The organism is Flammeovirga sp. OC4 (assembly GCF_000812565.1).
Lineage (GTDB): Bacteria > Bacteroidota > Bacteroidia > Cytophagales > Flammeovirgaceae > Flammeovirga.
Genome location: NZ_JTAM01000023.1, coordinates 57,672 through 115,342 on the forward strand (window position 1 = coordinate 57,672; position 57,671 = coordinate 115,342).

The 57,671-nt window shown below is 34.7% G+C and carries 40 protein-coding genes (2 of these 40 cut by a window edge); 12 read left to right on the forward strand and 28 right to left on the reverse strand.

Annotation, left to right across the window (positions count from 1 at the left end):
* The 4 genes from PL77_RS14885 to PL77_RS31780 all read right to left on the reverse strand — a co-directional run.
* Positions 1–1,706, reverse strand: partial view of an efflux RND transporter permease subunit gene (locus tag PL77_RS14885; protein ID WP_044206831.1) — the 5' portion only. The gene continues 1,330 nt to the left of window position 1, outside the view; the window shows 1,706 of its 3,036 coding nt (coding positions 1–1,706); its start codon is at positions 1,704–1,706; its stop codon lies off the left edge, out of view.
* Entirely contained in the window at positions 1,703–2,773 is a 1,071-nt protein-coding gene (locus PL77_RS14890; protein WP_172665868.1) for an efflux RND transporter periplasmic adaptor subunit, read from the reverse strand. Before PL77_RS14890 ends, PL77_RS14885 begins: the two co-directional genes overlap by 4 nt.
* Positions 2,745–3,827: a DUF4221 family protein gene (locus PL77_RS14895; protein ID WP_044206835.1), complete on the reverse strand. Its 1,083-nt coding sequence runs from the start codon at positions 3,825–3,827 to the stop codon at positions 2,745–2,747. The genes PL77_RS14890 and PL77_RS14895 overlap by 29 nt, the downstream gene beginning before the upstream one ends.
* Positions 3,828–4,058: 231 nt before the next feature.
* Complete coding sequence (locus PL77_RS31780; RefSeq protein WP_156152376.1) at positions 4,059–4,229, reverse strand: hypothetical protein; 171 nt, start codon at positions 4,227–4,229, stop codon at positions 4,059–4,061.
* 864 nt (positions 4,230–5,093) lie between these two features.
* Here PL77_RS31780 and PL77_RS30650 point away from each other — a divergent pair.
* Positions 5,094–6,932 carry a caspase family protein gene (locus PL77_RS30650; RefSeq protein ID WP_052444445.1) on the forward strand — a complete coding sequence of 613 codons (1,839 nt, stop codon included), beginning with the start codon at positions 5,094–5,096 and terminating at the stop codon, positions 6,930–6,932.
* A 62-nt stretch (positions 6,933–6,994) separates the two neighbouring features.
* Here the strand turns inward: PL77_RS30650 and PL77_RS14905 are convergent, their stop codons facing one another.
* The 8 genes from PL77_RS14905 to PL77_RS14935 form a co-directional block, all read right to left on the reverse strand.
* Positions 6,995–7,327, reverse strand: a complete 333-nt coding sequence (locus PL77_RS14905) for a hypothetical protein (protein WP_044206836.1) — start codon at positions 7,325–7,327, stop codon at positions 6,995–6,997.
* A gap of 66 nt (positions 7,328–7,393) precedes the next feature.
* Complete coding sequence (locus PL77_RS14910) at positions 7,394–7,777, reverse strand: hypothetical protein (RefSeq protein ID WP_044206839.1); 384 nt, start codon at positions 7,775–7,777, stop codon at positions 7,394–7,396.
* Between the two features lie 72 nt (positions 7,778–7,849).
* On the reverse strand, positions 7,850–8,104 hold the full coding sequence (locus PL77_RS14915; RefSeq protein WP_044206841.1) for a hypothetical protein: 255 nt from the start codon (positions 8,102–8,104) through the stop codon (positions 7,850–7,852).
* A gap of 183 nt (positions 8,105–8,287) precedes the next feature.
* Complete coding sequence (locus PL77_RS14920) at positions 8,288–8,506, reverse strand: hypothetical protein (RefSeq protein ID WP_044206844.1); 219 nt, start codon at positions 8,504–8,506, stop codon at positions 8,288–8,290.
* A 260-nt stretch (positions 8,507–8,766) separates the two neighbouring features.
* Positions 8,767–9,897 carry a HEPN domain-containing protein gene (locus tag PL77_RS14925; protein ID WP_044206847.1) on the reverse strand — a complete coding sequence of 377 codons (1,131 nt, stop codon included), beginning with the start codon at positions 9,895–9,897 and terminating at the stop codon, positions 8,767–8,769.
* A 41-nt stretch (positions 9,898–9,938) separates the two neighbouring features.
* The gene (locus PL77_RS14930; RefSeq protein ID WP_044206850.1) at positions 9,939–10,625 is read right to left on the reverse strand and encodes a hypothetical protein; all 687 of its coding nucleotides are present in this window, start codon (positions 10,623–10,625) and stop codon (positions 9,939–9,941) included.
* Between the two features lie 315 nt (positions 10,626–10,940).
* Positions 10,941–11,096, reverse strand: a complete 156-nt coding sequence (locus tag PL77_RS31520) for a PD-(D/E)XK nuclease family transposase (protein ID WP_371199225.1) — start codon at positions 11,094–11,096, stop codon at positions 10,941–10,943.
* A 130-nt stretch (positions 11,097–11,226) separates the two neighbouring features.
* Positions 11,227–11,673 (reverse strand): N-acetyltransferase, encoded by a 447-nt coding sequence (locus tag PL77_RS14935; protein ID WP_216595906.1) that lies wholly within the window; start codon positions 11,671–11,673, stop codon positions 11,227–11,229.
* 188 nt (positions 11,674–11,861) lie between these two features.
* Here PL77_RS14935 and PL77_RS14940 point away from each other — a divergent pair, with 188 nt between their 5' ends.
* Positions 11,862–13,307 (forward strand): sulfatase, encoded by a 1,446-nt coding sequence (locus tag PL77_RS14940; RefSeq protein ID WP_044206924.1) that lies wholly within the window; start codon positions 11,862–11,864, stop codon positions 13,305–13,307.
* Positions 13,308–13,399: 92 nt separating this feature from the next.
* On the opposite strand, the gene PL77_RS14945 is transcribed toward PL77_RS14940, so the two are convergent.
* From PL77_RS14945 to PL77_RS30655, 4 genes are all read right to left on the reverse strand, one after another.
* Positions 13,400–14,758 carry a PAS domain-containing sensor histidine kinase gene (locus PL77_RS14945; RefSeq protein ID WP_044206852.1) on the reverse strand — a complete coding sequence of 453 codons (1,359 nt, stop codon included), beginning with the start codon at positions 14,756–14,758 and terminating at the stop codon, positions 13,400–13,402.
* Positions 14,748–16,136 (reverse strand): sigma-54 dependent transcriptional regulator, encoded by a 1,389-nt coding sequence (locus tag PL77_RS14950; RefSeq protein ID WP_044206854.1) that lies wholly within the window; start codon positions 16,134–16,136, stop codon positions 14,748–14,750. The genes PL77_RS14945 and PL77_RS14950 overlap by 11 nt, the downstream gene beginning before the upstream one ends.
* A 699-nt stretch (positions 16,137–16,835) precedes the next feature.
* A complete protein-coding gene (locus PL77_RS14955; RefSeq protein WP_044206855.1) occupies positions 16,836–18,347 on the reverse strand; it encodes an alpha-L-fucosidase in 1,512 nt (503 codons plus the stop codon).
* 40 nt (positions 18,348–18,387) lie between these two features.
* A complete protein-coding gene (locus PL77_RS30655; protein WP_052444447.1) occupies positions 18,388–20,343 on the reverse strand; it encodes a family 43 glycosylhydrolase in 1,956 nt (651 codons plus the stop codon).
* 438 nt (positions 20,344–20,781) lie between these two features.
* Here PL77_RS30655 and PL77_RS14965 point away from each other — a divergent pair, with 438 nt between their 5' ends.
* Complete coding sequence (locus PL77_RS14965) at positions 20,782–21,507, forward strand: tRNA-uridine aminocarboxypropyltransferase (protein ID WP_082026550.1); 726 nt, start codon at positions 20,782–20,784, stop codon at positions 21,505–21,507.
* 50 nt (positions 21,508–21,557) lie between these two features.
* On the opposite strand, the gene PL77_RS14970 is transcribed toward PL77_RS14965, so the two are convergent.
* The 4 genes from PL77_RS14970 to PL77_RS14985 form a co-directional block, all read right to left on the reverse strand.
* Positions 21,558–23,243, reverse strand: coding sequence for an IS1182 family transposase (locus PL77_RS14970; RefSeq protein WP_044206857.1), 1,686 nt, complete (start codon positions 23,241–23,243; stop codon positions 21,558–21,560).
* 115 nt (positions 23,244–23,358) lie between these two features.
* Positions 23,359–24,048: a hypothetical protein gene (locus tag PL77_RS14975; protein ID WP_044206859.1), complete on the reverse strand. Its 690-nt coding sequence runs from the start codon at positions 24,046–24,048 to the stop codon at positions 23,359–23,361.
* A gap of 148 nt (positions 24,049–24,196) precedes the next feature.
* Positions 24,197–24,787, reverse strand: a complete 591-nt coding sequence (locus tag PL77_RS14980; protein ID WP_044206861.1) for a hypothetical protein — start codon at positions 24,785–24,787, stop codon at positions 24,197–24,199.
* A 1,011-nt stretch (positions 24,788–25,798) separates the two neighbouring features.
* On the reverse strand, positions 25,799–26,878 hold the full coding sequence (locus PL77_RS14985; RefSeq protein ID WP_044206863.1) for an alkene reductase: 1,080 nt from the start codon (positions 26,876–26,878) through the stop codon (positions 25,799–25,801).
* Positions 26,879–27,137: 259 nt separating this feature from the next.
* Here PL77_RS14985 and PL77_RS14990 point away from each other — a divergent pair, with 259 nt between their 5' ends.
* From PL77_RS14990 to PL77_RS15025, 8 genes are all read left to right on the forward strand, one after another.
* Positions 27,138–28,757, forward strand: a complete 1,620-nt coding sequence (locus PL77_RS14990) for a glycoside hydrolase family 43 protein (RefSeq protein ID WP_044206864.1) — start codon at positions 27,138–27,140, stop codon at positions 28,755–28,757.
* Between the two features lie 369 nt (positions 28,758–29,126).
* Positions 29,127–31,319: a glycoside hydrolase family 3 C-terminal domain-containing protein gene (locus PL77_RS14995; protein ID WP_082026551.1), complete on the forward strand. Its 2,193-nt coding sequence runs from the start codon at positions 29,127–29,129 to the stop codon at positions 31,317–31,319.
* A gap of 82 nt (positions 31,320–31,401) precedes the next feature.
* Positions 31,402–33,087, forward strand: coding sequence for a sulfatase-like hydrolase/transferase (locus PL77_RS15000; protein ID WP_044206866.1), 1,686 nt, complete (start codon positions 31,402–31,404; stop codon positions 33,085–33,087).
* Positions 33,088–33,096: 9 nt separating this feature from the next.
* On the forward strand, positions 33,097–34,479 hold the full coding sequence (locus tag PL77_RS15005) for an SGNH/GDSL hydrolase family protein (RefSeq protein WP_082026552.1): 1,383 nt from the start codon (positions 33,097–33,099) through the stop codon (positions 34,477–34,479).
* Between the two features lie 11 nt (positions 34,480–34,490).
* Entirely contained in the window at positions 34,491–36,986 is a 2,496-nt protein-coding gene (gene galB / locus PL77_RS15010; RefSeq protein WP_052444449.1) for a beta-galactosidase GalB, read from the forward strand.
* 10 nt (positions 36,987–36,996) lie between these two features.
* Entirely contained in the window at positions 36,997–38,547 is a 1,551-nt protein-coding gene (locus tag PL77_RS15015; protein ID WP_044206869.1) for an arylsulfatase, read from the forward strand.
* Positions 38,548–39,096: 549 nt separating this feature from the next.
* A complete protein-coding gene (locus tag PL77_RS15020; protein WP_082026553.1) occupies positions 39,097–43,950 on the forward strand; it encodes a PKD domain-containing protein in 4,854 nt (1,617 codons plus the stop codon).
* Between the two features lie 144 nt (positions 43,951–44,094).
* Positions 44,095–44,721 (forward strand): GyrI-like domain-containing protein, encoded by a 627-nt coding sequence (locus PL77_RS15025; protein WP_044206873.1) that lies wholly within the window; start codon positions 44,095–44,097, stop codon positions 44,719–44,721.
* Between the two features lie 248 nt (positions 44,722–44,969).
* On the opposite strand, the gene PL77_RS31785 is transcribed toward PL77_RS15025, so the two are convergent.
* Positions 44,970–45,107: a hypothetical protein gene (locus PL77_RS31785; RefSeq protein ID WP_156152377.1), complete on the reverse strand. Its 138-nt coding sequence runs from the start codon at positions 45,105–45,107 to the stop codon at positions 44,970–44,972.
* 237 nt (positions 45,108–45,344) lie between these two features.
* Here PL77_RS31785 and PL77_RS31340 point away from each other — a divergent pair, with 237 nt between their 5' ends.
* Positions 45,345–48,272 carry a T9SS type A sorting domain-containing protein gene (locus tag PL77_RS31340; protein ID WP_082026554.1) on the forward strand — a complete coding sequence of 976 codons (2,928 nt, stop codon included), beginning with the start codon at positions 45,345–45,347 and terminating at the stop codon, positions 48,270–48,272.
* A gap of 78 nt (positions 48,273–48,350) precedes the next feature.
* Here PL77_RS31340 and PL77_RS15035 read toward each other — a convergent pair whose 3' ends face one another.
* The 7 genes from PL77_RS15035 to PL77_RS15065 form a co-directional block, all read right to left on the reverse strand.
* Positions 48,351–50,558 carry a glycoside hydrolase family 3 C-terminal domain-containing protein gene (locus PL77_RS15035; protein ID WP_044206939.1) on the reverse strand — a complete coding sequence of 736 codons (2,208 nt, stop codon included), beginning with the start codon at positions 50,556–50,558 and terminating at the stop codon, positions 48,351–48,353.
* An 8-nt stretch (positions 50,559–50,566) separates the two neighbouring features.
* The gene (locus PL77_RS15040) at positions 50,567–52,108 is read right to left on the reverse strand and encodes a sulfatase-like hydrolase/transferase (protein ID WP_044206942.1); all 1,542 of its coding nucleotides are present in this window, start codon (positions 52,106–52,108) and stop codon (positions 50,567–50,569) included.
* Positions 52,098–53,549 (reverse strand): glycoside hydrolase family 28 protein, encoded by a 1,452-nt coding sequence (locus tag PL77_RS15045; protein ID WP_044206875.1) that lies wholly within the window; start codon positions 53,547–53,549, stop codon positions 52,098–52,100. The genes PL77_RS15040 and PL77_RS15045 overlap by 11 nt, the downstream gene beginning before the upstream one ends.
* Positions 53,550–53,565: 16 nt before the next feature.
* Positions 53,566–56,097 carry a glycoside hydrolase family 2 TIM barrel-domain containing protein gene (locus PL77_RS15050; RefSeq protein WP_044206877.1) on the reverse strand — a complete coding sequence of 844 codons (2,532 nt, stop codon included), beginning with the start codon at positions 56,095–56,097 and terminating at the stop codon, positions 53,566–53,568.
* 169 nt (positions 56,098–56,266) lie between these two features.
* Complete coding sequence (locus PL77_RS15055; RefSeq protein WP_044206878.1) at positions 56,267–56,626, reverse strand: hypothetical protein; 360 nt, start codon at positions 56,624–56,626, stop codon at positions 56,267–56,269.
* A gap of 596 nt (positions 56,627–57,222) precedes the next feature.
* Positions 57,223–57,591, reverse strand: a complete 369-nt coding sequence (locus PL77_RS15060; protein ID WP_044206880.1) for a hypothetical protein — start codon at positions 57,589–57,591, stop codon at positions 57,223–57,225.
* 12 nt (positions 57,592–57,603) lie between these two features.
* Positions 57,604–57,671 carry the final stretch of a DUF4038 domain-containing protein gene (locus PL77_RS15065; RefSeq protein WP_044206882.1) on the reverse strand. Its footprint extends 1,591 nt past the window's final position, so only the last 68 of its 1,659 coding nucleotides appear in the window; its start codon lies beyond the right edge, outside the window — the gene reads right to left on this strand; the stop codon is at positions 57,604–57,606.

Sequence of the window (57,671 nt, forward strand, 5' to 3'; positions counted from 1 at the left end):
TTATCATTCCATTTAATAATTAAGTTTATGTCTTTTTTTGAAAGATCAGGCAATATTTTTTTATCAAGAAAATAAACTGAAGAAACACCTAACACTGTTATTAAAACAGTTAAAGCTATTAAATTTTTGGGGTATGAAGTGACAAGATGATGCCCTACCTTATACCTTGAAGCTATCTTATTAAAAACAGTGCTCTCAATAGCTTTGTAAGAAGGTTTATTATACTTCCAAAGAGTAAAATAAAGTAATGGTACTATAATGATAGAAGTTATAAGAGAGCAAAATAAGGTAGCACCAACAGCTATACAATGCTCTAAAAATAATTCGCTGACAATACCATTTATCATAATAATTGGCAAGTAAATACACATAGTAGTCAGCGTAGAACTAATAAGTGCAGGTATTACTTCTTTAGTTCCTTTTATACAAGATTCCTTTAAATCATTTATCGAAGAGCTCTTAAATTGATTATATTTCAATGTAATGTTATCTATCAAGATAATAGCATTATCGATGATCATACCAACACCGAGTGCTAAACCACCAAGAGAAATAATATTAATAGATAAATGAAAGATATTGAAAATCGTAAATGATGTAATTATGGAAATCGGAACACAAAATCCCATAATTAGAGGTATAAATAAGTTGTTATTAAATAGCAGTAAAATTGTAACAGAAATGATTCCACCTAAGAGTATTGACATCACTAAATTATCAATACTACTTCTAATTAATGGGTATTGATTTTTTGAGATTTGAAAAGATAAATCTGGGTAGTCATTTCTAAATTGATTGATTAATGCTAATATTTCATCATGGACTATATTAAAACGGGCATTATTTTGTTTATGTATATTAAATACTATCGACCTTTCAAGATTAAATAAATGCAGTCCCTCCTTTTTTTGTGAAGTTTCCTCTATCGTAGCAATGTCTTTCAATCTAATAATATTAAAGCCATTATTACTAATTATAATCTGTCTCAAACCCTCTATGTCATATAAATCGAGTTGATCTACATGTGCTTTAAAAAGTAAATTATTTTCTTTGACAAAAAAGTACCCTAATTCAAGGTTTACATTTTTTATTTTTTGCAATACTATATTAATATCAATGCCATGAACATCAAGTAGATCTCTATCAATATTTACTGTAATTTGTTTTTCATCTATCCCATTAAAGTCAACCATTGAAACACCTTTTACCGTCTCAATTCTTTTTTTCAAGATAACTTTAGCTAGTTGACTAAAATGATTATAATTTATAGCTGTATTTGGTATAACCTGTAAAGTCATAATAGGTAAATCTGATGTACTACTTTGTATTACAACAGGCCTCTCCACATCTTCTGGCAGTAAATTTCTTAATTGGTCTATTCTTTCATTTACCTCAATAAAAGAGTAAACCATATCAGTACCATGATTAAAATACAATTCAAGTTGTCCACTTTCAAAATAAGCCTCAGATTCAACCTTCGTTACATTATCTATATGTTTAAGATTCTCTCTTAATTTTCTTAACACTTGGTTTTCAATTGTGATAGGAGAAGCATAATCATATTTGATTTTGACAGTCAACTTAGGAATATCTATATCAGGTAATAATGAGATAGAAAGGCTAATACACGATACATAACCAATAGAAAGAAATAATATTATTATCATCAGCATTGCTATTGGTCTTTCAAGAATAGTTTTGATCATTCGATAATAACATTTTCCCCTTCAAACAAACTATTTACATTAGAGATTAAGACAGTATCACCTTCATTCAACCCAGTATTAATAGCAACCTCTTCTCCATTTGTAGGACCTTTTACTACATCCGTCCATTTTGCTTTCCCATTCACATAAGTAAAAATTACATCTCTATTATTTCTTTTAGATAATGCCTCTGCAGGTACAACAATCGCTTCTGTTAATTGAATAAAAATGTTGATTTTCACATCAATATTAGATAACAAAGATGTATTACTATCTGTAATAATTAGTCTGACATCAATTAAACCTTGTTCATCGACTCTTTTATCAACTTGAATAACTTTTGCATTATAAATCTCATCATCACTTAAGACCCTAACTTCAGCTTTTTGCCCCTCTTGAACATTTTTATATTCATATGCAGGAAGCTTTGTATCCACATACAGTTTTGAGAGGTCACTAACGGTACAAAATTTATTATTCATTGTTGTAAACTCTCCCTCATGAGTTGTGATGTCTGAAATATAACCATCACAAGGTGCTATAATTTTCTTTTTCTGCAGTCTGGATAATGACATCTTCAAATTCAGTTCAGCTAGATTAACACCAGTTCTTACTTTTAGTTTTTCATAAATTGTAGAATCAAAAGAGGGTTGTTCATATAAACCATACTTTATTACTTCTGTATTAAGTAAGTCTAACTTTGATTCTAAAAAAGCCTTTTTTTCTTCTACATCTAACGTATTATCAATATCATCCAGAGATGCTAATAAAGTACCTTTCTTTACAAATGATGAATTTGTAACATGAATAGATTTGATAATTCCAAAGTCTTGAAAAGGCAGAAAAAATTCATTTAGAGGCTTTATTTTCCCTATTGATGTACATTTTCTATATAAACTCTTAGTGTTTACAATGACATAACTGGAAGTATTTCTGACTCTTTTAAAATCAGAAATACTTCCAGTTTTAACCTTCACTTTTTGTTCTTCTTTACATGAAAAAAGAAATAAAAATGCGACAAACAGAAAATGTTTTTTATTAGAAATGAAATGAAACAAATTCACCATATTCTTCATTGTTACTTAAAAAATCAACTCTATCTTCACAAGGGAAAAGGAAAGTTGGTTTAACATATTCAGGTATATCAACAGTTTCTAATAAATTAAAAGACTTATCGTACACTAACAATTCAGACCTTCTATTATAAATGTCTTCATCGTCCTCTGTTTCTAATAAATGTACTCTATAATATTTATTATTTTTCTCATTAAAATAGATTGGTAAATAGTACTCATTTCTCATCCATTTATGATCTCTATCCCTCGGGTCTTCTTCTATTTTATTTCGAGAAACAAATGATGATTCTTTCTGTAGGTTCTTATAACTATTATTTTCCATTGAATAAACAAAGCAGTCATTAGTAAATGGAAAACTGATGATAACATTTTGTCCAGCTGTAGTTAAATAAGGATTAGAAACGGCAGACCAATCATCCCAAAAACCTTCATAGTTGTAAGGATACTTAAAATCTAGAATTGCCCCCTCTTTCTTATCTACATCATAATAAGCTAAAAAATTTCCTTTATAAGGAATACCTCTTAATGTTTCAGTACCCGTTTTAGGTCTGATTGGAAAGATTGCTCTATCATTATGATAATCAAATACTCCTTTCGAAGATATTCCTCCATAATTGAACATTGCACCAAAGTGTTGTACCGAATAGTTATTTACATCTAAGGATGTTTTTTTATAAAACTCATCAATGTTATATGTTTCTATATACTCTTCAGTATTGATATTGAAAAGTCCAACAAAGTTATGATTTAGTCTAAAAACAATTGAATCATTAATTACACTTGTCAGTAGGTTAAGATATAAATCTCTTTTATCATCAATTAAGGTACCTAAGTCTTTTTTATGTTCTCCAATTATTTGATATGTATGTCCACCCATTGCATCAAAAATCAAAAAATCACCTCCCTTTATGGATTGAATATTTGAATAGTATGATGCGTCACTTTGCATGTTAGAAGAAGGTGTAAAGTGATTTTTAGAGTCTTTATCAGAAGAAGAATTACAAGCCAGAAGAAAGCTTAATAAAATATATAATGTGTTTTTCATTAGGAGTTAATCACGGATTTGATAATTATATAAGTATAGCAAACTTATTTATTATCAGTTACACCATTAAAATTAGGCATTTTTTTATTGAACTACTTCTCTTTAGAACTTATCATAAAAATTAATTACACTCATAAATTCCATATTGGTTAGCCAAAAGTCACCCCTAGTTAAAATGTTTACCTGTTTAAGTTTGCTATACACCTGTTAGTTTTTTACACTATTGATTAATTAACAATCTAACCAAGTTACTTCCCATGATCCACCGCCACCGCAGTTACGATCTACATCATTATAAAATGCTTCTTCAGTTCCATGACATTTATAATAATGACCATGACACGCGAATACAGAAGTAATACTTAAAGCCGTTAGTAATGTTGAAATTAATAAAGTTTTCATGTTAATTAAATTGTTTAAATAGATTGAAAATATTTAGTGCAATTACACTCAATGTAAAAAAATAGAATTAACCAGAAGCTAACTGAAATTTGTAATATGAATTACAAATTAACATTAGAATATTTACCAGATATTATGTAATCACAAATCAAAAAAATTAATACATCTTGAGATACTTTGTAACATACTAAATCTAAAAATACAATCTTATTAATTTCTAACTGATAGAATTTAATAAGACTCTTCTACCCATTAGGCATAACCAATGAGCGTTTATAATTCTAAACACCTATTAGATTCCTTTTTTATAAAATGCCACCACATAGATTAGTTAACGAAAGTAAATACAAAAAACACCATACATGTAACACTCTGAATTACAGAAATAAAAAACAGAAAAATATTTTCAAAAAAAGTAGAAAAAATAATATAACCCAACCTTTGTGAAAGTTTTGTAGGAGTATCTAAAAGGATAGGTTGATTATACTGTTGGCAAAACTGATATTTCTTATTGTTCTGATTTTTTTGACCTGTCCTTTTGAACATCCATAACATCCACTATTTGCGACTATCACCTTTATTTTCTTCTATATTTTTTATAATTGTTTTTGAGGTGTGTTTTTTGAAATCTCTTAAAATATCAGATAGTGTAGCGTTAAGAGGCAGCATCTATCATTTGATTTAAAAATGAACCTTATTAATAAGGAGTTAACTCTTAATAACTAATCTTAAATTAATAGGTTATAAAAAATCACCCTTACTTACTATTTCAATTATGCGTGTATCCTAGTTAATATGCTCTATGAAAAATTCCTGATATTTAATCTTATGATTATATTTGTGTTTCATATTTTTTTATATAAAATGAAACCAATTAAATTTTTTCTTTATTTTTTTATTACCCTCACATTCCCACTTCTAGCACAAGAAAACAGAGGTTTAAATCTAAAAAATTATTCAACTAAAGGCACCTTAGATAGCGGCAAACAATATGCACTGATTATGGGAGGAAATAACTATGATTCTCCCCATTGGCCTACTCTGAAAAATGCAGAAAACGATGCAAAAGCAGTCTCGAAGATATTATCGGATGATTATAATATGGAATGTACATTATTATTATCTCCTACTAAAAGTGAATTTGAAAGTAAGTTATATGCTTATCATGACCTTCTAAAACCAGAAGATCAACTGCTCGTTTATATTGCAGGACATGGCGATTTTGATGGGAAATACAAAAAAGATGGCTTTATCGTTTTTAAGGATTCTAAAGAAAATGATATTCCCCGTAACTCATATTTGGGGTATAAAAGTTTCAAAGGGTCTTTAGATGCACTCCCTGCAAAGGATATAGGATTGATATTGGATATTTGCTTTGGTGGAACTTTCAATGAGGATTTAATTTCTACTCCAACTAGAGGAAATCATTTATCAGAAGTAGAACAAAATGTAGAGAGGTATATACAAAAGCAATCGAATAAAAGATCTAGAGTTTATTTGACATCAGGAGCAAAAGAAGTTGTTTCAGATGGGAAAGCGGGTCATTATTCTCCGTTTTGTTATTTGTTTTTAGAAATTTTAGAGCAAAATATACTAGGAAACACCACTCCCTTGACCTTATCTCAGGTGTGTAATCATATTATGGGTAAAACTAGAAATGAGCCTATTTATGGCCATTTTGGGTTAGATGATCCTGGTAGTGTATTTTTTATCGGTGGTGTCAATAAAAAATACACCAGCCTAGAAGAGACTCTAAGTGAGTTTGAGCAACTAAAAAAACAAGCGATTTTAGGAGACCAAAAAGCACAATATCGCCTAGGGAATATTTATTCAAAAGGTAAAGAAGTGACTCAAGATTATAAAGAGGCATTAAAGTGGTATCGATTATCTGCTGAACAGGGATATCCTATAGCTCAATGGAACTTAAGTTATATGTATCAAAAAGGGCAAGGAGTAAGTCAAGATTATAAGGAGGCAGTAAAGTGGTGTCGATTATCTGCTGAACAAGGTTTTTCTACTGCTCAAACTAATTTAGGCTCTATGTATCAATTTGGGCAAGGAGTAAGTCAAGATTATAAGGAGGCAGTAAAGTGGTATCGATTATCTGCTAATCAAGGGGTAGACAATTCTCAATATATGATAGGTTTTATGTATAAACATGGATATGGTGTACTTAAAGATTACAATGAAGCTGTTAAGTGGTATCGATTATCTGCAGAACAAGGATATCGTATGGCTCAATATGACTTAGGCAATATGTATCATCAAGGGCAAGGAGTAACTCAAGATTATAAAGAGGCTCTAAAGTGGTACCGGTTATCTGCTGAGCAAGGATATCATAGGGCTCAATATGACTTAGGCAATATGTATCAACAAGGGATAGGTATTTCAAAAGATTATTATGAAGCTGTTAAGTTGTTTAAGCTATCTGCTGAACAAGGAAATGCTTATGGACAATATAGTCTTGGTTTTATGTATCATAATGGATATGGTGTTCCCAAAGATTATAATGAAGCTATTAAGTGGTATCGATTATCCGCTGAACAAGGAAATACTTATGGACAATATGGTCTTGGTTTTATGTATGAATATGGACAAGGTGTTCCTAAAAATTACAATGAAGCCATTAGATTATATAAAAAAGCTTATAAAAATGGCAATGAGCATGCTGGTGAAGCACTTAAAAGGTTAGATCAACTTTAAGGTAAGGTATCTCCAATTTCTTCTAACTTTTTTACATGAAGTTTGTGATAAGTATTTTCTCATCAAAGAAGAGTTTTACTGTTTTCAATACAATCATCAATTAGCATTCTAAACAAATCAGTAGCTGTAATCCCCTTTCTTTCGGCGATTTTTACAAATTTAGTGTGTTTGTCCTGTATAATTTTTGCCGTTATACTCTTATAAGAGTTATGATTCTTTTCTGCCTTTTTAAGAAATGAAAGGTCTATTTTTCTGAAATAAGCCAAATTCACCATGTTTGAATTGGCCTTTCTAAAATCATTCAGGTATTCATATTTCCTTGCTTCCTCAAGGATCTGTTCGTCAGTATATTTTTTCTTTCTAGTGTTCTTTTTGAAGTTATTTTCATTGTTCATTAGTAGGTAGCATTTATGTTATGAAATTTGGGATCAATTTATAAGTTTTGCAAATTCGTAATACTTTTAACTTTCAATCCTCAATACTTTTTTGACCACTTTTTTCAAGCGTTTGTTCTTCTGATTTTCTAGTTTCTCCTCTTCTTTTATTCGGTTTTCCTTTTCCAATTTTGCTCTCATTTCGGGAGTAATACCTGTATATTTGATTGAATTTTTATAGTATTGATCCCATCGAGCAACCAGGATCATTTTGTAGATGAAACTATCTTTTGGAAAATCAGAAAAAGTCTGTGCGAACTTGATTCCAATCAGACGTTCTTGGTGGGGTTTATAGTTGCTTTCTAAATAAAATTTCCAAAAATCATCCCATCCTTCTAGTTCCTTGCTGTATTTTTCAAAATACTTCTCGCAAAAATGCGCTGCTCTGGTGTGAGCTTGTCGTTGCGACATGGTTTGCAAATCATTGAAAGCAATTGAATATAGAGTTCTGGCTCTTTTAGAATTGACTTTATATCGTAATTCCTAGAAATCAGCAAGCAGGTATTTTTTGTCATAATCTCCCCTATCCTGATACATTGAGTTGATCAGTTTTCCCAAGTCCGAGGCTTCAAATTCCTCAAGGCTTTTCTCTTCCAATTGCATAACCACACGTTGCCCTTTTCCTGTCAGCGTCAAGAAAAGTCCTTTGTTATTGGGTTTCGATTTTACCGTGGCAGATCTCACTTCAAAATTTAGAGCTTTCATCTGCTTGGAGGTGATAGGGAGTTTATTTTCCATGCCTTCAAGTTATATAAGTTTTGCGATTTTGCAAAACTTATATATTAGTACAAAAAAAATTAATCCTTGTCTTCAATTCGTGTGTGTCAACTAAGAAGTCTATTTCCTCTTGTTTTAAATTATCTATGTTTGTTATGAGTAACCATGAAAACATATTACAAGGTTATAGTCTATCGTTACTTATTATTTAATTCCATTCAAATTTCTCATTATTCTGATAGACTTTTTTGCTTTTTCTGATGCATTTTCTACTATCCATTTCTCCAACGTAGGGTAATTTGATTTTCCATCTTTTGATGCAAAAAGACCAATACCTCTTAATCTCTCTAAAGCAGCTTCAGGCGTTTTTTCCATATTATTCGCAATGGACTTAACTTCTGCTAATGTTTTTTGTTTATACATATTTTTAAAAATTCAGGTTTTATACAAAAAGAACTACTTTAATTTTAAACCTTAACCCATTGTTCAAGTATCGTGTTGCTTTGGTGATCAAGTAAGCAATTCTTGAAGATGCGATCTCACCTATGAGTTTATAGGTTAAATTTGCATCACTTCGTCCTCTATAGTACATCTCGTCAGAGGCTTAACTTACTCTCCGGGTAAATGTAGCTATTCCACATTTCTCAGTTTAACATATAGCATGTTATATGATAAATTATATCTTATTCACCTATTCCATTTGGTAATAGATTGAAAATCATCTCATGGTTAATTTTTTCATTTTGCTTACTATGATAAAAGTTGTTTTGTATATAGAAATAAAATATGTAAGTGATAATATTTTTTAGTTCAAAAAATAATGACGCCACCTCTCTTCCTTTTTTATCAGAATAACTATTTAGGTTATAATGGTTGTTACCGTGAACAATTTCGTTTCTCCTATCAAAACATTTTTTTATTTTTTCCCGAATGCTTTTACTTGTTCTTATATTTTTACTTAAAATCATTGGTATCGTAAGGGTCACAAAATCATTCGATACATTCTTTCCAAAAAAACTTTCGAGTGTAAATACCATTTTAATGAAATTCGTTGAAGTTACATTATTACCTTTTAATGCATCCAAAAAGAAGTGTATTGAGGGTATATTTTTGTGCCAAAATAAAGAAGTTGTGTCCATTAATTTTAATAAATTATCATTATTCCCTTCATATAAAATGTAATGAGATAACAAATCAATTTTGTCACTTTTGTACAGTTGTTTATTATTTTCTGATACAACTGTAAAACCAATAAGCTCTGGCTTATCAGCAAAACTAAATTGGTAATCATGAGTTAAAAAATTGAGATGTAAATTGAACATAAAGAATTGTATAAACTCTGATATTACAGATTTTATTTTTAATAGTTCGATATGGAAATCCATATCATCATCACCCATTCTCTCAAATACTTTATCAATGTCTTTTTCGTCCTCATATGAAAGTGTGTCCTTAACTTTATTTGACGACTCAAAATCAACATCTACAACTGCTAATTTATTAGCTTCTGAGATACCTGATAATAAAATTTTTGAGGATTCAATTTTATGCAAGTCAATATATTTATTGAGAACTTCTTCATAGTTATGAAAGTTTGAGTAGGGAGCATGTTCTGTATGAATATGTATCTTTATTGAATTAATTTTTTCTATGTCTTCCCTTTTAAAACTTTCAGTATATTCTATTCTATATGGTGCTTTATTCCATATTTCATTTTCAATAAAAATTTTCAGATATTTTGTTAAATCAAAAGTAAGGTTCAATCTTTCTGTTGATGCTAAATTGAGATGAGTAAACCAGTAAATCTTTTTCATTTTATGTGTTATTTTGTTAAATACATAGGTTGTATAAATATCTATTTATTTTCAACTGATTTATTATATTCTGCTCTAAATTTATTAATGCTATCAATTAAAGATTGAAGATATTCCGAGCTCGAGCTATTATTATTATCATAATAATAACCTTGTTTTACTGTTCTATTGAAATTATCAATCTTTTTATTAAGGTTTTCAAAGGAGTCAAAATCTTCAAAGTATATAAACTTCTCATTAAAGATTTTTTGAAGTTTAATACTATCATCAAATACATTTTTATATTCTTGTGCTATATGACGTTGTTCTTTGGATTTGTAGTTATCATATTTATTAAATTTTGTATCTTTTGCGTAAATTATATCTGAAAGGTGATATTTTTCATGATTAATTCTTTGAGCCATTTTTGATAAATCCGTGAGGTATCTATCGATTAAAACTTGATTCTTCTTTAATTCTATATGCTTTTCCTTTTGTGCTTTTAACTTTTTCTTTGCCTCTTCATTATGTTCTTTTTTCTCAATATTTCTCACTCCTAAGTTGTATATAAAATAAGCTAAGATAGAATTAACGAATAAAGAGACTATAGCAATAATGTCTGACGTAGAAAATACCGGTTTTTTCTGTCCAATAATTTCAACCAATTTCTTATTGATTTCCTTTTGTTCTTGCAGTAGGTCTAAAACAAGTGATAAAGAGTCTGTTTGAATTAAGTCAAGTAACACCATTTTGCATTTTAGTTTATAGATTGAAGCATCAGTTTATTTGTCCTACAAAGTTCTGAAAAAAATACTCCAACTAAACTAAATAAGTCACAACTTTTCTTTGATTTTCATATATTTTATAATTCGCATAAGCAGATTATTGAAGTAAACATCTTATAATTATGTGTATTATTCAGTATATACTCTAAGTATAGAATATGCAGAACTTCAAATTTATTGTCGCTGAGTAGATCGTGATTGGAAACTTTGATGGTCATGATCGCATCAAATAGTCGGCGTTGAGGTTTTGGTTTCCGAATCGGTTTTTCTCTTCAGTATCTAGATCTTATCTTCGTCTGGTAATATCGAGTTCAAAAAATCAATGAGAATATCTTTATTGGTTTCTTCTCCAAATTTTTTCTTAAATCCGAAATTAGTTAATGGATCGATAAAATGTTGAGTATATATAAATTGTTGTTCGCTTTTGGGATAAATATAGTGATTTTTTGGTTTGGATGAGGGGGATTAAAACCTCCCACAAGTGTTTTAGGTTTGTGGGGGTTAGGGTTTTAATATGATAAATTTAAAAACTTTTTAACCTAGAAGTTTTTACCATCCTTAAGATTTAGAGTTTCTTGACCAAACAGTAAGTAGTATGCCCTTTGGGGTAATCTTTCAATTCTCCATATACCTCATACCCTTGTTTCTCATAAAATGGCTTTGCTTGAAAACTTAATGTTTCAGTACGCATATATTCAAAGCCTTTATCCATAGCAAATTGCTCTGCAGCAGACATCAGCTTACTCCCCACTCCTTTACCACGAGCTTCTTCAGAAAGCCAAAGTAATTCAATGATACAATAATTCCAGAATGCACATGCTCTTATTCCACCTAACACTTTACCATTATCATCCTTTACAAAAACAGCAAACTTGGTATCTTTTTCAAAGACAACTTCATCTAGAATATAGTTTTGATTATAGCTTTCTATGCCTTTGCTGATGGTTTTTAAATCTTCTTTACTTGGTTCTGAGGTTACTTCTATTCTCATTTTAGCTGTTATGTTGGTCATTAATTATCTTTTTATTTTAATGATTAAGATGACCTTGGATTATCATTTAATCAAAACGCTCAAATATAGCATAAAATTCGATTCATAAGTTTTTGAAAGATTGACATCAACTAAAAACCTTTAAAATGGATATATTTACATTAGATATTCATCTAAAGACACTGACTACAATTTTATTTTTTAAAAGTATGAATAAGAGATTTTTTAGAGTAATTATCAGTTTGCTCATAATTACACCTATTTTTTCGAATGCACAAGAAGACAAGAAACCTAATATTTTAATCATCAATGTAGACGATATGGGTTGGACTGATGTTGGGTATATGGGAAATGATGTCTACCATACTCCAAATATCGATCAATTATCAAAAGAAAGTATAATTTTTATGAACGGGTATGCTGGTGCTGCCAATTGTGCCCCTTCTAGAGCTTGTTTACTTACTGGTCAGACGACTACACGTCATGGTATTTATACTGTTGGTCCGTCTACTAGAGGAGAAGATTACACACGTAAAATAGTACCCATAGAAAACCACCCACATTTACAAAAAAAGGCTTTGACAATTGGAAATATTTTCAAGCAAAATGGCTATCAGACGGCAGCCTTTGGTAAATGGCACGTCAGTAGAAAAGCAGAAGATTATGGTTTTGATTATGCAAGAGGAACAAGTCATCAAGGACATCCTCCTTCTTATATTAGCCCATTTAAACTAACCAATTTAAAAGATGGTGAACAAGGAGAATATCTAACGGATCGAATAACGGATGAGGTGATTCATTATTTAAAAAATGAAAGGAAAAGTGATCAACCATTCTTTGTCTATTTGCCTTATTATGCTGTACATACACCTTTAATGTGCAAGCCAGGTATGGATGAAAAATATAAAGGCAAAAAGCAAAAAGACGGAGCACGCCTCAATCCTCAGTATGCCGCACTTATTGAAAATACGGATTGGAATATTGGACGATTACTTGACTTATTGGATGAACTGAAATTAACAGATGATACAATTATCATTTTCACTTCTGATAACGGCGGTATCTACTCAATTTCTCACCAGTTTGGTATAAGAGCAGGTAAAGGTTCTTATTATGAAGGTGGCCTTAAAGTCCCAATGCTTTTTAAGTGGAAAGGACACTGGGAAGCCGGCAAAAAAGAAAATACGAAAGTCACTCAACTTGATTTCTTGCCTACTTTAGCAGAAATCACAAATAGTACAATTCCTGATGGTTATGCTTTAGATGGTAATTCAATTGCCCCATTATTAACTGGCAAAGGTAAGTTTGATAAAAAAAGAACTTTAGTTTATCATTTCCCTATTTATTTACAAGCGTATGAAAAAGGAGGTGATGATGCAAGAGATGCATTGTTCAGAACTCGTCCGGGGTCAGTGGTGATACAAGGCGATTGGAAATTGCACTATTATTATGAAGATAAGAAAATGGAGCTTTATAATTTAATAGATGATCCTTCTGAACGTAATAATTTAGCTGATAAGTATGCTAAACGTGCTAACAAAATGTACAACTATTTACAAGAGTGGTTAACTGAAAGGGATGGTAAAATTCCGACTCAATCTAATCCTAAATATGATGCTGAAAAAGAGAAGGCTGAATTGCAAAAATACCTTTAAATTGTATTGGTGTTTTTGATAATAAAAAAATGGCCCGCTTGGATTTTGTACTCTACTATCCAAGCGGGTCATTGTATAAATTTATAATGATATTAGAACCAAACCGTAAACTCAGCTCCTTCATCAATTGAAGAAATAACTGTCAATCGACCTTTATTATTTCTCATAATTTGTCGTGATAAGCTTAAACCAATACCAGTATGTCCTTTTTTGGTGGTAAAGAATGGAACAAAAATTCGAGACAATGCATCTGACTCAATTCCAGAGCCATTATCAATCACTTGTAATACAGGGCGGTTGGTATGATCGTCTTGTTTACAGATAATAGTGACCTTTCCATTTTCCTTTCCTTCTAGTTCCTCAATGGCATTTTTAATTAAGTTTTGAATCACCTCACTCAATTGCTGAGGGTCAGAAGTAACCATCAAGCCTTCCACTTGAATATCCAATTCAATCTCAACATCTTTTTCAATACTAATCGATTCATATTGAATCAATGTCTCCTTACAGAGTTCTCCAAGATTAATATGTTGTGGTTCACTTTCTCTTAAATGTGCCATTACCCTAAAGTCTTCTGCCAATTTCGACATCTGATGGCTTCTTTGCTGGATGGTATTTAATGCAAGATTTAAATCTTCAAAATCTTCAGCGGTTGGAATTTCAGATCGCTCTAAAATTCCTTCTTTTATATATTCTAACTCGGCACTTACGGTATCACTCAATGATGAAATTGGTGCCATTGCATTCATGATCTCATGTGTTAAAACTGTGATCAATGATTCCCATGCTTTGATTTCTACTTTCTCTAACTCTTCTGCTACTCTTGTGATATTGAATACATTGATGACTTCACCCTTTACATAGACTGTCATTTTCTGAATTAAAACTTTGTCTACGTTATATTTCCCTTTCAATTCACATTGATAACTTTCCATGTCATCATCATTCGTAAAGATGGTGTAAAGTGCAGGGAACGCCTCTTTAAAATCTAAAATATTGGCCGTTTTGATACCTGAAAAAAGTCGTTTTGTCGTCAAATTAGAAAAAACCACTTTTCCGGAAGGATCAAAGGCAATTAACCCCGAATCCACATGCTGGGCAATACTTTTATAAAACATTAAATCAGACTCTCGGTTGGACCTTAATTCCTTAAAACGGTCCAATGCAGAAGTCAATGACTTATTGAGTTCATTTTGAATATCACCTGAGGCATTTACTGAAAAAGTCTGTGTAAAATCGTCGTAGTTAATAGCGTCTAGAAACTTCTTCATTTCAAATGCAATACCACTTAATTTTTGAATCAAAAGATATACTTGATAAGAAAGTAATCCAAAAATAAATATGGTGGTCGCCAAGTATTCTTTCAACAAGAAAAAACTCAAGGCAATTGCTGTTAAAACGAGAAGAAAAACTCTAAGTGATACTTGAAGTTTGAATTGTTTATAAACCATGTTTTTCGAGTCTTCTGTACAGTGAGGCTCTTGTTAAACCAAGTGATTTAGCGGCTTTAGAAATATTTCCAGAGTATTTACTTACTGCTTTCTGAATCATCATTTTCTCTACAGTATCTAAATCGAACTCAGATAAATCGAATTCTTCCTCATCTTTATTTTTTTCGACTAGGAAAGTAAAGTCCATTGGTTGTAAAGTGTCACTGTCAGCCATAATCACGGCTCTTTCCAAGGCATGTTGTAATTCTCTTACATTGCCTGGCCAATAATATTTTTGAAGTTTCTTCATGGTAGCAGAAGCTACTTTCAATGGACCTCTTCTATACTTCTTAGCATAAATTTCTAAGAAGTGAGCCACTAATAAAGGAATATCCTCAATTCTATCTCTTAGTGGTGGTAAATGAATCTCTACAGTATTGATACGGTATAACAAATCCTGACGGAATTCTTTATTTTCTACCATTTCATAAACCGGCATGTTAGTCGCACACACCAATCGAATATCAATGCTAATTGGTCGGTTATCTCCCACTCTTGTTACTTCTCTTTTTTGAAGTACCGTTAGAAGTTTGGATTGCAAAGTCATTGGGAGGTTACCAATTTCATCTAAGAACAATGTTCCTTTATTGGCAATTTCAAAGCGACCTGCTCTATCTTCACGGGCATCGGTAAATGCTCCTTTTTTATGACCAAATAATTCGGATTGGAATAGTGTCTCTGAGATTGATCCCATATCCACACCGATAAATACTTTCTCATTTCTAAGTGATTGCTCATGAACTGCTCTTGCAATCACCTCTTTACCGGTACCGTTTTCACCTAAAATCAAAATATTGGCATCTGTTTTTGCTACTTTACTGATCAGGGCAAAAACTTTTTTCATTGCAGGGCTATCACCGATAACGATTCCCTCTCCACTTCCCGTCTTACTTAATGCTGATGAAAGCTGCGTTTTTTCTTCTTTCAAAACTTTCACCTGATCATAGGATTTTCTTAAGCGAGCAGCAGAGGTTAAAGTCGCAATCAGTTTTTCATTATTCCAAGGCTTTAATACAAAATCCGTTGCACCCTGTTTAACTGCATTTACGGCTGTTTCTACATCTCCATACGCTGTAATCATCACTACTACAGCATTGGGGTCAATTTCTAAAATTTGTTCCAACCAATGAAATCCTTCTTTTCCACTTGTAGTATCCTTTGTAAAGTTCATATCTAAAAGAATCACATCATAAGAGTCATTCTTTAATAAGAATGGTATCTTGCCTGGATTACTCTCTACTTGAACTAAATCTGCCTGTTTCTTTAATAACATTTTTGCAGCTAGCAAAATGTCTTCGTTATCGTCTATTACAAGGATTTTCCCTAGTGGTTTACTCATTGTGGTACGGTTAGTAAAATTTATTCCATGAAAATAAGTAGTCTTAATTTAAAAGCCTAAAGCAACATTAAAAAATGTCCATAAACGTACACTTTCAATTAAAGAAATAGTGATAAACGTCAATATTTCACTTATTACTAATAATCGTTAAGATATAACCTTTTGAAGAGGATTTAATTTAAGAGATAATAGTTCCAACATTACAAAATAAAATCTGATTCACCCAAAAAAGATTTTTTTTCTTCATTTTTGTTTTGAAACAAAAACGAAGCAAAAAATTCAAGGCTTAGAAGTCAAAAGTTAAATTTCATTTCTCTCACCTATTGAAAGGATAACTCGATCAAAACTTCATCGTTTTGAGATGCTCAAACAGCAAAATCATTTTTAACACCTCACTTCATGATATTATTGACGCTTTTCCCTTCAAGGCCAAGGGAAGAAGTAGCAAATGAATTGGGTAGAAAGTCCACTGGTGCGAATGTTAAGCAATAGCATCATTCGTGTCCTACAGATCAGCAGAAATCTTCTGATTTCTAAATACCATAAATATTCGAAAATTTAGTTTACAGTGTAGTTCCGACTAATAATATAAATAGCCCACTAACACAAATATCAAACGATCGTGATATTTATGATAGTGGGCTCTATATTATAAAAGAAGAAACAAATCAAAATTTGAAAGTTTCTTATAAGATTATATTACATCGCTTTTTCGGATAATTCTAATTTGAAAACAAATGCATGTTCGCATGGTTTCTCCTGAGGCAGCTCAATTTCTAATCCGTTTCCTTTTCTAGCGTATTTTAATTCACCTTTGGTTCCTAGCAATTGAATGTTTTTAATATCACTTTTTAAATACGCTTTTTCAGTCCCTAAACTTTTGATTGTAAGTTTACCGTCTTTTGGCCAAGCTAGAGATATCGCGTAAAGATTGTTTCCGTTGGTTGTAAAACGAATATCTTCTGCAACAGCTTCTTTGTTTTTATGTTCACTCAAATGTCCCTCTTTGATTTCTTGCGGTCCTTCACCATAAATCACCCAAGGACGAGTATCATAAATTGCTTCTCCATTCATTCTCAACCATTGTCCCATTTCTCTCAAACGAGTGGCCACTTCTACAGGTATTTCACCATTTGCCTTTGGCGGAATGTTTAATAAAACAGCTCCATTTTTAGAAACTACATCCACTAAAAAGTCGATTAATCTATTGGTCGATTTATACTTTGGATCATCAATATGACACCACGCTTTCCAATCAATAGAATCATCCGTCAACCAAACAAAGGGCTGTTTATCTTTCATTCTTGAACGCTCTAAATCAAGAACTGCTGTTCCCTTTTTCAAATCATGGAACTTGTAAGTACATACCACTTCTTTACCCCATTTCTGAGCATTATTATAGTAATTGGCTAAGAATTGTTGTCTGTATTTTTCGTCGATAATATCCATTCTATTATCAAACCAAATAATATCTGGCTGGTATTTATCCATTAGTTCATCCAAACGGGCTAACCAATCGTCATTGAACTGTTTATCAGGAAGGGGATCACTTTTGACATCAGCCATCGTGAAAGTTCCTTTTGGAGCATAAGGCCCATATAGCCCTGTATATTGAGGGTCTCCTGCATCAGTAGTTTTGTCCCATGTAGGATACCATGCGTAGGTCCAGTGTCGGTGATAAGTCGCAATAAACTTCATGTTTTGCTTCTTGACAGCCTTGGCCATTTCTCCAACAATATCTCTTTTGGGACCCATTTCTTTAGCATCCCAATGCGTTAATTCACTATCCCACATTGCAAAACCATCTGAATGTTCTGCAACGGGTCCGGCGAATTGAGCCCCTGCCTCTTTGAAAAGTTTAGCCCATTCGTCTGCATCAAAATGCTCACCTGTAAACATTGGAATAAAATCCTTGTAGCCAAATTTATCTAAGCTACCATACTTTTCTTCATGGTATTTTCGAATAGGGTGTCCTTCTCTATACATATAAATAGAATACCACTCTGTCTCATAAGCCGGAACGGAATAAGGTCCCCAGTGAAAATAAATACCAAACTTTGTATTTTTCCACCACTCTGGCACTTGGTATTGACTCAGTGATTCCCAATCTGCTTCGTACTCGATTTTTGTTGTTTCTTTTACCTTGTCAGTGGTGGCACACCCTGCTAATAAAGCCCCCAATAAGGCTCCAGTAATAATTTTTTTGATCATGTCTTAGGCTGTTGTCGTTGCTTTAATTATCCTGATTTATTTATTCAAATTTTACATCTTTCAAGTTCATCAGAAACCCATTATTGCCTTTAAATACAATAAAAATCTTTTCATTTTTGGCTACTTGAGTATTGATATCAGAAGTAAGGTTGGTCCATTTTTGCCAACCACCCGTTTTCTGTATTTCAAAAGAGGCTAATACTTCTCCTTTAAGATCACTTTTTCGAATTTCTACAACACCACCTGTATTGGCAGAAGCTACACCAATCGTCACTTTTTGCGGTTGCTGATTAAATAGTAAGTTATTGAACATCAGATAATCGCCATTTTCAATGTAGCCCACATTTTTTCCTCCTAATTTACAGGACTCAGTCATTACTCCCTCTTGATCAGAAAAATTAGAGGCTTCAATTCCAGCAAAGGCATCATACATTTGTTTTTCCTTGTCAGAACTAAAACTAACGACATCACCGGCCTCAATTGTAGACAATTTTGTGACTTTCTTTCCATTGATATGTAAATCCCCTTTTACAAAAGCATCCTTCAAAATATGGGGTTGGGCGGAGTTCAATGCCTTAGGCGTATAAATCAAACCTTGATTTGCTTCAAAAATTATTCTTTGTTTTGATTGGTTGAATAATTCAATATCTGAGGATTTACCCAAGAGAACCTCTTTCTTTCTCATACATTGCATCCAATCCAATTGTAAAGTTTCAGTATCACCTTTAAATTGGAAAGACAGCTCTTGCATTCCTTTAGGAGTAAACTTCGTTTTCGCTTTCACTACTCTCCACTCTCCTTCTTTCATCGCAGGAATATCAAATGTTGCCCAGCTTTTACCATTGGCTAAAATTTCAACCGTTGCAGTGGTTTTAGAACTTACCCATAAAGCGACTTGGGTAAACTTCTCCTTTTCAAAATTAATATCATGTATTTCTAATTTTGTTGAAGGTGAAATACGCTTCACGACCCAATTAATATCAGAAGCACTCGTTTTCTCTACTTTTCCATTTTCCAATAGGCTATAACGGTCCAATTGTATCGCATCTTTAGCATACAGTTTTGCGATTCCTCTTTGTGTTGCTTTGATTTCAGGGATATTTCCTTCTTCGTCAAAGAAGATTCGATCAGCACACATGGATCTTCTATGCTTGTTACCTGAAATATCCATGTGATGATAGAATAATAACCACTCACCTTTATATTCTACAAAAGAGTGGTGATTGGTCCAACAACCATCTTTCCATCTTTCTAGTACTTTTCCTTTGTACTCAAATGGTCCTTTGGGACTATCTCCTACGGCATAAGAAATTTCCTCTGAACCTGAAGGTGCATGTGGGAATGTGAAATAATATTTATTTTTTCGTTTAAACATAAACGGCCCTTCTTTGTATTTTGAAGGTAAACCTTGTACTTTTTGAGGCTTAGTTTTTATCGACTTCATATCTTGGTTGAGTTCAACCCAATAAAGGTTTTCCCCACCACCATAGTAAAGATAGATGCTACCATCATCATCAATAAATACATTAGGGTCAATACCCTCAATCCCCTCTATATAAGACGCTTCTGGGGTATAAGGACCAGATGGCGTATTTGCCACTGCCACACCAATTCTCCTGAAAGCACTCTTATCTTTCGGCATTGCAGGAAAATAAAAATAATATTTGCCGTCTTTTTCAATACAATCTGGAGCCCACATTCCGTAGCTGTCTTTCTCTACCCATGGTACAGTATTGTGAGACAAAATTTCACCATGATCTTTCCAATTTGTTAGATCGGTTGTAGAATAAACGTGGTAATCTGGCATACAGAAACCGTTATTCCCTTGAATTTGCGTACATGTAGTATCCGATGATGGAAATACAAAAAGTGTATCATTCATTACTCTTGCTGTAGGGTCAGCAGAGAATCGATGAGTGATGAGTGGGTTTTGAGCAAGCGTTTGGTATGCCCCTCCCAACCATAAAAGAATGGTCCAGTAGTAATTAAGTTTCATGTTGTAATTAATAATTCAATTTTTCATTTCTAAGTACGCTGAATTAGCACTTTCAGCGATAACCTAATTCCAATTACAAACATTTATTTAAGTTAGGACCGAAAGAATTAATGGGAAATTTAGTAATTCTTTAAAAAGGTATTTCACCCCCTTATTTCCCTAAAATCTCCACCCGATAATCATAGCGTTTTACTCTTTGACAAAACAGGTAATTTAAAAATAAGCTCATTGTTTTTGAAAGAAAATGCATCGAAGCAAAACGAATAACGCTCTTATTCAACCTCAATAAACAAATATTTCAAATAAAGCTTTTGCTTCAATTTTGAAAATAATTAAGTTAGCAGCCTAAATTCAAGCGATGGCTTGGTTGACCGGAGAAGGCTAGACCATAGTTTTAAGAATTCAGGTTTAGTCAATTAGAAAAAAAAGAATTTCACTTTGCGAGTAGACATAGAAAATCCTAGAAAAAAATGTTATAAATGCATGAGACCCACCGTCTCTTGTAGTTGTAAATACACAAATCCTATACAAACAAATACTCGTTTTGTTATTCTTATGCATCCCATGGAGTATAAGAAAGAAAAAAACGGAACGGGATTGATGACAAACCTTCAACTTGAAAATTCAGAAGTAATTGTTGATGTTGATTTCACAAACAATGAACGCGTCAACGAGATACTAAATGACGAAGAAAATAAATCTTTCTTACTTTACCCTGGAAAAGAAAACTTCAATTTATCGGAACAAAAAGGTACAGCAATAAACAGCTTTTTAGGGAAGAACCCCTACCTTTTTATTCTTGACGGTACATGGCCTTGTGCTCGTAAAATGCTACGATTGAGTACAAATTTACAAGCACTTCCTAGAGTGAGCTTTGATAATACTATAAAATCAAAATTCATCCTAAAACAGCAGCCCGAATCGCTTTGTCTTAGTACCATTGAGTCGGTCTATACTGTCATTAATTTGCTCAAAAAAGGAGAACTTGAACAAAGTGACACCAATGATTTCCTTCTTCCATTTGAGAAAATGATAGAATACCAAGTCAAATGTATTCTTGATCCAGATAACAACCACTATCGACCAAGTCATAAAAAAGGTGCTCTAAAGGCAAAAAATATATATAAGAAGGATTCTCAAAGGAATATTATCTTCGAGAAGTAATATTTCTTAAAAGACGGATGTTGTATAGATTTGGGGCTGTCGCAAAACCATCAAAAATTCCAAATACTCTTCATTTTTAAATCGTATGAACATAAACAGTTTAAAAATGAAGAGTTTTTTATTTTCAACCATTTATTGCGTCGATATAAATAAGCATAAAGAAGAACTATGAGTTGTTCTCCCCTTAATAGAAATCCGGACTTTAATAACTTTATCAGATTGTAAGATATAGTAAATAGTAGCATTTCTATATTTACATTATCTTTTCCTCTTAGAAGAAAGGAATCTAATTTCAAGTTCTTTTTTAGATGGCCAAAAACGGTTTCAATATCATGTCCTCTCATTTTACTTTTCTTTTTCCCTTCTTCCGTTTTTAAAAAGTGAGTGGCTTTTGCTCGTAATCTATTTGCATTTTCTGATATCATTATTTTCCTATACTCAGCTGTCGTACATTTATTTTTTAAAGGGCAAGTATTACATTTTTTACACCTGTATTCTTGTATGATGTTTTTATAGCCATTTTTATGAATTTTGATACGTTGACCGTACCACTCTAACTTTTGATCATTGGGGCATAAATAATAATCACCATCCTCGTAATAGGGCATATTTTTCGCGATAAATTGATTCTTTTTATAAGCCTCTTTTGTCTGTTGGTAATAACCTGGAAACTTCACATAAGGTATTATTTTACGCTGCTCCATCCAAGTAAAAGTTCTTTCTGAGCCATAGCCACCATCCGCTACGATATGTTTCAATGTACCTTTCCCATACCATTCTTCATATTTTGCAACATGAGGTATAAAGGCCTTCTGATCACTTGAAGTTTGATGTAAAGTTACTCCTGTAATAAAACCTTTACTTGTCCCTACTTGCACGTTGTATCCATTAGCATACTCTCTATTTTTCATGCGCATATACGTTGCATCAGTATCTGTTTTAGAATAGGAATTACGTGAGTCTAATGTTTGAAGCTGTTGTTCATATCCATTTAATTGATCTGCTTTTCTTATAATATTGCGGCATTGAGTCTTTTGTTTTTTCGTTACCCTGTCGTTGCCCCTTTTGGAAAGTTGTTCATCAATTTTATGAGCAATTTCTTTGATTTTGTTACTATCTGAACAAGAAGTCTCAGATGGAATATCTAATACCTCATTTTGATGAATCGATTCTTTTTCTAAATTTTCAAGAGTATGAATATATTCTTGCACTTTTGTTCGTACCTGTTGGGAATATCTCTCTGCATTCTTTTTAAATACTGTTTTATACTTATTGGCATTAGCATTAATTAGGGTGCCATCTAAAACATATTCTTCTAAATTCACTAATTCATGCTTTGCTAAATTCAAGACTAAATTAACATGTATATCTTCCAAAACATCTTTTAGATATTTACTCCGAAACCTAGAAATGGTAGCATGATCCGGTGTTTCACCAGAAAGGAGCCACATACATGGTATTGATTCTTTGGCTAGTTTCTCAAGCTCATGACTAGATCTATACGGGGTAGTGTAACTATAAAGAAGAAGTTTCAAAATTAGTTTTGGATGATAAGCAGGACGACCTCCTTCATTTGAAGGTTTATTTAAAAAATACTTACCTACTAAATTCATTGGTAAGCCTTCTACAAAGGAGTCAATTGCTCTGCATATATGATCTTGAGGTATTAAGCTATCCAATTGAGTTGGAAAAATACTTAGTTGATTTTTAGGAATTTCTTTGAACTTTGGGAGCATAGTAAATAATCATTATGTTATAAGTTAAACATAATGATTATTTATTCAAATCTTAGTTTTGCGACAGCCCCTAAGTAAAGCCTACAACTTAATAGTGAGATAAAAATTGGTTTATTTATATACTTATTTCATAAGACGGTTTTGTAATTTGAAAACCTGAAATCTTGTTTATTTCAAGAGCCTCTTTCAACCGTTCAGAAATAAGTATTTTTCCATACAAATATCTTAATGTAAACAAGTCTAAATTATGATCAAAATTATCAACTAGTTTCAATCTATCTGGGACAATATTTTTAAATGATTCAAGTTCCTTATCCTTTATTACTAAATCATCATGCGAGTTTATCTCAATTGGTGTTTTTTCATAATCCCAATTTGGCAATTCCCAAGGTGGAATTCTTAATGTTGAAAAGCTAGATTTTGTAAAGTCAATAAAGGTACTATGACTTTCCTGTAAGTGAAATAAAAAATAGTTTTCCTTTACATCGCTACCATATTTTAATAAAGTAGCCTCAAAAAATGCATGCTTTGGTAGATTGAATTTTGTCATTAAAGCCTTAAGCTTACTATTTACCAAAAAGCTATAGCTATTGAATAATGCACTACTCACTATATCTGTTAAGTTGGAACCTTTACCTAACATCACTGAATTTAAGTCGGGAATAACTTTTGGAGCTTTTAAGATTGGTAAATTCGAGACAGAATCAATCTTTTTAAACTTATAATTGTTACTCATACCATCTGTTTGAGGGTATGTATTCCCAATTTCATCTCCAGTAGAATCTTCTAATATATAATACTTCATTTCATAAAAAGTTTACCTTAATTTTCTGACCATGATCAGTTGTTGCTTTAGTAACTTTTGGTACATCCAGTAACCTTTTTTCTCTATAATATTTCTTTTGCTTCTTCATAAGTTATCAACTTTTCAATTGAACAATTCTAAGTGACGTCTATGGCTTAATACTGAGATTAGCAGGATTATATACTTTTTTTTCAAGTAGATCTATTTCATTCAAAATAGATTTAATATATGGATAATCATATAACATATTAATCTCTGATTTAGGAAATTTAATTTCACTCATGGTGAATCCATTTCTCAGAAGTTTTTTATCGATATTATTCTTTTTCATCAAAATATAAAGTGTCCTCACCTCTACTCTCCTAGAATTGCTTTTATCTTTATCTAAAAAATTTTCAGGCACAATAGAAGTTCCAATATTAGGATAATTTTCAATCCACTGTTTTTTTACGTTGAGCCAATAGATTAGAGCAAATGATTCAAAGCTCTTAGTCTCATTTATTTCAAAACATAAATCTTTAAATAAAGAATCTATTTGTGAACTAATTGATATATCTATTATTATTGAATCGGAAGGTACAATAGCTAATAGCTTTGGATTTTCATTAAAGATTTTTCTTGATAGGAAATCCATCTTTTCCATCTGACTTTTTAATATTTCATCAGGGCATGTTTCTGTTTTATTACATCCAAAAAATATAAATAAAACAAATAGGTTGATAAATACTCTTATCATCATTTTGATTCTAATTTCTTAGCTTTCATAAGTTGAAAACCTAACCAATTATGGACTTAATAATAACGCAAAGTGATATAAGTTGAGAGTTGCAATGGTTTGCTTAGACTTCAATTTGAGACCTCTATTGTAAAAATCAAAATTAGTAGTATTATTTCCAACTATAAATTGATTTGTACCCATCTTGATTAAGTAGACAGACCCTATTTTTATTCAACAAAATTCCATAACTATTCTCAATACCTAAAAGAAACGATCTGATTTATTAAAAAATCAATCAAAAAGTTAAGATGCTAAAGGTAGAAAGGAATTAATAGTTTGACTTTGAATTATCTATACATTTTATCGTTAAATACATTGTTATAAAAACATAATACAGTGTTACAAATATGCTTCTTAAGTGTCAGTATATTGGGTCGTTACTTTATAAGTAATTAAAATAACTCAATGTAGGCGGAGATAAAGCATTATCATAACCTCCTATTTAAATCAAAAACATTGTTGCAATTAAGTATTTGAAGAGCTGAGCTTGAATAAGTTGGATGATCTTTTTGAGAACAACCAAGGTAGCATTTAGGAGCAGGGCGATGGTAATAAATGCTCTTCTCTTACTTGGGAAATAAAAAGGAAGTCCAGAAAATCCGAGTTTAATGATACAACTACTTAATAAGTTGGTGCTAAATTTTCGAAGCACTTAACTACCTAATTATAAATAAATATGAAAAAGATCTTAATTGTTGTTGGAATAATTTCAGTGGGTTTTACATCTTGTTCTCAATGTGACTCAGTAGTATGTTCTATGTGTTATGAAGAGTTAGGGGACTGTGCAAGTGAACCTGCTCACAAGGAGTTTTGCCCAAATCGAGAGTCTGAAACATACTAAAATTTAAAATACAGTTGTAAAGGTTTTAGTATTTAAATACTGCCTACAACATTATAAAATAGAGCTCTCATTGACTTAATAAAACAGTCAATGAGAGCTTAGGAAAAATTGGTCTGCCAAAAAGTTTATGATTATTGAACTACAGCTACTTCGTAATCTGTATATCCTTTTTCACCTGGAGTATAGAAAGTGTCAAAGTCTGGAGTAGCGATCTCAAGATCTTCTTTCATTCTTTCTACCAAATCAGGATTAGAAATAAAGGGTCTTCCAAAAGCTACTAGATCACCTTCTTCGGCTTCTAATATCGCTTCCGCTTTTTCTTTGTCCAATCCACCACTTGCAATAAAGGTGTTTTTAAAAGCTGACTTCAATTTTTGTTTGATCGATTTTGGTACTTCAGGAGCTCCCATGCCACTATGATCTACAATATGAAGATAGACCAAGTCCAAAGCATTAAGGGCATCAATAAGTGCTAGATATTGTTCATCAATTCCATCAAAAGGAGCTAAATCATTGAAGACACCATAAGGAGAAATTCTAATTCCTACTTTATCTGCACCAATAGCTTCCACTACCGCTTGTGCTACCTCAATCGCAAAACGATTTCTTTTCTCTGCGGTTCCACCATATTCATCAGTTCTTTGATTAGAAATTGGGCTTAAAAACTGATTGATCAAATAACCATTTGCAGCATGCAACTCCACACCATCCATACCGCTTTGGATTGCATTTTTAGCGGCATTTACGAACTCTTGAATAGCTTCTTTGATGTCTTCTAAAGTCATTTCTTGAGGTACAGGATAAGGTTGATTACCTTCTGCATCTGTATACATCTCACCGCTCATCGCAATAGCAGAAGGTGCTACTACTCTAGCATCATCAGTCATATTTAAAGGATGAGAAACACGACCAGTATGCATGAGTTGCATAAAAATCTTTCCACCTTTTTCGTGTACTGCAGAAGTTACTTTTTTCCACCCGTCCACTTGTTCTGATGAGTAAATACCCGGAATTCGTGCATACCCCAAACCATTTTTTGAGGGTGCGGTACCTTCAGTAATGATCAAACCTGCCGATGCTCTTTGGGCATAGTACTCTGCCATTAGGTCAGTAGGAATATTGTTTTCTGCTCTACAACGTGTCATTGGAGCCATCACAATGCTGTTTTGTAATGATATTGGGCCTAGAGAATAAGATGAAAATAGTTTCATGTTTACAATGTTCGTTTTTACATATATTGTTACAACAAATATAGTTTAATATTATTATTTTAAAAATGAAAAAGGATCAATTCATAAATAATTCATCTTTACGAAGTAGTCAATCCTACAGAAGACAGGCATAAAGATTTTTATGAGATTGAACCCTAAAAATTCTCCCCCTTTTTTGATCATAATAATTATCGGTTGTACTTTTTTAATAGAACTACCTTTAGAGTATCAATAAATAACTTTTTAAATAATACAAAGTATGAAGCTAAAAGCATTTTTTCCCTTTTTATTAATTATTACAGCCTACTTCCATGTATGGGGGCAAGAACCTCCACAAACTTTTAAAAACCCGATCATCAGTGGTTATCACCCTGACCCTTCTATCTGTAGAGTAGGCGACGATTACTACCTTGTCAATTCCTCATTTGTTTGGTTTCCTGGACTTCCTATCTATCACAGTAAAGATCTAGTGAACTGGGAACAGATTGGGAATGCAGTTACTAATCCTGAGAGTGTCAATTTTGATGGTTTAAAAGACAGGTTAGGTCTTTTTGCACCTACCATTCGTCATCATGAGGGTGTTTTTTATATTATCAATACATGTGTAGGATGTAAAATGAATTTTTATATCACTGCTGAAAATCCAGCGGGACCATGGTCTGATCCTATATGGCTTCCGCAAGCAACAGGAATTGATCCTTCTCTTTTTTGGGATGATGATGGAAAGGTTTATTATACAGGAACTGGGCCTGTTAAAGAAAAGCAATGGGCTACACAAACTGTGGTTTACAATCAAGAAATTGACCTGACTACGCATCAATTAATTGGTGAAAGGCATGAACTAACTAATGGTCATGCAAATAATGCCTCATATACAGAAGGACCTCATATCTATAAAATCAATGGACAATACCTTTTATTGGTTTCTGAAGGAGGTACTGAAGAAAATCACGCAATGTCGGTACATCATAGTGACAACATCAACGGGCCTTATGTTGCGGATATCGTCAATCCGGTGCTCACACACAGACATTTAGGAAAAAACTACCCTACGTATGCCATTGGTCATGGTGATTTGGTTCAAACCCAAAATGGCGAATGGTGGGCCGTTATGCTTGGTAAAAGATGGAAAAATGGCATCACAACGTTAGCCAGAGAAACATTTTTGGCAAAGGTAGATTTTGAAGGGCAGACACCTATTTTCAATAAAGGAAAAGGAGTTGTTCTTTCGGAACAGCAACGTCCTGATTTACCTTGGACGCCTGTTCCAGCATTACCTGTTATCGATCAATTTGATAAAGAGCAATTAGCCTTTAAATGGTGCACCATCCGAACACCTAAGTCCCCATTTTATGAATTAGAAAATGGCACATTAAAAGTAAAACTAAGAAAAGAGGTGATGAATAGTAAGACCAATTCATCTATTTTGATTCAAAGATTAGTAGATCATGATTTTGAAGCTTCTACTCATTTATCGTTTAAAACATCTAAACCAAATGAGCATGCAGGCCTTACTATCTACCGCACCAACGAGAATCACTTTAAGCTGATGAAAGAGAAAAATTCGATAGTACTGATTGAAACTTTCAAAGGAATAGACAAAGAAATTGCCCGTATTCCTTACAAGCAAAAAGAGATTATTTTTAAGGCAGTAGCCAAAGATATGATGGTACAGTTTTACTATGGAAATTCTACTTCAGAAATGCATCCTATTGGTGATAAAAGAAGTTTGATCATCATCGCAGATGAACAGGGAAATGCCAAATTTAATGGCGCTGGAATTGGTGTTTATGCTACAAGCAACGGCGTCGATTCTAAGAATGAAGCCGTCTACGATTGGTTCTCATTAGAAGGTTTAAAAACAAATACTGAATGGTAAAAATGGTCGTTTGACCGGCGATGGTTTCGTGTAATTAACCTACAACAATTAGCTGTTTTAAGGGCGTTGCTTTGCGACGTCCTTTTTATTTTGAAGCATTAAAAATAGATATTAATTGAACATATACGTAGCATCTACCGAAAAACACTGCAATGATTCAGTATTAAAAAAATGAGATTTTAGGGCTTATACCTTCAAAAACAGGATAAATCCCCCACTTCTACTTGCATCTTTTTCAACCCTTAACAATGGACTTTTACTGTACAACAAATCTCCCCCCTCTATTTGCGTAAAATATACACCCCGTAGACACCGTCAATCTAGTATTTTTGAAAACACAACGGCGAAACTTTTTAAAATGGTAGTGAAATGATTAAATACTTATATGCTTTGGGGTGCTTATTTCTATTAGTACCTCTACAAGAAACTATTGCTCAAGAAGAGTTTATTTGGCTCGATCCATATAGAGATACAGATGAAAGAATTGATGCACTTCTTAATGCTATGACATTAGAAGAAAAAGCATCACAGATGGTGGATGTCAGTGCAGGAATTCCACGTCTTCAAATTCCTAAATACAGCTGGTGGAATGAAGCCCTTCACGGAGTAGCGAGAAACGGTAGAGCCACTGTATTTCCTCAAGCTATCGGGATGGCTGCGAGTTTTGACAAAGCACTTATTCAGGATATTGCTACCGCCATTGGAGCTGAAGCTAGAGCAAAGTTTTTAGTAGCTCAAGAAATGAATAATAGTTCCCGTTATGCAGGGTTGACATTTTGGTCGCCTAACGTCAATATTTTTAGAGACCCACGTTGGGGACGTGGTCAAGAGACTTATGGTGAAGACCCTTACTTATCCGGACAAATGGGATTACATTTTGTTAAAGGATTACAAGGAGATCATGAAAAATATATTCAAGCAGCAGCTTGTGCCAAGCATTATGCAGTACACTCTGGTCCTGAAGAAGACCGTCATGTTTTTGATGCGGTTCCTAGTATGAAAGATTTCAGAGAAACTTACCTTCCAGCTTTTAAAACTTTAGTAAAAGAAGGAAAAGTAGAAGCGGTAATGGGAGCCTATAATCGTGTATTTGGTGAACCTGCTTGTGGAAGTGATTTATTGTTAGAAGAAATACTAAGAAAAGAATGGGGATTTGATGGACATGTCGTTTCAGATTGTAGTGCAATCAAAGATTTTTATGCCCATCACAAAGTTTACCCGACACCAGAAGAAGCGACAGCAGCTGCAATTAAAGCCGGTACAGATTTGAACTGTGGTAAGGTGTATAAAGGAAGTATCGTTGCCGCAGTCAACGCAGGTTTAGTGACAGAAAAAGAGGTAGACGAACGTTTAAGAAACCTTTTGGAGACGCGTATTAAATTAGGTTTGTTAGATCCTGCCGAAATCAACCCTTTCAATAAAGTAAGTGGTGATACAGTAGAATGTGCTACCCACAGAAAACTTGCCTATGATGCCGCATTAAAATCGGTGGTTTTACTCAAAAATGACAACAATGTACTTCCATTAAAGAAAGATATCAGAACCCTTTACGTAGTAGGACCTAATGCCAATAACAGTGAAGTGTTGTTAGGCAATTACTTTGGAGTAAGTGGTCATATGACAAATATCTTAGAGGGCATAGTAAGTAAAGTAAGCTTGGGAACAAGTATTAATTACAAACAAGGCATTATGCTTGACAGCGAAAACCGTAATCCGATTGATTGGTCAACTGGTGAAGCGGCAGCGGCAGATGCTTGTATTGCTGTCATGGGTATTTCTGGTTTGATTGAAGGTGAAGAAGGTGAAGCAATTGCGTCTTCATCAAAAGGGGACAAAAATGATTTGAAATTGCCTGCCAACCAAATTGCTTACTTGAAGAAAATCCGTTCAAAATCGAAGAATCCTTTGATTGTGATTTTGACAGCAGGTAGCCCCGTTAACCTTACTGAGATCGCAGAAATTGCAGATGTAATTTTATTTGCATGGTACCCTGGTCAAGAAGGTGGCGATGCTATTGGAGATATTATTTTTGGTAATGCTTCTCCTTCAGGAAAGTTACCTATCACATTCCCTAAATCGGTAGATCAACTTCCTGCCTATGAAGATTATACTATGGAAGGAAGAACATACAGATACATGGACAAAGATCCAATGTACCCATTCGGTTATGGATTGTCATATTCTGAATTTAAATACAGCCCTATTTCTTTCAACAAAGAAAAATTGAAAGCAAAAGAGGTAATTGAAGCAAAAGTAACGATCACAAATACTGGCAATTTTGAAGCAGAAGAAGTTGTTCAGCTTTACTTATCTGATTATAAAGTGAAGTTTGATGCTCCCAACTCTTCATTAAAAGGGTTTGAGAGAGTGCGTTTGAAGCCTGGTGAATCAAAAGAAGTTACTTTTAAAATTACGCAAGAAGCAAGACAAATATTTGACGATAAAGGAAAAGCCATTGATCCTAAAGGGGCTTTAAAAATAACTATCGGAAATGCCTCACCTATGAAAAGAAGTGTAGACTTAGGTGCGAAATTCCAAATAGCAAGTGTGACTATTATGTAACTGCAAGCACAGAAAGACGAGAAACAAATATAGGGGGTGTGATGTGCCTCCTATTATTTCGTCTTGCTTAAAATTTAACAACATGAAATATCTATTACTATTATTTATTACGCTCCCATTTTGGAGTGTAAATGCACAGAAAAAAGCCAAGGATGACCGTCCTAATATTATTTTTATTCTGACGGATGATCAACCTTATGATTATTTAAGTGTGACAGGCAATAAGGTGGTCAAGACTCCTAACATTGACCAATTGGCCAATCAAGGTACTTTGTTTACAAATGCACATATCACAAGTCCTATTTGTATGCCAAGTAGGGTGTCAATGTTCATGTCACAATACGAGAGAAAACATGGCGTCAATTTTAATTCAGGAACAGCATTATCAGAAGAAGCTTGGAAAACAGCCTACCCTGTTGTAATGAAAGAGGCAGGCTATTTTACAGCATATGTCGGTAAAAACCACACTCCATTAGGGAAAAACGGTTATGATTCTAAAGTAATGGAACACGCTTTTGATTATTTCTATGGTGGACACAGACACTTAGGTTTTTATCCAAAAGATCGTCATAAGATATTCAGAGGTGCAAAGAATGATACGCAAATTGAAATCTTAGAAGAAGCTTCATTTGATGTATTAGACAATAACGACTTTAGAATTAAAGAAGCCATTAAAGTGATGGAAGGAAGACCTCAAGATCAACCTTTCCTACTCAATATCTGCTTCAACTTACCGCATGGTGCAAGTACTTCTACCATGAAACAAAAGGAAAGTGATGATGATATTTACAAGTCATTGTTTAGAGATCAAACACTGCCATTACCGGAGCATTATATAGCAAAAAAAGATATCAAAACACCTAAGCTTCCAGCCGATTTATTGCATGTGGAAGACCGTCAGGTTATTTATAATCATGTCGACACGCCAGAAGGAGCAAGAGAAAGATTAACACGTCAGTATCAAGCTATGGTTGGAATCGACCGTTTGGTGGGGAACTTAACAGACAAGTTGAAAGAATTAAAATTAGATAAGAATACAATCATCGTTTTCTCTTCAGACCATGGGTTATTAATGGGACAATATGGTTTAGGAGGAAAAGCACTATTGTATGAATACTGCACTAAAGTTTCTACAATCATTTATGACCCTCGCCTTCCAAAAAAGAAAAGAGTACATAGAAATGACAACTTGGTACAAAGTATTGATATTGCACCTACAATGTTAGCGAAAGCAGGTATTGCAATTCCATCAGAATACCAAGGAAAAGATGTATCGGCTTTATTGACAGATGAAAATGCTTCTGTAAGACCTTATGTGTACACAGAAAACCTATGGTCTACTCATTTTGGAAATCCAAGGTGTGAAGCGGTACAAAACCAAGAGTGGAAATACATCAGATATTATAAAAACGATAATTTCTCAGCGAGTAAAAGAGTGGAATATGCAAAAGCATTGGGCTTGAATGTGAATAGTGTGCTATATGGCATGAATGATAAAGAAATCCCTGTTTACAGAAGCTATGCTGAAAGTTCTTTAAATGGTGAACAGCCCGTTTATGAAGAATTATACCACTTGGGAGAAGATCCTAACGAACTGAAAAACCTCGCTTCTAATGCGCAATACAAAGAGAAACTAGAAGAAATGAGAAAAGTGTGGGCCAAAGAAATTAAAGTAGCTAGAGGTGAAGGACAACCTTTAGTGGAGCGTTTCACAAAAGAATCTGCTTTTGAGTTTAAGCAAAAGCACAAGCCTATAGTTCACGACTAAGAGAAAAAGATGTATAAATCAATCACTTGTATTTTATTACTGCTTAGTTGTACTGTTTTTGGACAACAAAAGATTAGCTTCAAGGCTAATGATCGTGTTGTTTTTATTGGCAACAGTATTACTCAAGACGGAAGATATCACATGCTTTTTCAAAGTTATTGTGCCACTAAATTTCCCACAGTTCCTGTCACTTTTTATAGTGCTGGTATCTCTGGAGATGTAACGGGTGGTATGTTGAAAAGGCATAAAGAAGATATTCTTTCTCGTCAGCCTGATTATGCATTTTTGATGTCGGGTATGAATGATGTGATGGGAAATTTATATGCCCCCAAAATTAAAGTAGATCAAACAATTAAAGATAAAAGGGAGCGCGCTATTTTGAATTACAAAAAAAATATCAAAAAGCTTATTCAATTACTTCAAAAAAGTAAGGTCACTCCTATCTTAATTGCTCCTACCATATATGATCAAACGGCTACAATTGCTACCGTCAATAATGTGGGTGTCAATGACGCTTTAGAAGAATGTGCAGAATTCATATTAGAATATGCTGAGGATAATAAAATATTGGTGGTTGATTTTTTTCACCTATTAAATGAAATTAATACAACGCAACAACAAACAAACCCATCTTTTACAATAGTCGGAAAAGATAGAGTACACCCTGGCAATTCAGGGCATTATGTGATGGCAAGTGAATTGGTGAAGAACGCCTTAGAAAATCACCCTTATGTCTACTCAAAAATCAGCAATAGTGAAAATGTTGTTGTTTTTGAAAATGATTGTAAAGTAGAGTTGATCCAAGAGGAAAACATTAATCAATTGTCATTTTATAGACAAAGCAATGCCCTTCCCTTTCCAATGCTTCCGCAATACAAAGAAGGAGAAAAGTTCAGTAAAGTCTTTCAAACTTTTAATAATGACATCATTGCTGTAGAAGGCTTACAGCAAGGTAAGTATCTGTTGGAAATAGATGGAATAGAGGTTGGTCAATTCAGTGAGCAAGAACTCCAAAATGGAATTAATCTAGCTCACTTACCCAATACACCTCAGTATCAACAAGGGGAAAAAGTACTTCAGCTTTGTCTAGAATATCATCAACTTCAAGCTAAAATCAGAACGGTTGCATTGGTCGAATACAGAATGCTCAAAGATTACAAAGGAGAAGATGATATTGAAGCTAAAATAGCATTTCTCCAAAAAAACTTAAAGAAACAGAAAGGTCAGAGCTGGTATGCTTATCAAAAAAAGACCTGTGATTTATATGAAAAATATGCTTCCAAGGTAGATCAAATTGAGGAAGAAATAAATACAAAGAGATCGAACATTTATAAAGAAAATTTACCCAAGAAACATCTCTATAAACTTACTAAATCAAGTGAATTGAACTAAAGGAATGAATAATGAATAGTTTAAAGAAATTAGGTGTTGGCGTCTTGTGTGGGCTTATGGCCTGTTCGCAACAGCTCCCTCAGCAAGATTTTGAAAGTCTTGAAGAAATCAGTTTTAATGACAATTGGAAGTTTTCTAAAGGAGAACTTCAAAACGGAATGGCATTGGACCTAAATGATGAAGGTTGGAAAACGTTAGACCTTCCTCATGATTGGGCCATTGAAGGCCCTATTGATAAGGCATATAATGCTCGTTGTGGTGGTCTTCCTTTTCATGGTGAAGCGTGGTATAGAAAGGATTTCAATGTCCCTTCTCAAATGGAAGGACAAAAAGTATTTGTTCACTTTGAAGGGGTCATGAATAATGCCGAAGTATTTGTCAATGGGCAAAAAATTGGCGAAAGACCTTACGGTTATATCGGTTTTGAAATGGATATGACACCTTACTTAAAGTTTGGTGAAGAAAATACCATAGCCGTAAAATGTGCTCCAGAAGATTTGAGCTCAAGATGGTACCCAGGTGCCGGTATTTACCGTGATGTTTGGATTGAGTACAAAAATCCAGTTCACATCGCTTTTGATGGTACTTTTATCAAAACACCCATTGTATCTGAAAGAAATGCAGGAATTGAGATTGACATCGACTTAGTTAATGCTTCTAAAAATAATAGTGAGATCAGTATTGAAACTGTGATCTATGATAATAAAGGGGAAAAGGTGGGCGATGTAGTTTCCAGTACAAAAATTGATGCCTCTTCCTCAAAGACCATCAGTCAAAAAGCTACACTCTTAAAACCTGTATTATGGTCGATGGAGAACCCACACTTGTACAAAGCGATTACCCAAATCAAAAAGGGTGAGGAATTGTTGGACAAGTATGCATCTACTTTTGGTGTAAGAACTATTGAATTCTCAGCAAAAGAAGGTTTTCTTTTAAATGGTGAAAGAATCCAATTACAAGGAGTTTGTCTGCACCATGACCAAGGCCCATTGGGTACTGCAGTTAATAGAAGGGCAAAGGAACGACAGTTGCAAATCATGAAAGACATGGGTGTAAATGCCATCCGTACAAGCCACAACCCTCCTGCTAAAGTACTTTTAGAGCTTTGCGATGAAATGGGATTGGTAGTGATTGATGAAGCCTTTGATAACTGGAAAATTGGTAAAGTAGAAAATGGATACAATAAAGTTTGGGACGAATGGAGCGAAGAAGATTTACGTGCTTTGATTCGCAGAGACCGTAACCATCCTTCCATCATTATGTGGAGTATCGGTAATGAAATCTTGGAACAAGGCAGAAAAGACGGCTGGAAAGAGACGAGAAGATTGGCTAAGATTACTAAATCAGAAGACACTTCCCGTCCTGTAACAGCAGGTTTCAACTACCACCCTGCCTCTATTGTCAACAAATTGGCTCACGAAATTGATGTAGTAGGTTTTAACTACTTCCCAATGCGTTATGAAAAAATCCTAGAAGAATATCCTGAATGGGTAGTGTATGGATCTGAAACGTCTTCATGTACAAGTTCAAGAGGTTATTATGAAAGACCGGTTGCTCCTACTTTTACCAAAGGGGTGAACCAAGTAACAAGTTACGATTTAGTAGGGCCTCCTTGGGCGTATCCTCCTGACTTGGAATTTGATATGTTAGCAAAGAGTCCTAGAATTCTAGGTGAGTTTATGTGGACCGGTTTTGATTACTTAGGCGAACCTACTCCTTACGGAGGAAAAGACAACTCTACCAATGGTTATTGGAATGGTGATTGGCCAAGCCACTCATCGTATTTTGGTGCTGCTGACTTATGTGGTTTCCCTAAAGACCGCTATTATTTATACCAAAGTCAATGGACAAGCGAACCAATGGTTCACGTACTTCCTCACTGGAATTGGGAAGGTCATGAAGGGGAAATCATTCCTGTACATGCCTTTACAAATGCAGAAGAAGTAGAACTTTTTGTCAACGGCAAATCAATGGGTAAAAAAGTGAAAGGTGTGGACTTAACTCCTATCAAAATGACCCACCGTGATTGGAAACAGGAAGGACCATTGATGTCAAAATATAGATTAAGTTGGGAGGTTCCTTATACTCCTGGCAGTATTGAAGTAGTGGCTTACGCTAAGGGCAAAGAAGTGGCAAGAAAGGCCATTAAAACCGCAGGAAAACCTCATCATATTGAATTGGAAGCCGATCGTAGTTTGATCGCTTCTGACGGAAAAGACCTTTCGTACATTACCGTAAAAGTAGTAGATGAAAAAGGCAACTTCTGTGCTACTGCTTCCAATATGATTCATTTTGAAATCAGCGGAGACGGTAAACTGGCAGGTGTAGGAAATGGTGATGCTGCATCATTGACTTCATTACAAGGCCGCAAAATGGAAGTATTTAATGGTCTAGCCCTAGCCATTGTTCAAGGGGCAAAAAATCCTGAAAAACCGATCACTTTAACAGCTAAAGCAGAAGGACTTCAGGACGCAGAAATTAAAATATCTTTTCAACCATCATTATAATAATTAACAAATGAAAATTAACAAATTATGGCTCGTTCCTCTCGCTATGTTGGCGTTGGGATGCCAAAAAAATGCTACTACTTCAGAAGAAGTAGAAACAACCAAACCTAACATCATCTTCGTGTATATGGATGATTTGGGTTATGGAGATATCAGTGCAAACGGATCGACTACCATCAACACTCCAAACATGGATGCGTTGGCTAACGGTGGTATTAACTTCAGCAACGGCTATGCTTCATCTGCTACTTGTACACCTTCAAGATATGCAGCATTTACAGGGGAATATCCTTGGAGAAAAAATGCTCAAATCTTACCTGGTTCAGCACCAATGTTGATCAGTACTGAGCAAATGACTGTGCCAAAAATGCTTCAAGGTGCAGGTTATGAAACGGCGATTATCGGTAAGTGGCACCTTGGTTTAGGTACACATGACAAAGATTGGAACGTACATATTTCTCCAGGTCCAAATGAGGTTGGTTTTGATCACTCTTACATTATGGCTGCCACTCAAGACCGTGTCCCTACCGTGTACATTGAAGACGGTGATGTAGTAGGTTTGGATAAAAACGATCCTATCCAAATTGATTACAAAAAGAATTTCGAAGGACAACCAACAGGTAAGGATAATCCTGAGTTGATCACAATGAAATGGCACCACGGTCATAACAATACTATCGTAAATGGTATTCCAAGAATCGGTTATATGAAAGGTGGTAAGTCTGCTTTATGGAGCGATGTTGATATGGCTGATCACTTCTTAGACAAAGTGAAAAACTACATCACAACTCAAGCAAAAACAGAGAAGCCTTTCTTCTTAGCATATACAATGCAACAACCTCACGTACCAAGAACTCCACACCCACGTTTTGAGGGTAAATCTGGAATGGGTCCAAGAGGTGACGTAATTATGGAAGCAGATTGGTGTATTGGTGAATTGATGAAAACGATCAAGCAAGCAGGTATTGAAGAAAACACAATGATTATCTTCTCATCAGATAACGGTCCTGTATTGAATGACGGTTACTATGATGACGCTGTGGAATTAATTGGGAATCACGATCCAAAAGGTGGTCTAAGAGGTGGTAAATACTCTTTATTTGATGCAGGTGCTCACGTTCCATTCATTACTTACTGGAAAGGTAAAATTAAGCCGGGTAAATCAACTGCTTTAGTTTGCCAAATGGATATGTTAAACTCATTAGCAGCATTAGTTGGTAGCGATGTAAGAAGTGATGACTCTAAAGATGTTTTAGGAGCATTCCTTGATGCAAAAGAAGAAGGTAGAACTTCATTAATCTTAGAAGCAACGACAAGAACTTCATACAGAAAAGGTGATTACGTTTTAATCCCTCCTTACAAAGGAAAGAAATTAAACAAACAGGTGAACATCGAATTGGGTAACGATAATGAAATCCAATTGTATAACTTGAAAAAAGACCGTGCTCAAACGCATAACCTTGCGAAAGAAAACCCTGAGTTGACAAAACAACTTTTAGAGGAATTCACAAAACTAAGAGGTGAAGGTTTTGGTAAAACAAAGAAATTAGAATTGATGTAGAACTGAAAAAGTACATTTTATATTTTGAATTGTTTGTAAGAGAGATCGTAATGGTCTCTCTTTTTTTTGGTCACATAATAGCAAACACACTGTCAACTAGGTTATCGTTAATTTCCATCTGATTTTTAAACTCGCTAAAGCTCATGGCACGGATGTTAAGCGATAGTGGCATTCGTGTCCTACAGATCAATAGAAATCTTCCGATTTCTAAATAAAAAGAAGAATATAGAGTACTTACAAGAGATAGAATGGAACTGATTACATTAATGAAAACAGATAACAACTAGATTTTAAAGACTAAAACAACTCGTTTTCAACCAAAACAACACCAAAAACAAAACTCAAGCCTATAGCTAACTCTCTAATAATGTATCAAGTAGAAACAGATTAAAAAATACCCCCGCTTTTGCCCTTTATTTTACACCCCATTTATTAGTGTAAGATATACATCTTTGAATTACGCTTCTGATCGATCATTTATACTCTTCGATCGTCGGACATCGATCAGAACAGACAGAACACTTTTTAACCAACTATTATTAAGTACGTATGAAATACTTTTACAGTCTACTCACATTCATGTGTTGGAGTGTGTTGTTTCTATGCTTTCTTAACAGCGCACAAGCACAAACTTTTACGGGGAACGGAAGCGGAACGGCCGAAGACCCATTTCTCATTGAAACAAATGCTGACTTAATCAAATTAACTACCGCTTATGAATCATGGGATTTACACTATAAACTAGAAGCTGATTTGGATATGGATGGGGAAACATTTTACCCTATCGGTTACAAATTAGCTAATAATGTCGAGAAAGTATTTAGTGGTGTTTTTGATGGAAACTTCCATACTATTTCTAACCTTTTGATCACGCCAAATCCTGAGCAAACTACTATTGGGTTAGGTTTTGTGGGTAGTGCACGCAATGCTACAGTAAAAAATTTAGGTTTAATCAATGTAAGTACTCCAGACAAATCAAAAGCGAGAGTCGGTGGAATCATTGGGTTAGCCGAAAATACAACATACATCGACAGGTGTTTTGTATTAGGCGGAACTATTAGAGGTAACGGGCATGTTGCGGGAATCGTGGGCCAAATGAACGGTCATTCGGTGACTAATTGTATCTCTGATGTGACCTTAGTTTCTAATAACTGGGGAATGGACGCGGGAATTGCCGGAAATATTCAATATCTATATTCCAATACTGCCATCAGTCAATGTATCAACCTTGGAGACCAGAAAGCATTAGTGGCTGATAGTAAACTAAGTACTGAACCAAATATTGATTATTCAGGTCTTTACGCTCGTACCACCTCCAATGGAGCTAATGAGAGCACAAAAGTAAGTGTATTGTCTTCATTAGAAATGACAGATCAAACAAACTTCACTAATCTCGACTTTTCAGATGATGGTGCTTGGGTAATGAGAGAAAATTCTTACCCTATACTAAAAGGTTTTGCTCTTGAAGCTTTTGCATCAATTAAACAGTACCCTGGTATACCTCTAATTGTTACTTCAGATGGAACAACCCCAATCGAAGGAGCTACAATTACTATTAATGAAACTAATTATACTACTAATGCACAAGGTAAGGTCGATGATCTTTTAGAGGATGGAAGCTATGATTTTACAATCAATGCGGACGGCTACAAAGAATATACAGGTTCATTTTTGATTGATGATAATACAGAAATTAGCACAATTACATTAATTACAGAGGGTGTGACTACTTACTCTGCTACTTTCACTGTAAAAAATAATAAACAAGAAATTGTAGAAGGGGCTTCTTTCAGATTGTACATAACAGACGGTTTTGATCAAACTGAAATCACGGATAGCAACGGTCAAGTTACTTTTGAACTTTTACTAGGCGATACTTACCAGTACAGTATCAATAAGACATTACATATTGAGACGAATGACCAAATCCTGGTTGATCAGAATATTGATGAAGTGGTCACATTAAATATCGATAATAAAAAGCCGGTTGCCGTAGTGCAAGCAGGTAGAACCATTGAGTCAGGAGAAGTGATATTTTTACATGGTGCCGCTTCTTATGATGAAAATAATGATCCGTTAACGTATAAATGGACAGCACCCGAAGGGATTCAATTGGCCAATGAAAACAATCCTATCACTACGTTTACTGTACCAAATGTAGATGTTGACACTCCAATGACTTTTACATTAGTAGTCAATGATGGTGAAAATGATTCTGATGTGGCTTCTGTAACTTTTACTGCCAAAAACACGATCTTATATGGATTAAATCTATTAAAGAATGGTGGCTTTGAAGAGGCATTAAATGTAGGCTGGGAAGGGCTTGATAATTTCACTCAATCAGAAGTAGTTCCTGCGGATACCGAAGGTCTAAAAAGTTTGAAAATTGAAACTACAAGCCAAATTGATTTAGTTCAAACCAACCCTGAGAGCTTTATGGAACTTGAAGTGGGACAATCTTATAAGTTTACGGGTAAGTTTAGAGTAGATCGAATGACTACCACTGTATATAATTTTAGATTAATGCCTTCAGATCAATGGAGAGATGCAGATAATACGAAATTTTCAATTACAAGAAATGATCTAAGCTGGGGTGATGCCCAACCTGTTTTAAATGAATGGGTAGCTTTTGAAAAGACTTTCGTCATTGATGAGACATTTAAGGCGGGCGCTTCAATTGGCGATAAAGTAATGGCTAGAGTGTACTTCCAAAGTCCTAACATTACAACCGATGAATTGATTTATTTTGATGATTTAAGCCTTGTAAAAGCTGATATTACAATGGATCTAACGACCAATGAGGATCAAACTGTACTTCCTGGCACAAAGGTAGATCTAATGGCCATGCATAATTCATCCAATGCTTTCACTTACACTTGGAAAGCTCCGGAAGGTATAACGCTAACTTCTACAGATCAAATGTCTACGTCGTTTACAGCACCCAATGACATTTCGGAAATCACTGACCTTGACTTTATGGTCACGGCGTCAACAGGTAACCTAACTTTTAACTCTTCTGTAAAAGTTACTGTTTTAGAAAGTATTAAGGCAATGGCAGGTCAAGATCAAACCGTCACTGAAGGAGACCTTGTAACACTTGATGCTTCAGCCACTTCACCTTCTTCAGCTATGATTAGCTGGAAGACTCCAGAAGGAATTCAACTTTCGAGTTCAACGGATAAAATGCCGACGTTTACCGCTCCTAGTGTACAAGAAGTAACTTCATTTACTTTTACACTTACTGCAAAAATTGGTGAAAGAGAAGCCACTGATCAAGTGATGATCACCGTAGAACCGGACTTAACTCCTATTGCAAATGCAGGAAATCCTCAAAGTGCTTTTAGTGGAAAGTTAGTGACGTTGGATGCTTCACTTTCAGAAGCAAAAACAGACAACCCTTTAACTTATCATTGGGTTGCTCCTGAAGGAATTACCCTTTCTGATGTCAATGCAGTAATGCCCACATTTACGGCCCCTGAGGTCAATGAAGCAACGGACTACACTTTTAAATTAACTGTTGCAGATGGAGAAAATCACTCTGAAGAAACGACAGTAACAGTAACGGTTCAAAAGGCAAAACTTAAAGGAAAAGACCTGATTGTCAATGGTGGTTTTGAGGATGAGTTAACTGTAGGTTGGAAAGGGATTAGCCAATATACTCGCTCCGATGAGGTCAGTACTGAAAGTGAAGGCTCGAATAGTTTATTAATTGAAGAAGAAGTGAGAATCGATGCCCTCCAAACGAATGATGACAGTTACTTTGATCTTGAAATTGGTAAAACATACACATTCAGTGGTAGATTTAGAGTAGACCGCATGAACGCCGCTGTTTTCAACATCAGAATAATGCCATTTGATGAGTGGCCTGCAGTTGATAACTATAAATTGGCTATCGGAAATACGGATATTACTTGGGGAGACTATCAAGCGGTAATTGGTGAGTGGGTTTACTTTGAAAAGGAGATTTTGATTGATGAAGAATATACGATAAATGATGTAAATAATGGTGATATCGTTTCATCAAGAATCTATATCCAAAGTCCTACAGACGTTCAAACTACAGTCTATTTTGATGATTTTAGTTTAGTAGAGAGTAACTTTGAATTTGTATTGAATGCCGGAAATGATGTCACAATTCAGGCAGGTGGATCAGTGGAACTTACAGCAAGTCAAAACTCAGCGGAGGAGTTTACTTACACATGGTCAGCACCAGAGGGTATCTCACTTTCAGCTACAGAAGGAATGACGACAACAGCGACTGCTACAGAAGCACTAACGTCTGTAAAAGAATATACAATTACTTTAACGGCTCAGAATGACAAAATAACAGCCACTGATGATGTAAAAGTAACGGTTACTCCAGAAATTAAAGTGAATGCTGGAGAAAATCAAGAAGCAAAAATGGGAACAATGGTAACCCTAGATGGATCTCATACTACACCTGTTGATGCAACTTTAGTATGGACAGCTCCTGAAGGAATTACACTCTCTGATGTTAATTCAGCAATGCCTACGTTCACGGCTCCAAATGTTACGGAAGAAATGACGTATACGTTTACTCTAACCGCTCAGTACTTAGGTAATGAAGCTACAAGTGAGGTTGATGTATTAGTATACCCTGAATTAGTTGCTGATGCTGGTATTTCTATTTCATCATTTGTCGGTGAAATAATTACACTTGATGCTTCTGCTACTGTTCCTGCCAATGCTACATTAACATGGTCAGCTCCTGAAGGAATTGTACTCTCTGATGTAAATGCTATTATGCCAACATTCACGGCTCCTGAAGTAAGTGAAGAAACGACCTATACGTTTACATTATCTGCTGAATACAAAAATATGACACAGACAGATGAAGTCACAGTGACAATCAGTCCTAATGAACTTCCGGTGGCTAATGCAGGTGCAGATCAAGTCGTCGAAATTGGTGATTTAGTGACACTAGACGCATCAGCTTCAACGCCTGAAACAGTAACATTTGAATGGTTAGCCCCAGATGGAATTACATTGTCTGACGCAACGGTGGCGAAGCCTACCTTCAATGCTCCTGAGGTCAGCATTGAGACGACGTTCACGTTTGTTGTAAAAGTAGCGATCGGTGACGTAGTGGTACTAGATGAAGTTCAAATTACAGTTAATGCACCAGAGGAAATTCCTACATCAATTGAAGAGGCTAAAATCGTGACAAATATCTTCCCTAACCCAACTACTGATCAAGTTACGATTGAGTTAGTGGAAAATGCAGAAGTCTCAGTTCTTAATCTTCAAGGTGCTTCTATTTTCAAACAAGAATTTAGAGCGGGACAACAAACACTAAATGTTTCAAATTATAAAACAGGTCTTTACATTATTCAAGTGCAAACAAACAATGCACTCCAAAGTGTAAAGCTGATCAAAGAATAATATTGTTAACGTGATTTCTTGTAGACTTGAATCACACTTTAGTTAGATTGAATAAGCCGGAATTAGTTTAATTCCGGTTTTTTATTTTTTATACAATCCAGAAATTTTGTAGTACATTTATCAATAAAACTTAAAGTGAAGCGTATGAAACATGAATGGCGAAAAAAAGAAAAAGCGGTTTATCTTCCCAAAAACAAGCCTGAAATCATTGAAGTTCCCACATACAACTATATTGTATTGAGTGGAAAAGGCAATCCAAATAGTGACCTTTTTGCTGAAAGTATTGGAGCACTTTATAGTATCGCTTATGGCATTAAAATGACGCTCAAAAAAAGCGATTCGTCACCCGCGGATTATAACGATTGGACGGTTTATCCATTGGAAGGAGTTTGGGATATTTCTGAAGAAGCGAAGAAAAACTACACTGGTGTACTCAATAAGGATGATTTAGTCTACGACATTATGATTAGACAACCTGATTTTGTTGACCAAGACTTCTTTAATCAAATTCTAGAAATAACAAAAAAGAAAAAGCCTCATCCCCTACTAGATAAAGTTCGGTTTGAGAAAATCTCTGATGGACGATGTGTTCAAATGCTACACATTGGTAGTTATGACAATGAACCTGAAAGCTTTGCCATCATGGAAACTTTTGCAAAAAACGCACAACTTGTTCGAAAGTCAAAGATACATCGAGAAATTTACCTTTCTGATTTTCGTAAAGTACCTGAAGATAAACTAAAAACTGTACTAAGATTTGGGGTGGAATAAAATTATAATTAGGTGATGCCATACAGTAATAAGTATTGTCTATCCTCATAAACTGCAATCAATAATTCGCTTGAAACCCTATAAGACTGTTCCTTAATGCAATAATATCTATACAATCCCATCCTTAAAAAATTTTTATCCCCTTTTACATCAATAATTTCAACCTCTTTTATAGAATTCGACGGTAATTTTAGATTGAATTATTACTAATTACACTGTAAACTAAGTTTTTCGAATAGTTATAATATTTAGAAATCAGGAGATTTCTGCTGATCTGTAGGACACGAATGACGCTCACGCTTAACATTCGCGCCAGTGGACTTTCTACCCAATTCGTTTGGCACTTCTTCCATCGGCCTTGAAGGGAAAAGCGTTAAGAATTTCATGTATTGAGCCGTTAAAAATGATTTTGCTGTTTGAGCTTTAGCGAGTTTAAAATCATTTAGGCTCAAGGAATGGAATTTAGCTTTTGACTTCTAAGCCTTGAATTTTTTGCTTCTTTTTGTTTCAAGACAAAAAGAAGAGGAAAGAAGCTTAAAAAGTTGATCCTATAAATCCTTGTAGAAAGGTCGATTATAAGTTCACGAAAACTTAGATTACAGTGTGCTAACAATCTATTTTTTATGAGTCGATTAATTACCATTAAGGACAAATGCATTATGTATTGTCTCTTCATTTCGATGTGGAGTGGTGCATTTTTTTCTCCATCACAAGCACAAACTACTGTCAACATCAATCCTAAAGTACAACGCTATATTGGAAATGTTTCGGAGTTGGAACGTAATAAATACTTTAACCTCCACTCTAATTCTGGGGATACTGATGTAAAAAAATTCTTTGAAGATTACAATGCATTTCCAAGTCGAGGTTTTTGGGGACCTTATTCTTATTCAAACAGTAAAGGAAATTCTGTGGGTACTTACCCTTCGGGAAAATCAGGAAATTCCAATGAAAGAAAAGTAACTCGATTTGTGGCTACCGAACATCCTAAAAGTGCTTTCAAAGATGGTCTAGATCCCGTCAAGGCCGGAGATTGGGCCGTAGAATACTACAAAAACTATGTAAATGACAATGGCAGACCTGAGTTTTTTGAACCTATGAATGAGCCTTTTGTACATGCGAAAGACTTTTATGAGGGAGGTTGGAATCTTGCAGAAGAAGATCGAATTAAAAAACAGATGGCTGAGCTATTTGCTTCTGTGGGAAAGAAAATTCATGCAGAGCCAAGTCTTGCAAAAATGAAAGTGATTGGTTACTCATCGGCATGGCCTTCTTGGGAACTTAGAGATTTTTCCAACTGGGATGAAAACATGAAAATGTTTATGGATATAGCCGGTGCTGACATGGATGCTTTTGCTACTCACCTTTATGATGGCGTGAATGTAACCGGACAAAACAACCTACGTTCAGGCAGTAATTCTGAAGCTATTCTTGATATCATTGAGACTTATAGTTTTATCAAATGGGGAATGGTAAAACCTCATGCTATCACCGAATATGGTGGTATTACAAGAGGTTTTGAAGATCGATATACGGATCTTGAAAGTATTCAAACGGTGAGAAGTATCAATCATATGTTGTTTAATTTATTGGATCGAGAAAATGTAATTGAAATATCTATCCCTTTCATTACAGATAAATCGACGTGGCATATGAATGCCGGAAACAATTATCAGCCTTATGGTGCTGCGTTGTTTATCCCTACAAATATTGGTGAAGCGAATGTGGAAGATTGGAGATATGCACCAAAAATTCATTTTTATGAATTATGGAGAAATGTTCAAGGGAAAAGAATTCAGGTAGAAACGAATAATCCTGACGTTCAAGTTCATGGTTTTGTCAAGGACCAAAAGCTTTTTATGGCTTTCAATAATTTAGATGAAAACGAACAAACTGTACAATTAAACTTTGTGGAAAGTGCAGGCACATTGGTGAAACTGACTACGAAGGCTTTGAAAATATACGATGATAAAGACCCGGTGATGTCCATCGATGAAACAGCTACAGCTCCAAGTTCTTTGAAATTAATTCCAGGAGAAACTGTTGTCTTGGAATTCGAATACACTGAAGCCATTAAGCAGACAAAAGCTTCAAAAGAAACCAAGTATTACTCTACGACTTACTTACAACCTATCAAAACCAATACAGCAATGACTTTTGGCTTTTCAGATGTGGTGGTAAAAGAAGGTACAGCCACACTTTTGATGGGAATCGGTAGGAAACATGATCGTTCAAAACAGCCTACAGTTAAAGTAAACGGCACTGAAATTTCTGTCCCTAATAACTGGAAAGGCTTAGATCAAGCACATAGAGATGACTTTTTTGGTGTAATTGAAATACCCGTTGACATTGCATTATTAAAGGAAGAAAATACTGTAGAAGTAACCTTTCCAGATACAGGAGGACATCTAAGTTCATTGATTTTGGAAGTGAAAAATAATGAGGAAAACACGCTGAAGGATGAAGTCATCCATATTCATAGTCCTAAATCTGAAATCATTCAAGGTCAAGAAGTCAAAGTAAAATTGTCTTATAATGCGAATGTCTCAAGAGATATAGTTGCTGAATTTTGGACTTCTTCCAATTGGGTTGCCGAAGCTAGAGCGACGGTTACAGCAGGAGAAAGTCAGAAAGAATTATTGATCACATTGCCCAATTTACCAGAATTGGGTGATGGCTATATTATCAAATCGAGCATCAGACCTGTAGGTAGTACTTGGCAAGAAAATATTGCCAGGCATCAGGTGGATAATATCAGCGTAGTGGAAGAATACAGCAAGACCATGATTGTGAATCTTACTGTTTTTGATGAAGAAAATAATGCGATCGACGATGCACTTGTGACGTTATCAAATAATGACGAAACTCTTCATGAATCAGCATTGTCGGATCAAAATGGTGTGGCTAGTTTTGAAGTCATCGAAAAGGGTGAGTACACTTATAGCGTTTCAAAAAAAAACTTTGAAATTGCAACGGGAGTTCTTACCATCGATCAAAGTAACTTTGATAAAGAGATTATTCTTTCTGAAATAATTATCCCCTTAGTAGCACATGCCGGGGAAGATCAAACAGTAGAATCGGGTTCGACAGTCACTTTAGACGGTTCTTCATCATCACCTGAAGATGTCACTTTTAGTTGGTCTACTACCTCTCCCATTGCTATTCAAAACAGCACATCACCTAAACCAACCTTTACCGCCCCCAATATTACTGAAAGCACTATTTACACTTTTGAATTAACCATTAGTAGAGAAGAGGAAACGGCAACCGATCAAGTCAGCATCACGGTTACTCCTTCAATTCCTACTTCTATTGATGCGTTAAAAGAAAATATCAAAATATACCCTAACCCAACGCAAGACCTATTACATATTGACGTAAACAGCAGTTCTTTGATGACAATGTTCGATATTTTGGGGAATGAAATTTTCCAACAGACACTTTTAGCCGGAAAGAATATTTTGAATTTATCGTATGAGAAAGCGGGTCTTTATATCATTAATGTTCAATCAGAAGATGGAACCAAAAGCTTTAAATTGATCAAAGAATAACTATCATTTTGAGTATTAAAAAAGCTTCACCTAGGCAAAAGTGCCAAAGTGAAGCCTTAAGAAGAAGAATCTATTTAATTATTTACTTGACTTTTTACCGACTAATTTTACCGTTTTTACTAATGGTTTTGCAGCACCTAACGCTTCACTTCTTTCCGAAGGAAGAGCATTTGAAATGCTAATGTCATATTCTCCTCTCACCCATTCTTTCTCACCTTGATCGTTGAAAAGTTTGAAATCGTCAGATGATAATTCAAAAGTAAATTCTTTTGTTTCCCCTGCTTTTAAAGCAATTCTTTGGAAACCTTGAAGAATATATTGAGGAGTTAACTCTTCTTGTTTTTTAGGAGAAATATAAAGTTGTACTACATCTTCACTATCTACTTTTCCTGTATTACTTACCGTAAATGACAACTCTAAATTATCTTTCTGCTTTAAAGTAGAAGACGATAAATGAAGGTTTTCAAAAGCAAAATCAGTATACGTTAAGCCAAAACCAAAAGGGAATAATGGCTCTTCTTTCATAAACTTATACGTTCTTCCTTTCATTGAATAGTCATCATAAGACGGTAATTGAGCAATACTTTTCGGGAAAGTAATTGGTAACTTTCCTGATGGAGAAACATCACCAAATAAAATATCAGCCACTGCATTTCCGCCTTGTTCACCTGGGTACCAAATATGTAAGATGGCATCACAATGCTCTTCAATACCTTCCAATGAAACCGGACTACCACTTGCTACTACTAATACCAAAGGACCTTTTTTGCTTTCAATGATTTCCTTTACATAATTCAATTGATTTTCAGGTAGCTTTAGGTCTTTTCTATCTCCAATATTTTCAGAAGCAATCGCATCTACTTCTTCCCCTTCCATATCAGCAGTGATACCAACCACACAAATCGTTACATCAGATTCAGCAGCTACTTTTGGCGCCCAGTTTTTAGGGTTGATATTTTTTTGGAATGGTAAAGCACCACTTCTATAATTTAACGAAGTACCCAATGAAACTTTGTCTGCAATTCCTTCCAAAATCGTCACCAAATTAGGGCTGATACCGTAGTAGCTACCCATCAACATATCTGCTGAATTGGCGAAAGGACCTGTTACGTAAGGAACTTTAATATCTTTTGGAAGTGGCAAGACGTTGTTCTTATTTTTCAATAAAACAATGGATTTCTGAGCCGCTTTTCTCGCTAACTCCACATGCTCAGGGGAGTGGATATTTTCTTTCGCAACGTTATAATAAGGGTGAGCATTGTCCTTGTTAAACATACCCAATCTGAACCTTGTCTTGAAAAGTTGTACCGCACGTTGGTGAATTGTTTCTTCAGTGATTAACCCTTCCTCTACTGCTTTCGCTAATTTCAAATAAGTACGACCACAGTTCAAATTCACTCCTTCATTTAATCCTGTTGCTGCTGCTTTTGGAGCACTGTCCACATATTTCATTTTATGGAACATACCATTGATCGCTCCACAATCTGACGTTACATAACCATCAAATCCCCAATCTTTTCTCAATACGTCATCCAATAAGAAAGTACTAGCACATGAAGGAACGCCAAAAACGGCATTGTAAGCCCCCATTACACCTTCAACTTTTCCTTCTACAACTAATGTCTCGAAAGCAGGAAGATACGTTTCGTATAAATCTTTTTGCGTAGGTCGAGCATCAAAAGTATGTCTTTGACTTTCCGGTCCTGAATGTACTGCAAAGTGTTTGGCACAAGCCGCCGTTTTTAAGATTTTATCATCATCGCCTTGCAATCCTTTGACAAAAGACAAACCGATTCTTGAGGTTAAATAAGGATCTTCCCCATACGTTTCTTGTCCTCTACCCCAACGTGGATCTCTAAAGATATTGACATTGGGTGTCCAGAACGTCAGGCCTGCGTACTTGCTGGTATTTCCCATCGCTTGAGAGATTTTAAACTTTGCTCTTGCTTCCGTTGAAATGGCATCTGCTACTTCAAAAACTAAAGTCGTATCGAAAGTGGCTGCCATCCCAATCCCTTGAGGGAAAATGGTCGCTTTACCATTTCTTGCAATACCGTGCAAGGCTTCATTCCACCAATCATAAGCAGGAACATTCAACCTTGGAATAGCTGGAGCACTGCTGATGAGCTGATTAATTTTTTCTTCTAGTGTCATTTGACTAACTAGAATTTCCGCTCTCTCTTCAATGGGTAGTGATTCATCAAAATAAGAGAAGTTGATCTCTTGTGCTTGAGCGATATTTGCCCAGCAAAACAGTAATAATAATGTTAACCTATTTAATTTCATTTCATTCATTATTTAACAATTAAAGCCGAGTGATAGTAATCCCAAAAGTCAAAACCATACTCTACTTTTTCCTTATAATCTTCTTCTTTTTGAGCAACCTTTATCATTTCAGATTGCATTTGTTTTATTCTTTCTTGATGTTCTGGGAAAAAAGATAAATCTTGTGTTTCCCATGGATCGTTCTTTACATGAAACAGTTGTGTCACTCTTGATCCTCTAACAGAATGACCGTCTTTTTTTGTAAAATCGGGCGCTCTAACATACTCAATCAATTTATAATCCCCTTTTCTATATGCTCTTTGGAACTGACGATAGGCATGATAAGTATAGTCTCTAATTTGCTCTTTCTGATTATTGATAACAGGAAGTAAACTTTTCCCTTTTACAGAAGCAGGAATTTTTACTTTAGCAAGGTCACAAATCGTAGGATAGATATCATGTGTATAGCATAAAGCCGATTTTCTTTGCGGTTGCTTAATCGCTCCACCTCCAATAATCAACGGAATATGAAGGCCGTCTTCATCGTATACATTTTGTTTTCCCATCAGACCGTGATTTCCTACTGCTAAACCACTATCTCCTGCTAAAACTATAATCGTATTTTCATATTGACCGCTTGCCTTGAGTGAAGCGATTACCTTTCCGATCTGTTCGTCCAAATGAGTAATAATAGCATAGTAATCTGAAAGTTCCTTTTGAGAAACTTCCTTTGTTCTTGGCCAAGCAGCTAGGGCTTCGTCTCTTAAATACATATGCCCATTATCAAAAGGATGTTGGGGCATATAAGAAGGAGGAAGCTCAATTTTATCTTCAGGGTATTTCTTTTTAAATCGCTTAGGGGCTTGTCGTGGATCATGAGGCGCATGAAATGCCAAATACATAAAGAAGGGGTTTTCTTCTTTGTAATTTTCGATAAAATCAATGGCATCCTCCGCAAAAATCTCTGAGGTATGAGGACCATTTTCTTCCGTTCCAAAAGGACCTCTTTCACGTTTTTCAGCTGTAAACGATTCCTTTACTCTATTTTGCTTTTTATCATAAGAAATAAGGTAAGCATCACTTTTAGGGTACTTCCCTTGATCATTCCATTGCCAAAGCGGCATTCTGTAATGATCGACCAAATAAGCACCCAATCCCATCACTTGTCCGCCGGAATCAAAAGCTCTGGAAACAGATGCTTTGTCTTGATGCCACTTCCCTACAATGTGGGAATGATAGCCTGCATCGTGAAAAGCCTCAGCAATAGTAGTATGCTCTTTTGGGATTTTATGCCCAGCACCTTTTAAATGAAAAAGAGGTCGACCTGACAGCAACATGGCTCGACTAGGAATACAAGTTGCTCCCGCAAAAGAACCCATCAAATAAGCATTATCGAAAACGACTCCTTCCTCGGATAACTTATCCATATTGGGCGTTTCTACCGCTTGTCCACCTAATGCATGAATACCACTATAGCGATGATCATCCGTATAGATCAAGACCACATTAGGTTGTTGTGCCCATACCTTCGGGACAAAAACGAGTAATAGTAATAAGAGTTTATAGTTCATTTTCATCCTCTGATTTTGCAAAATGAATAAATACTTTTTCGTTGTTTAACTTTAAGTTTTTAGATGTATTTGAAATTACATTATCAAACAAAATTGGATACCTCTGATCATTACCATCTTGATGAAAGTGAAGATTTTTGATCGTGATATTTTTGATATTCCTAGCATACATTCCATAAGCCGGTAAAACACCAAATGGGATATACTCTGGATATTTCGTCTCTAACGTTGGCACCTCATTATTTTTATCCTCTTTCTTTCCTGCCGACTCCATTTTGATTTCGATTTTCTCCATTCTGAAATTCTCAATCCTATGTTGGTCAGTACCTGTCATCAAAATGCCACTCGGCGAAGCTACTCTAGTCTTATTTGCCGGTAACACCTCAGCATAAATATTCTTCAAAAGGATGTTTTTCATGCTGCCTACTTGCTCTTTTGGGGCATTTCTATAGGTTCTTAAACGCTCACCCAAACGAACAAAAATAGGCATATCCACACCGTACATTTTGATATCTTCAATGACAATGTTTTCAATGTTGGCTCCGTCTACACTTAAGATTTTGATACCACCACCCAATGTTTCATTGATCGTACAATCGTGAATATGAATGTCTTTAAAATCACCCATTGACTCTGTTCCGAACTTAATTGCTCCCCAATCACTTTTGAGGGTACAGTTTTCTACTTCTACATTTTGAGTCGGTAATGGGCTTGTTGCCTTGATACATACGGCATCATCTCCAGCATCAATATTTGAATCTTTAATAAAAATATCTGTACTCGAATCAATATCAATTCCATCATTATTTCGGTGTGCATGACTGTATATTTTAATACCTTCTACCACTGCATTTTTACATTGGAAAAAGTGTAGCGTCCATGCTGAAGACTGTCGCAGAGTAATTTGACTGACATTGACATCTTCACACCCGACCAATCGAATCAAGAACGGGCGATCCGCTATCAAAGGTTTTCTTTTTTCCTTTAAAACACCCAATTTCTCCAAAGTAGCGTTCATGTTTTTATACAAAAACATTTTACCCTGCCCGTCAATTATTCCTTTACCATAAATCGCTATGCCTTTTGCTTTCTCAGCACCAATCAAACATTTTCCTCTTGGCTGACCTGTGGCATCTACAAAAGGAGCAATACTTTTATAATCCATCGGATTTTCACTTCCTATGATTTTTGCTCCTTCTGTAACCCATAGTTTTACATTATCTTTTAGAAAAATTGTCCCAATTTTGAATATTCCTTCTCCAACTCTCACTGTTCCTCCACCTTCTTTTGCACAAGCATCTATCGCTTGTTGAAATGATGTAGTATTGAGCGTAGTGCTATCTCCTACTGCCCCAAAATCAGTGACATTTACGACTGAATTTTGAGCCCATAGTGAGGTAGTTAGTAAGTAAGCGATCAAAAAGAGGACATTTAGTTTCATACTTTTATATAATTTATTATTTAGATGATTTTAGCGTAATTGTTTGCTGAGGATACCCTTCCACCTTTGCTGTCACTTTAATATCGCCTGCCTTTTTAGTGGTCTGAATGATAGTCAATGCTCTACCTTTTGAAGTCATAAGTTGATTGGATTGGAAATCTTGAATATTAGTCCAAGCACCATTATCAACACCTAAGAGTTTAGCATTTCCTTCCACTTCAAAAGTGACTTTTACATCTTCTGTTTTTACAGGATTACCCTCTTTGTCTTCCAATTGGAAAACAATATGGGAAACATCATAGGCATCTGCTTTCAACTGTTTTTTATCTGCTGCAATTGAAAACTTCGATGGTTTTCCAGCTGATTTAAGTTTTGTGATCGTTTCTTCTTTCCCCAACTTTGCTCTAGCCACCAATTCTCCCTCTTCATAAGGAACAACCCAACGCATAATTCTACCTGGGCTGTCTGACATACTTCTATAACCCAACGATTTGCCATTCAATAACAGCTCAACGGTAGCATAGTTAGAAGTCACTTCCACCAATACTTTTTCTCCTTTTTTGTAGTTCCAATGCCAGTTGCTATTTCTCCATTTGTATGACTTTTTTGATTTAGCAACAGGAAGACCTGACATAGGGTGTGCTTTAAAACCTGACTCCTTCAATGGTAAAGTACCAATAGAAATGTGTGGTTCATCTTTCCAAATACTCTTGAAATAATTCCAGCCCGTCACTTTGAAACCTGCTAAATCAAGCATATCTCCCCAAGCACTTTTTTCGGGCCAACGCTCATTTCTTTCACCGATATAATCAATACCTGTCCACATGAAAATACTGAATACACCAGGATATTCTAATACCTGTTTCCAATCATCCCATGTCCCGGGACACTCATTGGTCGTCACTTGAGTATTTGGGAAATATTTTTTAGCCCAAGGGAAAATCACATTTCTATAGCTATAACCCGGTATATCTACTGCATCTGCATATCCACTCACATGACTGACTTGAGGAATAATCAAGTTGGCTGTTGTAGGACGAGTGTCATCCATTTCTTTCACCCAATCGTTTAATTTTTTGGCTGTTTCTGCAAGAATGTAATCTCCTTTCTCCCAATTGTCATAACGCTCCTTCAATTCTTTGGCGGTAAACATCGGAGGCTTACCAAAGAAGCCTTTTTGTTTATTTGGATTTTTAGGGTCAGTATAGAATCCTGTAATATATCTATAATGTAAATATGTCCACTCTATCTCATTACCAATACTCCATTGGAATACAGACGGATGGTTTCTATCTCTTAGCATCGTACGTTGCAAATCACTCTTTGCCCACTTTTGGAAGTGTTCATCATAACCTCTTGTCGCATAATCTGAATGACGATCATGAAAATTCTGACGTTTGTCTTTAGGATAATCAAATTCATCAAATAATTCATGCTGTACCAAGAAACCCATTCGGTCACAAAGGTCTAAGAACTCTTTCGAAAACGGATTATGAGAAGTACGGATCGCATTGACTCCACCCTCTTTTAATAGTTTCAATCTACGTTCCCAAACGCCCAATGGAACTGCTGTTCCAACTAAACCAGCATCATGGTGCAGACATACTCCTTTTACTAAAGTATTTTTTCCATTCAAGTAAAAACCTTCATTGACTTTAAATTCAATTGTACGAATACCGAAAGGGGTATTGTATTCATCCACCACTTTTCCATTGACTTTCAATTGCGTTAAAGCATTGTAAAGAACAGGTGTATCCGGCGACCACAACTTTGGTGATTTTACAATGAAATCTTGATTGATTTTGTTTTTTTGATTTGAGCCTAATGCTTGAGTAGAACTCACCGTTGTAACTTCTTTCCCAAAAGCATCGACAATACTTGTCGTAATTTCTACATTTTGAGTAGTAGTATGATTATTTTCTAATTGAATTTGAAGTTGGACTTTGGCTGCGTCCTCTGTGACTTCAGGAGTAGTGATAAATGTCCCCCAAATTGGAATGTGTAATTTATCTATGGTCACTAATTTTACATTTCTATAAATGCCACTTCCCGTATACCATCTACTATCAGCAAAACGAGAATGATCTACATGAACTGTAATAATATTTTCTTTATCATCTTCATGTAGGTAAGAGGATAGGTCATAATAAATAGGCGAATAACCGTAAGGGTTTACTCCTAACTTTTTACCATTGATCCAAAAAGTGGCGTTATTATACACACCATCAAAAAGGATAAATACATTTTTAGTTTTTAGATCTACTGGCGTTTTAAAATGTTTTTGATACATCCCTACGCCACCGGGTAAATACCCCACACATCCTTCTAAAGTTGAGTCAAAAGAAGCTTCCACGCTCCAATCATGAGGGAGTCTGATGTCCCTCCAATCTTGATCCGATAAAGGCACTTGCGTTGGTGGTAAAGTATCTTCCACTAACGTAAATTTCCAATCAAAATTGAAATCTATCTCCCGTTCAAAGTTTGTTCGTTGTTGGGAGCATGACATAAGCCATAATCCCATAATAAGTAGTAATAACCTTCTCTTCATTTCTGTTGTTCTTAATGTCTAGTTTTAAACAAAGAAATAAAGGAAACGCAAGATAGGCCGTTTAAATTATATCAAATCGGAAGATTATAAATTTATCCCCCTTATAATGATTTTTTTCAACCCCTTGTCTAAAAAAAGAAACACACAATCAAGTCATTAAACACAACACTTATCCTCTTTTCATATACTCCCTATTGACTCTATAATACTCTCTCCAATCAATACCGAGGTATTTTGTGATCTTTTGCGTTGTTTCTTGTTGGATTGATCTCACCAACATCGCCGTTTCTTCTGCGGTTAAAGTCCCCTCTTTTTTTCTTTTAAAATAGTATGATCTAAAGGCTAAAAAATTAAGATAGTAGTCGTAAATATGTTTCTTTTGAGACTCCGAAAGATTCCATTCTTTGCTGGCAAAATCAATGTAATGCTGTGCACTTTTTTGAACCCATTCTCCGGGAGTTGGTACCGACTGAGCAAAGGATAAATTAGAGATTAGAAATAGGGCAAATAGGATAATAATCTTTTTCATAATTTAGTTAATTTATTGATTCCAATGAGAGTATAATTTAGAATGCTTTAGTGAAAATAGTGTTTTGATGAGCGTTAGCCACTACACAAATCAAAGGGGAAAGAATATTGATTATTACTATCTACGAATTACTATAAAACTCTACAATAATTCTTTTCATCCTATGAGTGTGTAGTAAGCCACGCCTCTCAAAATACTTGGGTAAAGTTTTTGATGAGTTTGAGATTCGTAAACTAAGTTATTACGAACTTTTCATGTTGATTCATAAAGTGATACTCTTTACTTCATTGCATTGAAGTCCTTCGTCTTTTAATTCTTCCATCGGCATTGAAGGGAAAAGCGTTAAGAATTTTATGCATTGAGACGTTAAAAATGATTTTGCTGTTTGAGTGCAGCGAGTTTAAAATCATTTAGGCTCAATACATAAAATTTAGCTTTTGACTTCTAAACCTAGATTTTTTGCTTCGTTTTTCATCAATGGAAAAATGAAGAAGATAGAAGCTTGGAAGTAGAATCTTAAAAGCTTGTAAAATGCTATCCTATTATACATGAATAACAAAAACCTAGTTTACAATTCTTCACTCTTCAAAAGCTTGTTATTTACCTTTTCTGCTTTCATCAAAAGCTTTATTTACTCTGTAATACTCTTTCCACTTAATGTCTAAGTATTTTGTAAACTTTTGAGAAATATCTTTTTGAATAGCTTGTACTTGAGTTTTCACTTCATCTTGTGTTAGTTTACCCGCTTTCTTCTGTTGATATACATGTGAACGTCTAGCAATAAAATCTAAACGGTAACCGTAAATCACCTCTTGTTGCTCTTCTGTAAGGTTCCACTCTTTAGTAGCAAACTCTACATACTTCTCCGCATTCTTCTTCGCCCAATTTCCTGGGGCTGGTACATCTTGAGCAAATGATACGAGTGACATCAATACTATTACTGATAATGCAATAATCTTTTTCATAATTTACACTGTTTAGTTAACTGAATTTGTTTTTAAATTTGAAATAATAAGGATCACATCCGCCTCTCCTTTCCATGGCC

Excerpts from the sequence above, each read along its gene's own strand:
- PL77_RS14910 (WP_044206839.1), bottom strand. The coding sequence starts at position 7,777 with ATGTCGCAACGACAAGCTCACACCAGAGCAGCGCATTTTTGCGAGAAG.
- PL77_RS15060 (WP_044206880.1), bottom strand. The coding sequence starts at position 57,591 with ATGAAAAAGATTATTGCATTATCAGTAATAGTATTGATGTCACTCGTA.
- PL77_RS15045 (WP_044206875.1), bottom strand. The coding sequence starts at position 53,549 with ATGAAACTAAATGTCCTCTTTTTGATCGCTTACTTACTAACTACCTCA.
- PL77_RS15050 (WP_044206877.1), bottom strand. The coding sequence starts at position 56,097 with ATGAAGAGAAGGTTATTACTACTTATTATGGGATTATGGCTTATGTCA.
- PL77_RS14980 (WP_044206861.1), bottom strand. The coding sequence starts at position 24,787 with ATGATGATAAGAGTATTTATCAACCTATTTGTTTTATTTATATTTTTT.
- PL77_RS14970 (WP_044206857.1), bottom strand. The coding sequence starts at position 23,243 with ATGCTCCCAAAGTTCAAAGAAATTCCTAAAAATCAACTAAGTATTTTT.
- PL77_RS15040 (WP_044206942.1), bottom strand. The coding sequence starts at position 52,108 with ATGAACTATAAACTCTTATTACTATTACTCGTTTTTGTCCCGAAGGTA.
- galB (WP_052444449.1), top strand. The coding sequence starts at position 34,491 with ATGAATAGTTTAAAGAAATTAGGTGTTGGCGTCTTGTGTGGGCTTATG.
- PL77_RS30655 (WP_052444447.1), bottom strand. The coding sequence starts at position 20,343 with ATGAAACTTAATTACTACTGGACCATTCTTTTATGGTTGGGAGGGGCA.
- PL77_RS14990 (WP_044206864.1), top strand. The coding sequence starts at position 27,138 with ATGAAGCTAAAAGCATTTTTTCCCTTTTTATTAATTATTACAGCCTAC.
- PL77_RS31780 (WP_156152376.1), bottom strand. The coding sequence starts at position 4,229 with ATGAAAACTTTATTAATTTCAACATTACTAACGGCTTTAAGTATTACT.
- PL77_RS14975 (WP_044206859.1), bottom strand. The coding sequence starts at position 24,048 with ATGAAGTATTATATATTAGAAGATTCTACTGGAGATGAAATTGGGAAT.
- PL77_RS14945 (WP_044206852.1), bottom strand. The coding sequence starts at position 14,758 with ATGGTTTATAAACAATTCAAACTTCAAGTATCACTTAGAGTTTTTCTT.
- PL77_RS14930 (WP_044206850.1), bottom strand. The coding sequence starts at position 10,625 with ATGGTGTTACTTGACTTAATTCAAACAGACTCTTTATCACTTGTTTTA.
- PL77_RS14920 (WP_044206844.1), bottom strand. The coding sequence starts at position 8,506 with ATGTATAAACAAAAAACATTAGCAGAAGTTAAGTCCATTGCGAATAAT.
- PL77_RS14950 (WP_044206854.1), bottom strand. The coding sequence starts at position 16,136 with ATGAGTAAACCACTAGGGAAAATCCTTGTAATAGACGATAACGAAGAC.
- PL77_RS14995 (WP_082026551.1), top strand. The coding sequence starts at position 29,127 with ATGATTAAATACTTATATGCTTTGGGGTGCTTATTTCTATTAGTACCT.
- PL77_RS14985 (WP_044206863.1), bottom strand. The coding sequence starts at position 26,878 with ATGAAACTATTTTCATCTTATTCTCTAGGCCCAATATCATTACAAAAC.
- PL77_RS14940 (WP_044206924.1), top strand. The coding sequence starts at position 11,862 with ATGAATAAGAGATTTTTTAGAGTAATTATCAGTTTGCTCATAATTACA.
- PL77_RS15025 (WP_044206873.1), top strand. The coding sequence starts at position 44,095 with ATGAAACATGAATGGCGAAAAAAAGAAAAAGCGGTTTATCTTCCCAAA.
- PL77_RS15015 (WP_044206869.1), top strand. The coding sequence starts at position 36,997 with ATGAAAATTAACAAATTATGGCTCGTTCCTCTCGCTATGTTGGCGTTG.
- PL77_RS31785 (WP_156152377.1), bottom strand. The coding sequence starts at position 45,107 with ATGAAATTCTTAACGCTTTTCCCTTCAAGGCCGATGGAAGAAGTGCCA.
- PL77_RS14955 (WP_044206855.1), bottom strand. The coding sequence starts at position 18,347 with ATGATCAAAAAAATTATTACTGGAGCCTTATTGGGGGCTTTATTAGCA.
- PL77_RS31340 (WP_082026554.1), top strand. The coding sequence starts at position 45,345 with ATGAGTCGATTAATTACCATTAAGGACAAATGCATTATGTATTGTCTC.
- PL77_RS14925 (WP_044206847.1), bottom strand. The coding sequence starts at position 9,897 with ATGAAAAAGATTTACTGGTTTACTCATCTCAATTTAGCATCAACAGAA.
- PL77_RS15055 (WP_044206878.1), bottom strand. The coding sequence starts at position 56,626 with ATGAAAAAGATTATTATCCTATTTGCCCTATTTCTAATCTCTAATTTA.
- PL77_RS30650 (WP_052444445.1), top strand. The coding sequence starts at position 5,094 with ATGAAACCAATTAAATTTTTTCTTTATTTTTTTATTACCCTCACATTC.
- PL77_RS14905 (WP_044206836.1), bottom strand. The coding sequence starts at position 7,327 with ATGAACAATGAAAATAACTTCAAAAAGAACACTAGAAAGAAAAAATAT.
- PL77_RS14935 (WP_216595906.1), bottom strand. The coding sequence starts at position 11,673 with ATGACCAACATAACAGCTAAAATGAGAATAGAAGTAACCTCAGAACCA.
- PL77_RS15020 (WP_082026553.1), top strand. The coding sequence starts at position 39,097 with ATGAAATACTTTTACAGTCTACTCACATTCATGTGTTGGAGTGTGTTG.
- PL77_RS14915 (WP_044206841.1), bottom strand. The coding sequence starts at position 8,104 with ATGGAAAATAAACTCCCTATCACCTCCAAGCAGATGAAAGCTCTAAAT.
- PL77_RS14895 (WP_044206835.1), bottom strand. The coding sequence starts at position 3,827 with ATGAAAAACACATTATATATTTTATTAAGCTTTCTTCTGGCTTGTAAT.
- PL77_RS15000 (WP_044206866.1), top strand. The coding sequence starts at position 31,402 with ATGAAATATCTATTACTATTATTTATTACGCTCCCATTTTGGAGTGTA.
- PL77_RS15035 (WP_044206939.1), bottom strand. The coding sequence starts at position 50,558 with ATGAAATTAAATAGGTTAACATTATTATTACTGTTTTGCTGGGCAAAT.
- PL77_RS14890 (WP_172665868.1), bottom strand. The coding sequence starts at position 2,773 with ATGGTGAATTTGTTTCATTTCATTTCTAATAAAAAACATTTTCTGTTT.
- PL77_RS15005 (WP_082026552.1), top strand. The coding sequence starts at position 33,097 with ATGTATAAATCAATCACTTGTATTTTATTACTGCTTAGTTGTACTGTT.